51 protein-coding genes and 1 pseudogene (1 of these 52 running past the window's edge) are annotated in these 57,671 nt (G+C 63.2%); 17 read left to right on the top strand and 35 right to left on the bottom strand.

Annotated features, from left to right (window positions below; genetic code table 11):
- The first annotated feature begins 16 nt into the window (after positions 1 to 16).
- Positions 17 to 1,654 carry an IS1634 family transposase gene (locus BN976_RS04205; RefSeq protein WP_036368191.1) on the top strand — a complete coding sequence of 546 codons (1,638 nt, stop codon included), beginning with the start codon at positions 17 to 19 and terminating at the stop codon, positions 1,652 to 1,654.
- A 390-nt stretch (positions 1,655 to 2,044) separates the two neighbouring features.
- On the opposite strand, the gene BN976_RS04210 is transcribed toward BN976_RS04205, so the two are convergent.
- Entirely contained in the window at positions 2,045 to 3,667 is a 1,623-nt protein-coding gene (locus tag BN976_RS04210) for a long-chain fatty acid--CoA ligase (protein ID WP_199558899.1), read from the bottom strand.
- A gap of 256 nt (positions 3,668 to 3,923) precedes the next feature.
- Here BN976_RS04210 and BN976_RS31935 point away from each other — a divergent pair, with 256 nt between their 5' ends.
- Complete coding sequence (locus BN976_RS31935) at positions 3,924 to 4,553, top strand: TetR/AcrR family transcriptional regulator (protein ID WP_084182190.1); 630 nt, start codon at positions 3,924 to 3,926, stop codon at positions 4,551 to 4,553.
- Between the two features lie 14 nt (positions 4,554 to 4,567).
- Here BN976_RS31935 and BN976_RS04220 read toward each other — a convergent pair whose 3' ends face one another.
- Positions 4,568 to 6,070 carry an aldehyde dehydrogenase family protein gene (locus tag BN976_RS04220; RefSeq protein WP_036368193.1) on the bottom strand — a complete coding sequence of 501 codons (1,503 nt, stop codon included), beginning with the start codon at positions 6,068 to 6,070 and terminating at the stop codon, positions 4,568 to 4,570.
- Between the two features lie 146 nt (positions 6,071 to 6,216).
- Here BN976_RS04220 and BN976_RS04225 point away from each other — a divergent pair, with 146 nt between their 5' ends.
- Positions 6,217 to 7,176 carry an alpha/beta hydrolase gene (locus tag BN976_RS04225; protein ID WP_036368196.1) on the top strand — a complete coding sequence of 320 codons (960 nt, stop codon included), beginning with the start codon at positions 6,217 to 6,219 and terminating at the stop codon, positions 7,174 to 7,176.
- A 23-nt stretch (positions 7,177 to 7,199) separates the two neighbouring features.
- On the opposite strand, the gene BN976_RS04230 is transcribed toward BN976_RS04225, so the two are convergent.
- Positions 7,200 to 7,853 carry a TetR/AcrR family transcriptional regulator gene (locus tag BN976_RS04230; RefSeq protein ID WP_036368198.1) on the bottom strand — a complete coding sequence of 218 codons (654 nt, stop codon included), beginning with the start codon at positions 7,851 to 7,853 and terminating at the stop codon, positions 7,200 to 7,202.
- An 81-nt stretch (positions 7,854 to 7,934) separates the two neighbouring features.
- Here BN976_RS04230 and BN976_RS04235 point away from each other — a divergent pair, with 81 nt between their 5' ends.
- Entirely contained in the window at positions 7,935 to 9,410 is a 1,476-nt protein-coding gene (locus tag BN976_RS04235) for a flavin-containing monooxygenase (protein WP_036368200.1), read from the top strand.
- A gap of 36 nt (positions 9,411 to 9,446) precedes the next feature.
- Here BN976_RS04235 and BN976_RS04240 read toward each other — a convergent pair whose 3' ends face one another.
- From BN976_RS04240 to BN976_RS04270, 7 genes are read right to left on the bottom strand one after another with little or no spacing between them, the layout of a single operon-like run.
- Positions 9,447 to 10,202 carry an RsiV family protein gene (locus BN976_RS04240; protein ID WP_145977906.1) on the bottom strand — a complete coding sequence of 252 codons (756 nt, stop codon included), beginning with the start codon at positions 10,200 to 10,202 and terminating at the stop codon, positions 9,447 to 9,449.
- A 39-nt stretch (positions 10,203 to 10,241) separates the two neighbouring features.
- Positions 10,242 to 10,871 carry an Rv1363c family protein gene (locus BN976_RS04245; protein WP_235621962.1) on the bottom strand — a complete coding sequence of 210 codons (630 nt, stop codon included), beginning with the start codon at positions 10,869 to 10,871 and terminating at the stop codon, positions 10,242 to 10,244.
- 49 nt (positions 10,872 to 10,920) lie between these two features.
- Complete coding sequence (locus tag BN976_RS04250; protein WP_036368205.1) at positions 10,921 to 12,186, bottom strand: MlaD family protein; 1,266 nt, start codon at positions 12,184 to 12,186, stop codon at positions 10,921 to 10,923.
- The gene (locus BN976_RS04255; protein ID WP_199558886.1) at positions 12,183 to 13,253 is read right to left on the bottom strand and encodes an MlaD family protein; all 1,071 of its coding nucleotides are present in this window, start codon (positions 13,251 to 13,253) and stop codon (positions 12,183 to 12,185) included. Before BN976_RS04255 ends, BN976_RS04250 begins: the two co-directional genes overlap by 4 nt.
- A gap of 44 nt (positions 13,254 to 13,297) precedes the next feature.
- Positions 13,298 to 14,398, bottom strand: coding sequence for an MCE family protein (locus BN976_RS04260; RefSeq protein ID WP_036368210.1), 1,101 nt, complete (start codon positions 14,396 to 14,398; stop codon positions 13,298 to 13,300).
- Positions 14,395 to 15,426, bottom strand: a complete 1,032-nt coding sequence (locus BN976_RS04265; protein ID WP_036368213.1) for an MCE family protein — start codon at positions 15,424 to 15,426, stop codon at positions 14,395 to 14,397. The genes BN976_RS04260 and BN976_RS04265 overlap by 4 nt, the downstream gene beginning before the upstream one ends.
- A gap of 6 nt (positions 15,427 to 15,432) precedes the next feature.
- Positions 15,433 to 16,473 (bottom strand): MlaD family protein, encoded by a 1,041-nt coding sequence (locus tag BN976_RS04270; RefSeq protein WP_036368216.1) that lies wholly within the window; start codon positions 16,471 to 16,473, stop codon positions 15,433 to 15,435.
- A 171-nt stretch (positions 16,474 to 16,644) separates the two neighbouring features.
- Between BN976_RS04270 and BN976_RS04275 the strand changes: the two genes are divergently transcribed.
- Entirely contained in the window at positions 16,645 to 18,051 is a 1,407-nt protein-coding gene (locus BN976_RS04275; protein ID WP_036368218.1) for an IS1380 family transposase, read from the top strand.
- A 145-nt stretch (positions 18,052 to 18,196) separates the two neighbouring features.
- On the opposite strand, the gene BN976_RS04280 is transcribed toward BN976_RS04275, so the two are convergent.
- From BN976_RS04280 to BN976_RS04300, 5 genes are all read right to left on the bottom strand, one after another.
- Positions 18,197 to 19,630 (bottom strand): MlaD family protein, encoded by a 1,434-nt coding sequence (locus tag BN976_RS04280; protein ID WP_036368220.1) that lies wholly within the window; start codon positions 19,628 to 19,630, stop codon positions 18,197 to 18,199.
- A gap of 3 nt (positions 19,631 to 19,633) precedes the next feature.
- The gene (locus tag BN976_RS04285; RefSeq protein ID WP_036368223.1) at positions 19,634 to 20,491 is read right to left on the bottom strand and encodes an ABC transporter permease; all 858 of its coding nucleotides are present in this window, start codon (positions 20,489 to 20,491) and stop codon (positions 19,634 to 19,636) included.
- Position 20,492: 1 nt separating this feature from the next.
- Positions 20,493 to 21,371: an MlaE family ABC transporter permease gene (locus BN976_RS04290; protein WP_051558276.1), complete on the bottom strand. Its 879-nt coding sequence runs from the start codon at positions 21,369 to 21,371 to the stop codon at positions 20,493 to 20,495.
- Positions 21,372 to 21,417: 46 nt separating this feature from the next.
- Positions 21,418 to 22,263, bottom strand: a complete 846-nt coding sequence (locus BN976_RS04295; RefSeq protein ID WP_145977907.1) for an enoyl-CoA hydratase/isomerase family protein — start codon at positions 22,261 to 22,263, stop codon at positions 21,418 to 21,420.
- 369 nt (positions 22,264 to 22,632) lie between these two features.
- On the bottom strand, positions 22,633 to 23,463 hold the full coding sequence (locus BN976_RS04300) for an SDR family NAD(P)-dependent oxidoreductase (RefSeq protein WP_036368226.1): 831 nt from the start codon (positions 23,461 to 23,463) through the stop codon (positions 22,633 to 22,635).
- A gap of 343 nt (positions 23,464 to 23,806) precedes the next feature.
- Here BN976_RS04300 and BN976_RS04305 point away from each other — a divergent pair, with 343 nt between their 5' ends.
- The gene (locus BN976_RS04305; protein WP_235621994.1) at positions 23,807 to 24,649 is read left to right on the top strand and encodes an SDR family oxidoreductase; all 843 of its coding nucleotides are present in this window, start codon (positions 23,807 to 23,809) and stop codon (positions 24,647 to 24,649) included.
- Positions 24,650 to 24,724: 75 nt separating this feature from the next.
- On the opposite strand, the gene BN976_RS04310 is transcribed toward BN976_RS04305, so the two are convergent.
- The gene (locus BN976_RS04310) at positions 24,725 to 25,573 is read right to left on the bottom strand and encodes an SDR family oxidoreductase (RefSeq protein ID WP_084182192.1); all 849 of its coding nucleotides are present in this window, start codon (positions 25,571 to 25,573) and stop codon (positions 24,725 to 24,727) included.
- A 122-nt stretch (positions 25,574 to 25,695) separates the two neighbouring features.
- Complete coding sequence (locus BN976_RS04315; protein ID WP_036368231.1) at positions 25,696 to 27,486, bottom strand: AMP-binding protein; 1,791 nt, start codon at positions 27,484 to 27,486, stop codon at positions 25,696 to 25,698.
- A 428-nt stretch (positions 27,487 to 27,914) separates the two neighbouring features.
- On the opposite strand from BN976_RS04315, the gene BN976_RS31940 reads away from it, so the two are divergent.
- Positions 27,915 to 28,589, top strand: coding sequence for a TetR/AcrR family transcriptional regulator (locus BN976_RS31940; RefSeq protein ID WP_158497996.1), 675 nt, complete (start codon positions 27,915 to 27,917; stop codon positions 28,587 to 28,589).
- A 25-nt stretch (positions 28,590 to 28,614) separates the two neighbouring features.
- Here the strand turns inward: BN976_RS31940 and BN976_RS04325 are convergent, their stop codons facing one another.
- Positions 28,615 to 30,288, bottom strand: coding sequence for a flavin-containing monooxygenase (locus tag BN976_RS04325; RefSeq protein ID WP_084182194.1), 1,674 nt, complete (start codon positions 30,286 to 30,288; stop codon positions 28,615 to 28,617).
- Positions 30,289 to 30,508: 220 nt separating this feature from the next.
- Here BN976_RS04325 and BN976_RS04330 point away from each other — a divergent pair, with 220 nt between their 5' ends.
- The 8 genes from BN976_RS04330 (at position 30,509) to BN976_RS04365 (ending at position 38,917) form a co-directional block, all read left to right on the top strand.
- Positions 30,509 to 31,936, top strand: coding sequence for a cytochrome P450 (locus tag BN976_RS04330; RefSeq protein ID WP_235621963.1), 1,428 nt, complete (start codon positions 30,509 to 30,511; stop codon positions 31,934 to 31,936).
- Entirely contained in the window at positions 31,933 to 33,783 is a 1,851-nt protein-coding gene (locus BN976_RS04335; protein ID WP_036368233.1) for an acyl-CoA dehydrogenase, read from the top strand. The genes BN976_RS04330 and BN976_RS04335 overlap by 4 nt, the downstream gene beginning before the upstream one ends.
- 207 nt (positions 33,784 to 33,990) lie before the next feature.
- Positions 33,991 to 34,179, top strand: coding sequence for a hypothetical protein (locus BN976_RS04340; RefSeq protein WP_036368236.1), 189 nt, complete (start codon positions 33,991 to 33,993; stop codon positions 34,177 to 34,179).
- A gap of 48 nt (positions 34,180 to 34,227) precedes the next feature.
- Positions 34,228 to 35,181, top strand: coding sequence for a nucleotidyltransferase (locus BN976_RS04345; RefSeq protein ID WP_036368239.1), 954 nt, complete (start codon positions 34,228 to 34,230; stop codon positions 35,179 to 35,181).
- Positions 35,178 to 35,786, top strand: a complete 609-nt coding sequence (locus BN976_RS04350) for a ubiquitin-conjugating enzyme family protein (RefSeq protein WP_036368242.1) — start codon at positions 35,178 to 35,180, stop codon at positions 35,784 to 35,786. Before BN976_RS04345 ends, BN976_RS04350 begins: the two co-directional genes overlap by 4 nt.
- Positions 35,773 to 37,071 (top strand): HesA/MoeB/ThiF family protein, encoded by a 1,299-nt coding sequence (locus BN976_RS04355; protein ID WP_036368245.1) that lies wholly within the window; start codon positions 35,773 to 35,775, stop codon positions 37,069 to 37,071. The genes BN976_RS04350 and BN976_RS04355 overlap by 14 nt, the downstream gene beginning before the upstream one ends.
- Complete coding sequence (locus BN976_RS04360) at positions 37,050 to 37,607, top strand: Mov34/MPN/PAD-1 family protein (protein ID WP_084182196.1); 558 nt, start codon at positions 37,050 to 37,052, stop codon at positions 37,605 to 37,607. The genes BN976_RS04355 and BN976_RS04360 overlap by 22 nt, the downstream gene beginning before the upstream one ends.
- Positions 37,604 to 38,917: an SAVED domain-containing protein gene (locus tag BN976_RS04365; RefSeq protein ID WP_036368247.1), complete on the top strand. Its 1,314-nt coding sequence runs from the start codon at positions 37,604 to 37,606 to the stop codon at positions 38,915 to 38,917. The genes BN976_RS04360 and BN976_RS04365 overlap by 4 nt, the downstream gene beginning before the upstream one ends.
- A gap of 113 nt (positions 38,918 to 39,030) precedes the next feature.
- Here the strand turns inward: BN976_RS04365 and BN976_RS31945 are convergent, their stop codons facing one another.
- The 3 genes from BN976_RS31945 to BN976_RS34265 form a co-directional block, all read right to left on the bottom strand.
- A complete protein-coding gene (locus BN976_RS31945; RefSeq protein ID WP_158498005.1) occupies positions 39,031 to 40,656 on the bottom strand; it encodes an exonuclease domain-containing protein in 1,626 nt (541 codons plus the stop codon).
- A 390-nt stretch (positions 40,657 to 41,046) separates the two neighbouring features.
- Positions 41,047 to 41,292, bottom strand: coding sequence for a type II toxin-antitoxin system Phd/YefM family antitoxin (locus tag BN976_RS32380; protein WP_145977908.1), 246 nt, complete (start codon positions 41,290 to 41,292; stop codon positions 41,047 to 41,049).
- A 280-nt stretch (positions 41,293 to 41,572) separates the two neighbouring features.
- Entirely contained in the window at positions 41,573 to 42,796 is a 1,224-nt protein-coding gene (locus BN976_RS34265) for a TniQ family protein (protein WP_235621964.1), read from the bottom strand.
- Between the two features lie 143 nt (positions 42,797 to 42,939).
- Here BN976_RS34265 and BN976_RS04380 point away from each other — a divergent pair, with 143 nt between their 5' ends.
- Positions 42,940 to 43,176, top strand: a complete 237-nt coding sequence (locus BN976_RS04380) for a helix-turn-helix domain-containing protein (protein ID WP_235621995.1) — start codon at positions 42,940 to 42,942, stop codon at positions 43,174 to 43,176.
- A 17-nt stretch (positions 43,177 to 43,193) separates the two neighbouring features.
- On the opposite strand, the gene BN976_RS04385 is transcribed toward BN976_RS04380, so the two are convergent.
- The 7 genes from BN976_RS04385 to BN976_RS04410 all read right to left on the bottom strand — a co-directional run bounded on the left by BN976_RS04385 (position 43,194) and on the right by BN976_RS04410 (position 52,561).
- A complete protein-coding gene (locus BN976_RS04385; protein ID WP_036368253.1) occupies positions 43,194 to 45,767 on the bottom strand; it encodes a TniQ family protein in 2,574 nt (857 codons plus the stop codon).
- Positions 45,764 to 46,945, bottom strand: a complete 1,182-nt coding sequence (locus BN976_RS04390; RefSeq protein WP_084182201.1) for an ATP-binding protein — start codon at positions 46,943 to 46,945, stop codon at positions 45,764 to 45,766. Before BN976_RS04390 ends, BN976_RS04385 begins: the two co-directional genes overlap by 4 nt.
- Positions 46,942 to 49,110: a TnsB C-terminal domain-containing protein gene (locus BN976_RS04395; protein WP_036369184.1), complete on the bottom strand. Its 2,169-nt coding sequence runs from the start codon at positions 49,108 to 49,110 to the stop codon at positions 46,942 to 46,944. The genes BN976_RS04390 and BN976_RS04395 overlap by 4 nt, the downstream gene beginning before the upstream one ends.
- Entirely contained in the window at positions 49,110 to 49,937 is an 828-nt protein-coding gene (locus BN976_RS32390) for a TnsA-like heteromeric transposase endonuclease subunit (protein ID WP_235621966.1), read from the bottom strand. Before BN976_RS32390 ends, BN976_RS04395 begins: the two co-directional genes overlap by 1 nt.
- 989 nt (positions 49,938 to 50,926) lie before the next feature.
- Positions 50,927 to 51,772, bottom strand: a complete 846-nt coding sequence (locus tag BN976_RS04400) for an SDR family oxidoreductase (RefSeq protein WP_036368257.1) — start codon at positions 51,770 to 51,772, stop codon at positions 50,927 to 50,929.
- A 7-nt stretch (positions 51,773 to 51,779) separates the two neighbouring features.
- Positions 51,780 to 52,037 carry a DUF732 domain-containing protein gene (locus tag BN976_RS34745; protein ID WP_328848032.1) on the bottom strand — a complete coding sequence of 86 codons (258 nt, stop codon included), beginning with the start codon at positions 52,035 to 52,037 and terminating at the stop codon, positions 51,780 to 51,782.
- A gap of 119 nt (positions 52,038 to 52,156) precedes the next feature.
- A complete protein-coding gene (locus tag BN976_RS04410) occupies positions 52,157 to 52,561 on the bottom strand; it encodes a hypothetical protein (protein WP_145977909.1) in 405 nt (134 codons plus the stop codon).
- Positions 52,562 to 52,761: 200 nt separating this feature from the next.
- Between BN976_RS04410 and BN976_RS33500 the strand changes: the two genes are divergently transcribed.
- Positions 52,762 to 53,079: a hypothetical protein gene (locus BN976_RS33500; protein WP_145977910.1), complete on the top strand. Its 318-nt coding sequence runs from the start codon at positions 52,762 to 52,764 to the stop codon at positions 53,077 to 53,079.
- Between the two features lie 148 nt (positions 53,080 to 53,227).
- Here the strand turns inward: BN976_RS33500 and BN976_RS04415 are convergent, their stop codons facing one another.
- The 7 genes and pseudogenes from BN976_RS04415 to BN976_RS04445 all read right to left on the bottom strand — a co-directional run.
- Positions 53,228 to 54,271: an ABC transporter ATP-binding protein gene (locus BN976_RS04415; RefSeq protein WP_051558281.1), complete on the bottom strand. Its 1,044-nt coding sequence runs from the start codon at positions 54,269 to 54,271 to the stop codon at positions 53,228 to 53,230.
- A gap of 12 nt (positions 54,272 to 54,283) precedes the next feature.
- On the bottom strand, positions 54,284 to 54,541 hold the full coding sequence (locus BN976_RS31950) for a fibronectin-binding protein (protein WP_145977911.1): 258 nt from the start codon (positions 54,539 to 54,541) through the stop codon (positions 54,284 to 54,286).
- 15 nt (positions 54,542 to 54,556) lie between these two features.
- Positions 54,557 to 55,453, bottom strand: coding sequence for an alpha/beta hydrolase-fold protein (locus tag BN976_RS04425; protein ID WP_036368263.1), 897 nt, complete (start codon positions 55,451 to 55,453; stop codon positions 54,557 to 54,559).
- Between the two features lie 45 nt (positions 55,454 to 55,498).
- A pseudogene (locus BN976_RS04430) lies at positions 55,499 to 56,106 on the bottom strand (CAP domain-containing protein).
- 32 nt (positions 56,107 to 56,138) lie between these two features.
- Entirely contained in the window at positions 56,139 to 56,747 is a 609-nt protein-coding gene (locus BN976_RS04435; protein WP_036368269.1) for a hypothetical protein, read from the bottom strand.
- Positions 56,744 to 57,388: an Rv1363c family protein gene (locus tag BN976_RS04440; RefSeq protein WP_051558283.1), complete on the bottom strand. Its 645-nt coding sequence runs from the start codon at positions 57,386 to 57,388 to the stop codon at positions 56,744 to 56,746. Before BN976_RS04440 ends, BN976_RS04435 begins: the two co-directional genes overlap by 4 nt.
- Positions 57,385 to 57,671: the 3' portion of an MCE family protein gene (locus tag BN976_RS04445; protein WP_036368272.1), read on the bottom strand. 1,168 nt of this gene lie beyond the right edge of the window; only the last 287 of its 1,455 coding nucleotides appear in the window; its start codon lies off the right edge, out of view — the gene reads right to left on this strand; its stop codon occupies positions 57,385 to 57,387. The genes BN976_RS04440 and BN976_RS04445 overlap by 4 nt, the downstream gene beginning before the upstream one ends.

Consider the following 57,671-nt stretch of genomic DNA (forward strand, 5'->3'; position numbering starts at 1 on the left):
CAGGTACGTTCGTGCGGTGGCGTACGTGCGTAAAGTGCGCACCGCCTCGGGCGCGGTGGCGGTGCAGGTGGCCCGCAAAGACTCGGGCCGAGTGGTGATCCTGGCGCATCTGGGGTCGGCACATACCGATGCTGAGCTGGGCATTCTGCTTGAGCAGGCCAAGGCGATGGTCGTCGGCGGCCAGGCAGCGCTGGATTTCGAAGTAGCCGCACGGGCCCAATCGATGGCCGATGTGGCCGACTTCCGTGCGCAGACATTGATCCCCGAGCGAGCCACACCGACGGTCGCGGCGCCGGTGGTGCCGCCAGGACGCACGGTCGGAGCTAGCTCGCGTCTGCTCTACGACCTCCTCAGTCACGTTTATGACTGGCTCGGCTTCGATACCGTCGGCGATGCGGTGTTCCGGGATCTGGTCATCGCCCGGATCGTTGAGCCGACCAGCAAGCTCGACGCGTCACGGGTCCTGGCCGATCTCGGTGCAGAACTGGTGTCCTACAAGACCATCGACCGCCATGTCCGCAAGATCCACGCCAGCGGTCACCGCGACGCGATCGCCGAGAAATGCTTCGCCTACGCCACCGACTGCGGCGGGCTGTCCTTGATTTTGTACGACGTCACAACCCTATATTTCGAAGCCGAATCCGAGGATTCACTGCGCAAGGTCGGCTACTCCAAAGAACGTCGCGTCGATCCACAAATCGTCGTCGGCCTGTTGGTGGACCGCACCGGATTCCCTTTGGAGATCGGCTGTTTCGAAGGTAATACCGCCGAGACCACCACCATCGTACCGATCATCACCGGTTTCCTGGCCCGGCACAACCTACAGGGCACGCCGATGGTGGTGGCTGCCGATGCCGGCATGCTCTCCCAGAGCAACCTCGCAGCCCTCGATGAAGTGAAGCTGTCGTTCATCGTGGGCTCCCGGATGACCAAGGCACCCGGGGATCTGGAATCGCACTTCCATTGGAACGGTGACGTTTTCACCGACGCACAAATCATCGACACGGTCACACCCCGGCACGGCAACATCAAGGTCAACAACACCAAGGTGCGTGCTGAGCCGGTCTGGAACCCCGACAGCGACGCTGGGGCGTGGCGGGCTATCTGGTCGTATTCGGCCAAACGTGCCCGCCGCGACCAGAAGACCCTCGCAGCTCAGGAAGCCCGAGCGCGAGCGATCGTCTCCGGTGAGAAGAAAGCCAAGACAGCACGATTCGTCACAACCCGCGGTGATGACCGCGCCCTCGACGAAGCCAGCCTGGCCCGCGCTCGATCCCTGGTAGGACTCAAGGGTTACGTGACCAACATGCCAGTCACGGTGATGCCGGCCGCCGAAGTCATCACGAAATACCACGACCTCTGGCACGTCGAGAAGTCCTTTCGGATGTCTAAGTCCGACCTCGATGCCCGGCCCATGTTCAACCGCATGCACGATGCCATCGAGGCACACCTAACCATCGTGTTCGCCGCCCTGGCGGTCTCCCACGTCATCCAGTCCCGCACCGGACTGTCCATCGCCAAAGTCGTCAAGCAGCTACGGCCCCTGCGCTCAGCGACCATCACCATCAACGGCGCCACCCAGACCTTCCCGCCCGAGATCCCCGACGCCGAACGCAAAGTCCTCACCGATCTCGGCTTCAAGCCTGGGTACTAAGCGAAATGTCCAAACTCAGGTCTAATGTTTGCGCCGTATCTGACTGGTCTCGGCCGTTTCACAGGGTTTCGTTCACATACGCGTTCACATGTCGACCAAATTCACTGCCAAGTCCTGCCCATGTATCGGCTTTGGTCGAATCCTGCGCAGTTTCTTCCGGCCTTCAGAGTCAGCCAGTGAGCCAACAGTCCGACCGGGCAGAATGGTTCCCAGTTACACCACGGCCCCGCTCACACCCCGAGCGGGCCCCCGAGGTCCTTGTCGCCGCATTGGCGACCCCGCAAACCCGCCACCGGTCACCGCTCACCCTGACAGTTTCATCCGTGGTGTAGATGATCCGCCGCGATCCGGGTGGAACTCCAAAAACATCGCTGGCGCCAGGTAAGAAAGCTAGGCCCGAACAATTGCGTTGTCGAAATGGCCCTTCGCCAGCATTTGGCGCAGGACTTTCTTATCGAACTTTCCGACCGATGTCTTGGGTACCACTTCGATGAACGCGAATTCCTCAGGTACCCACCATTTTGCAATTCGCTCGCGCAGATGTGCGGCTAGCTCCTCGGCGGTAGCAGCGCCATTCGGTTCGTGGACTACGCACGCCAATGGCCGCTCGCCCCATCGATCATCGGGTTTGGCAATGACTGCAGCTTCCAGCACGTCCGGATGGGCCATGAGCTCGTTCTCAACGGCCAGTGACGGGATCCATTCTCCGCCGGACTTGATTACGTCTTTGGCACGGTCAGCGATGCGGATGTAACCACCCTGCGCGATGGATGCGACATCGCCGGTCCGTAGCCAGCCATCGTGGAATTTATCCGGTGCGGTATCGCGGTAGTAGGCCGACGCGATCCACGGGCCGCGCACCTCCATCTCGCCGGTCGACACACCATCCCACGGCAACTCCGTGCCGTCGTCTGCGACGATGCGGACATCGACGAGCGGAGATACACGGCCGGCGCTGGTTCTGAATCCCCACTCCTCCTCGCCCTCGACACCCGCTGGAGGGATCGCTACTGCACCGAGCGGGCTCGTCTCGGTCATACCCCACGCCTGGACCACACGCACGCCGTGTCGCTCCTCGAATGCCTCCATCAGAGACCGCGGCACCGCAGACCCCCCACAAGGCACCATTCGGAGAGATGAAAGGTCCGGGGAGGCCCCATCCGCAAAGCGGAGGATGTCGTACCAAATCGTGGGAACGCCTGCGGCGAGCGTCACCTTCTGCGACTCAATCAACCCCACGAGTGGTTCTGCCTGTAGGAACTGCGATGGCATGACGAGGCTTGCCCCTGTCAGCCCTGCCGCATACGGCAACCCCCACGCGTTGACGTGGAACATCGGCACAACCGGCAGCACCCGATCGCGGCTACCCACCCCGAACGTATCGGCCATGGATGCAGCCATCGCATGCAGTACCGATGACTTGTGTGAGTACAAAACGCCTTTGGGACTTCCGGTGGTCCCGCTTGTGTAGCAGAGCACTGCGGCGGACCGTTCATCCAGATCGGGATAGGCGACTTCGTCGCCGGCCGATGCGATCAGCGATTCGTAACGAAGGACGTCGCCCAACTCATCGGCGGCACCGTCGCCCACCACCACGACATGTTCCACCGTTGCCAATCGCGGACGGATCGACGCCAACAGCGGAATCAGCGATTCCGAGACAAAGACAATCTTGTCCTCGGCATGGTTAGCGATGTAGCTCAACTGGTCAGGATGCAGCCGCAGGTTCAGCGTATGTAGGACGGCCCCCATGGCAGGCACTGCGAAATACAGCTCCAGGTGCTCCTGGGTATTCCACATCAGAGTCGCCACCCGGTCACCGGGGCGCACGCCGAGGCTGCGCAACGCACCTACGAGCTTGTCCGTTCGCGCAGCCACGTCACCGTACGTCGCCGTATCGAGATGGCCGGGGGAACGCAACGTCGTCACCACACTCGCGGCGTTCACTGTGCGCATCCTGTCGAGGATGGTCTGAACCGTGAGTGGCCGATCGTGCTGCATGAGGCCTTCCAGGACGGGACGGGTCGCTGGGTCCTGAAAACGGCTGGCGCTACCGGAACTCATGAGGGGAGTATCGTCGATCACGCCCAAGAACGTCAACAGCGTGTTGAGTTAACCAACATAAAGGTGTGCAATTCGGCGCACTGACGTGCGGTGCGACACCGAGGCCGATTATCCTCACTGGCGACTCGCCGAAAAGTGCCGGAAATTGCAATAATCGACCGATGCGGCTAGGCAATCACTGTGACAACTGTGCGAGTGCGACACGATGAGTAGTCGTCGGCGTGCCGGATCCGCGGCTGCAAGCGCGTCCGCGCAGAAGCCTTCATTACGGGAAACCCAGAAGGAACTGACCCGGAATCGAGTCATCGAAGCTGCCCTCGAGGTGTTCGAGGAGCGAGATTTCGCCTCGACGACCATGGACGACATCGCGGTTCGGGCGAACCTCAACCGCGGCACCATCTACCTGCATTTCGAGAGCAAGGCAGAGATCCTCAAGGGTGCGATGCAGGGGATGGAACCAGACGAGTTCGAGCTGTTCAAAGAGTTCGGCGCCGCCAAATCACGTCCCGAGCTGGAAGTGACCTACGACCACGTACTCACTTTGTGGAGCCAGATCGGGAAGATCTGGCGCCACGCGCGCGACGCCGCGGCAACCGATGAGACTCTGCGGGAGTGGACAGAAGGGGTCTTCAACCGCCAGGTCCGAAAGGTTCGACAGGTATTCGAGGCGCGCGGGATGAGTGCAGGATCTGCCGAGGTTCGCGCAACGCTCGTCGTCAGCATGTGGAGCGAATTCATGACGCGCTGGGCGGCGAACCCGTCCCCACGTAAACGTAAGGCAACGGTGGCCGCCCTCGCCGACATCCTGGAGGCCGTGCAGTCGGTCCGGAAATAGGCTAAGCCCGCCGATCACCCACCACGGCCGAAGAACAACGCCAGCAGCCGTTCCATCAGGTAGGTGGTGCGTCGCCGGTACGGAAACATGTATGCCTCCCGCTTCATCGCGAACCTGGTCACCAAGATCGTCTGCTGACGGCAGTATTTGCGGATGCCCTCGACACCGTTACGCCCCCCAAGGCCCGACTGCTTCCATCCCCCGAAAGGTGCTCGCGCATCAAGGAAATTGGCGCACGCATCGTTGACGACCGAGGATCCCGCTTCTAGGCGTCGTGCGATGAACTCCCCTTGGTTGACGTCGCGTGTGAAGACGCTGGAGTTCAGTCCGAAGTCGGAATCGTTGGCCAAGGTGATCGCCTCGTCGGCATTTCGGACCTTGACGATCGGCAGGACAGGGCCGAAGGTCTCCTCGCGCATGAGCGCCATGGTGTGGTCCACGTCAGCGAGAAGCGTCGGTTGGAAGAAATTGCCATCCTTGCCGCGATGCCCACCGACCAGCACCCGCGCACCGTCTTGAACGGCTTCCTGTACGTGCCGCTCAACGATGTCGACTTGTCCCGGACCGGTGAGCGAACCGATGTCGACCGTGCCTGCCGCCCCCGGCCCTCCGACGCGCAGATCCTTGACTCGGGCCTCGACCAATTCCAGGAACGCGGCATAAACGGACTCTTCAACATAGATCCGTTCGACCGACATGCACGTTTGCCCCGCGTTACACATGCCTGCATACACCGCGACGTTGGCAGCCCGCTCCAGGTCTGCATCGGCAAGCACAATCATCGCGTCGTTTCCACCCATTTCCAGCGACGCCGGGATTAGCCGTTGGGCCGCACGCACAGCAACTGCCCGGCCAGTCTCGGTAGAGCCGGTGAACTGGATCATGTCTACGTTGTCGACCAATGCCTGCCCGACGTCGCCGGACCCGTTGGCCACCTGGCAAACTCCGGTCGGCACGCCGGCCGCGGCCATGCCTTCTTCCACGATCATCGTTGAGGCGAGTGGCGTCACTTCACTGGGCTTGAGGATCACCGCATTGCCGGCCATCAGCGCGGGTAACGCATCCCCCAATCCCAATACGAGGGGATAGTTCCAGGGAGCGATGACGCCCACGACGCCGCGGGGCTCGTAGCGCGACACCACCCGTCGCCCCGCCAGGAGAAGTTCTCGGGACCACTGACGTTCCTCGCGCAGGTACCCCTCAGCATGACCTGCCCAGAAGCCGATGGCCTTGCACACGTACAGGATTTCGAGCAGTGCGTCCTCGTAGGTCTTACCGCCCTCAGCGCAGACGGCGGCGATCAGCCTGGCTCGGTTGTCGACGATCCACTTTCTCAACTCACGCAAGGCTTTCGCACGTGACCGGAATCCCGACAATTGCCACTGGGATTGCGCACGACGCGCCCGCTCCACGAGGTCACCGACGTCCGAGGGGTCGGTCGTCGGCACCCAACCCACCACCACGCCGTTGACCGGGTTGTACACCGGCATCCTTGCATTCGGGATGTCCTTGCCCATCTGCTATCGACCTCTTTCGGGAAAATCGCGAAGACGTACCGCCGCCGCAACCGCGATCGTACGTCGCACTGTTGCTTTACTCAACGCATTGTTGATTGTAGTTTCTACACCGCCGATCGCGGCCCAACGAGAATGGAGACATACCGATGACCAACAGCGGCCGTTCCGATCTCGATCCCGGCCTCAAACAGTTGCTCAAAGCGGCCCCTATCACCTTCGACTTCGCCGGCGACGGTGTCGAGCGATCTCGGGCTCGATTCAACAAGGCATCCGCGTCTGGCGTCGCGGTGAGCCCCGGCGTCGACAGCACCGACCATTCTTTCGTCGGGTCGACGGGCAACAGGCTCTCGGTGCGCGTCTACCGCCCCCACACTCTCGAGCTGTCCGCCGGCGCTCCAGTCGTACTCTTCTGCCACGGAGGGGGATTCGTGCTCGGCGACCTGGACAGCTACGACGGCTTCTGTAGGCGCCACGCAACGGGCGCTGAGGCCATCGTGGTTGCCGTCGACTACCGGTTGGCCCCTGAACACCCCTATCCTGCGGCAGTCGACGACACCCAGGAGGCCCTGCGCTGGATCCGCCAGCATGCCGACGAGATCGGCGCAGACATCACCAGGCTGGCCGTGGCGGGCGACTCAGCTGGCGGGAACCTTGCGGCAGTCGCGACTCAGATCGCCCGCACCCACAGTGACCCGGCTGTGAGATTCCAGCTGCTGTGGTATCCACTCACCACTTGCGACCTGAACAGCCCGTCGATGACAGAGAACGCCGATGCGCCGATTCTCGGCCTGTCGGCATGCCAGACCCTGCTGAGCTGGTATGCCCCAGGCGTCGATCTCGGCAACCCTCCGCCAACCTTGGCGCCCGCATTCGCGCCCTCCTTGGATGGCCTGCCACCGGCCTTCATCGCGACCGCCGGCCATGACCCCTTGCGCGACGACGGATTCCGATACGCCGAACTACTGTCTGCCGCGGGCGTTCCCGTCCAGCACCATCACGCACCGTCACTCATCCACGGCTATGCCTACTTCGACGGCGTCCTCCCAGCCGCTACACAGGCAGTTGACCGTGGACTGGCGGCGTTGCGGGCTGCGTTGCACAACTGATCCGAGCAGCCCCTTCCGCCGGGTCAATTGGGGTCGACGAGGGCGCTGCCGTAGATGCTGCTGACCCAGATATGGGCCAGCGTGCTCACGGTCCGCTCCGCGGGCACCGAGGCCGGCTCTGACGCGAACGACGCAAGCATGAGCCGTTCGTTCATCAAGTTCAGGGCGATGGCCAGATCCTCGGCCGGCAAGGTGCCCGGGGCCGCGCCGCGTTCACGTTCCGATCGGATGGAAGCCGTGGTGTAGTCGATCCACTTCTGCATGAACTGCGACCATGCTTGCTGAACTTCCGGGTTGTGCGGCCGCATCGCGGCACCGGCCAACATCACCGAACGGTGCGCGCCGAATGTTTCAAACAATGCCTTTATCGCCTGCCACACACCCTCTGGCCTCACGGGCCGGTCGTCCCGGCCACCCAGCGCGGCATCGGCGCGCGCATCGGCCTCGGCGATCACGCGATCAAGCAGGGTCAGCAGAACCGCATCCTTGGAGGGAAAATAAAAGTAGAACGTCGGACGGGAGATGCCGGCGCCTTTAGCCAAGTCGTCCACGGAGATGTCGCTCAGCGGGCGCTCACTAAGCAGGTGCTCAGCCGTCCTCAGGATGGCCAGCTCGCGATCGTCGCCGGATTGTCGGGCCACGCGGCGGCCGCGACCAGCAGGAACAGGCGAACTCATCACCCAAAGACCTTACATGACGTTGATAGAACTCGACGTAGTGTTGACAAACATCAACACGCTGTTGATACCGTCGGTACCATGACCGAACACCTCGACGTTGTGATCGTCGGCGCCGGCATTTCCGGCATCAGCACGGCGTGGCATCTGCAGGACCGCTGCCCGACCAAGAGCTACGTCATCCTGGAACGCCGCGAGAACATCGGGGGCACCTGGGACCTGTTCAAATACCCCGGCATCCGGTCAGACTCCGACATGTTCACGCTCGGGTTCCGGTTCAAGCCGTGGACCTCGGCCAAAGCCATCGCCGACGGGCAGTCGATCTGGAACTACATCAACGAGGCCGCCGTCGAGAACGGCATCGACAAGCACATCCGCACCGGTCACCGGGTCCTGTCGGTGGACTGGTCGGATGCCGACAACCGCTGGACCGTCGACGTCGAGGCCGGCGGCGAGCGTAAACAGATCACCGCCTCGTTCCTGTCGGTGTGCAGTGGCTACTACAACTACGACGAGGGCTACTCGCCCAAGTTCCCCGGTGCCGCGGATTTCAAGGGGCAGATCGTCCACCCACAGCACTGGCCCGAGGAACTGGACTACACCGGCAAGAAGATCGTCGTCATCGGCTCCGGCGCCACCGCCATCACGCTCATCCCGTCGTTGGTGAACGACGGCGCCGGCCACGTCACCATGCTGCAGCGCTCACCGACGTACATCGGGGCGCTGCCGTTGGAGGACCCCGTTGCGGCCAAGGCGAACAAATACCTGCCGAAGAACGTCGCGCACGTGGTCAACCGCTGGCGGGCGATCGCCGTGTCCACCGGCCAGTACCAGGTGGCGCGCCGCTTCCCGCAGGTGTTCAAGAAGGCGTTGCGCGATATGGCGACCCGGCGGCTGCCGGAGGGCTTTGACTACGACAAGCATTTCAGCCCGCGCTACAACCCGTGGGATGAGCGAGTCTGCCTGGCGCCTAACGGTGATTTCTTCAAGACCATCCGGTCTGGTAAGGCCGACGTGGTCACCGACACCATCGAGACCTTCACCGAAACCGGTATCAGGCTGACCTCGGGTACCGAGTTGACCGCCGACATCATCATCACCGCAACAGGGTTGAACATGCAGTTGTTCGGTGGCGCGACTGCCTCGCGTAACGGTGAGCCGATCGATTTGACGAAGACGATGACCTACAAGGGCCTCATGCTCTCCGGGGTGCCGAACATGGCGATCACGTTCGGCTACACGAACGCGTCCTGGACGCTCAAGGCCGATCTGGTCTCCGAGTTCATCTGCCGCGTACTGAATTACATGGATGCCAACGGTTTCGACCGTGTCGAACCGCAGCATCCCGGCGACGCGGTCGACGAGCAGCCCTTCATGGACTTCACCCCCGGTTACTTCCGGCGTGCCATGGATACCCTGCCCAAATCCGGCTCCGAGGCGCCCTGGAAGCTCAAGCAGAACTACTTCTTCGACCTTCGGATGATCCGGTACGGCAAGGTCGACGAGCAATCGCTGCTGTTCACCACGCATCGGGCGGCTATCCCGGCTTCCTCATGATGGCGTAGACCGCCTTCAGTGCGGGGAGCTCGGGTGCTAGATCGCGAGTATGGAGGCAAGGGCGGTCAACGGCACCCGGACGGTGACGGTCCCGCCGTCCATGGACCATACGAACCTGTCACGGGGCCAGGGGTTTTCATGCGCCATCGGCGCATCCGGGAGATAGAGAACCAGTGCATCCTCGGTCACCGCGAACGCCCGGTAATCCCCTGAGTACCCAGACCGGTCGGGCTGCGGTTCCCACTCTTGCGCAGCGAACGGATAAGTCCCCGGATCGTGAGGCGGCGCAGCCTGGTCGAGGGCCGGAATCAGAAACGGTCGCACCAACGGCGGCAACGCTGTCAGCGGATCGACCTCGGGACGGAACAAGTCAGCCAATTGTAGTTGCCTACCGTTGACCATGTCGAAGGTGAACGTTCGGTAGGCCCGGTTCGGCGGAGCACCGACAGTCTGCCAACGCTCTTCGAAGACAACTGATGTCAGCGGACCCCGGGAGAAGCGTTGATAGTCGGCGCTGTAATCGCTGTCACGAGGCATCGACTTGCCGATTTGGCGCCATCCACCGACCAATTCGCTGAGGTATGGCGTGATCACCGCACCGGCCATTGGGCTTTCGAGTAGATCATCGGGAAGTCGTACAGATAGGTCCATCGTGGCCGCACGCTCGGAGGTGAGCGCACCCCGGCACACCCCGTCTCCGCGCGCCCATTGGCCACCCAGCACTGCCGTGCACGTGCGATCGGGTTCTCCAGCGGCAACCGGCGCCGCAATCACTGCCGACACGGTCACCACGATCCCGCTCATGATCCATCTCACCGGAGGTGTCATGGCTTACTTGATGTCGACCTTGCTCGCCAGCCAACGGCCGTCGATCCGTTTCAGGACCATGTTGATCCGGCTCCGGTCGATCCTCGGCTCGGGGTTGGCCCGGTTGCTGATTGACTGGTCGACGAACATGAGCACTTCCGCTGTGTCTTTCGTTGCCGATTTGAGAGCTGCATCGATCACGGTCCCGTGGCTGACGGCCTCATTATCGATCAGAAGTTGCCGCAGTTCCGTTGAGGACTGGCTGTACATATCCTTGAAATCCCCGGTGGCACCATCGAGCACCTGGGCGAAGTTTTCGTCGACGTTGCCCTTGTCAATGGATGTGAGGATGACAGCGTAGCTCTGTGCGGTCGCCAGTGCTTCTCTGCCATTGGCCGTGACTGAGTTCTCTTGCTGGACTTTCCATCCCAGGTATGCCGCCGACGCGATTGCCGCAGCAAAGATCAACGCTCCCCCGGTGACCGCCAATCGCCGCGTCCACCACCCGGCGGTGCGTGCACCGGGTTGGGGCCTGGCCGGCTGGTCATCTACTGGGTCGTCGCCGATGGTTTCGGCAGCATCCTGGGCACGCAGCGCTGTGTCGGTCACATCGGCGTCGGCGGGGGTGTCGTCGTCGATGACGTCATCGAACACGTCTGTTGTGGTTGAGCGTTTAAACATAGGTACTCCTGCTGTTTTGGATTCATTGAGGGGGTTCAAAGGGCAACGGTGGTCCCCCGTAGGGCAGTGGGATGGTGTTGGGTCCGACGGGAGCTGGATCCGTCGTCGCCAGCGGGTCATGACCCGGGGGTGGCCCCGCCGTGTCGTCGCCGGGTGGTCGCGGGGCATTACGCGCGCCTCGGATCAACACGGACGGATCTGGATTGTCGCAGTATGTGTATAGATACGGCTCGACATAGTCGGCCTGTGATGGCGCGCGCCTGGGCAGCCTATAGTCGCAGCTGTATCGCGGGTACGGGTCGACCAGCGTCCACACCCCGCCGTCGCGGGTGGCCGCCGCGACCGCTTCGAGCATCGATCCGCGACTGTCCGGGAACAAGGCCCGCAATGCCGGCACCCGCACATAGGACAGTTGGGCGACGGTCGTCAGATTGCCCAGTAACTGGACCATGGTGTCGGAGTTGTCCGCGAACACCGCATCGAGTTGATGCAGGGGTCCGGTGCCTGTGTCGACCAGGCGCCGGAATCCACCGTCCATTCGGTTGAGGCCACCGAGGACGTCCTTGACGTTCTGTGCGGTGCTCGCCAGGCCCGGCTGAACGTCGGTGATGGTTCCGAACACCAGTCGGCTGTTACGGATCACGCTCACTGTCTCGGGCAGCACTGAATCTAGGGTGGAGATCAGGAATGCGCCTCCATCCAGCAGTGCCGCAAGCTTTTTCGGTCCGTGTTGCCCGACCCGCAATTCCTCGGTGATGACGGCCACCTTGTCCGGATCGATTTGGGCGAGGACGCCTTCGGAATCTGCCAGCAATTCAGCGAACGACACCGGCACCGTGGTCCGCTTCTCGCCGACGACGCTGCCATCGGTCAGGTAGGGGCCGGCGTCGCTGTCTGGCCGGAAATCCAAGTACTGTTCACCTGCCGGTGACAACGCAGACACGCGTACCGCGGTGTCTTGGGGAATCTGCGTCCTGCTGTCGATCAAAGCCAACGCTGTCACCGTTGCACCTTCGAGGTTCACGGCGGTGACCCGTCCGATCGGGACGCCCCGCAACGTCACATCCTGGTTTGCCAGCAGTCCGCCGGACTCCGGCAACACCACCTGGACCAGAATCTGTGAGCGGGTGGGGTTCACCCTCAGGGCTACCACCACGACATAGGCGATCGCCACTATCAGCACCAGGATCAATCCGGCGAAGGCAGTGAGCGAGCGTCGCCTTGCCAAGCGGCGGACGGTGTCGACGACAAGGCGCGCGCCGAACTCGAACGGGTTGGTCGTGCTCATGATCTCGGTCCATAGATTCGGTCCAGCAACAGATTCCACTCGTAGCGCAAGCTGCCGATCATGGAATGCCAATCCGTTCCATCCGGTCCGTGCATGGTCGGGTCACCGGGGTAGTTCTTGTCCGGCAGCGCTCCGAGTGCAATCCGCACGACGTCGGCGGTGCCGCGAAATGAGGTGGACCCGACCATGTCCAAGACAATGGGCAGCAGCCGGTTCACCGGCACGATCGACAGATTCGGATCGGTGGCGATCGTGTTGAATGCAGCGGACAGCCGGTTGAGGTCGGCAATGAGGCTGCGCGTATCGGTACCCTGCAGCGACGGGAACCGTGACAGCTGACGGGTGGTCCGCGCAATCTGGTCGACCACGTCGACGATCTGTGCGGTGTTGTCGGAAACAACTCGGGTGGCGGGTCCGGCCGCGGCGATGGCCCGGTTCAGGCTGTCCTGTTGGCGCGATACGGTGGTCGCCAATGCTGAAGTGCTCTGCAGCGCGGCTTTGATCTCTGTCGACCGCTCATTCAGCCGCGAGATCAGGGCACTCGATTCGTCCAGCAATGTCGCGACGCTGGCTCCGTGCCCTCCGACTGCGGCGCCCGCCCCGTTGAGTAATGTCGTCAGGTTCCTGATCACACCACCGTTCACCATTAGCGCAGCCGAGCCGAGCACCTCCTCGATTGACGCCCCACCAGCGGTGGACTCCAGCGGGATGGTGTCCCCCGCCGTCAATTCGGCGGCGTGCGCACCCCGGTTTTGGCCCGGATTAATTGCGACGAACAAGTCGCCCAACGGGGTTGCCGAACGCAACTCTGCGGTCACACCCTCCTGAAGGCGGACATCGGATCGGATCTTCATGCCCACTCGCGCTGTGAACTGTTCCGCCCGTATCGAGTTCACCTCGCCGATATCTGCACCGTTCAACTTCACCTTCGCCTTGGCCGGAAGGTTCAGGGCATTAGTGAAAACCGCGGTCAGCGGGTACGTGTCGGAACTGGACGGCCCTGCCAAAGGCAACGACTCCAGACCTAGCCCGCAGCCTGAGACGGCTAAAGCGGTGATTGGCGTCATCGCGCATCCGAACGCGCGTCGCGCAGATATCCTCCGAACGTTCATCAGCGCGCCCCCGCCATCAACTCGAGCATGCCGGTAACCCCGAAGTCGGGACCGTAATCCCTGACTGTTCCGGTTGCACAACCGAGTTGCGTCTTGTTGATCAGGTTGCAGACCTCTTTTCCGAACTGACTGTCGAACAAAATCTTGTCCGCGAGCGCATGCATGCGCAGTACGCCGGCATTCGGGTCGGTGATGTTGTAGACGTTGTCGATCGCCAGCGGTGCGACATCGAAGAACTCGGCCAGTTCACGCTGATAGTCGACCATGGCGCGGGTGATCGTCACCGCGTCAGCAGCGGTGTCCTTCAGAGTGTCGCGATTTTGCTCGAGCAGCGATGTAGCTTGCGCAATGATCTCGTTGACCTTGGCGCCAGTCGTCCCGGCGCCAAGATTCTCGTCAGCCACCAACTGGCTGAGTTGGTGCACGTGGGAGCCGAATTCGCGAATTGCGCCGTCGTTGTCCGCTGCTTCCTGCGTCAGCACGGCCAGGCTCTTGACTACCGCCTGGATGTCCCGTTGACTCTGTGCTCCGTCGTCGGTCCCCAGGCGTAACGCCTCAGAGAGTTCGTTGAGTGCGGCCCTGATATCGTGCCCACGTCCTTGGGTGGACTCCGCCCCGATGGCAATGAGATCCGCGACCGGACCCCCACCCTGGCCATCGCCGCGCAGCGCGGTCATCAGCTTGTCGACCATGGCCAACGTGCGGTCGAACTCTACGGGTGTACGGGTACGGCTCTGGCTCAATACATCTCCGTTGCGGAGCTTCGCACCGCCGCGGTACGGCGGAGTCAGCTCGACGTGCCGATCGGTGAGAATTGAGGTGGAGACGGTCACCGCCTGTACGTCGGCAGGAATCTCGACACCGGCGTCTATTTCCAGCTCGACCTCGACGTACGTGTTCTTCGGGGTGATGCTGGCCACCGTTCCCACCGGCATCCCCAACACTGCCACCACGTTTCCTTCGTACAGGCCAACGGTATCGGCGAACTGCGCGGTCACCCGCATGGGCCCGGATTCGCTCTGCCGGGTGACCAGCCCTGCGGTGAGGACGAGGCTCACGACGCCGAGCGCGACGGTTATTGCTGTCAACCGCCGGCTCATTCGCAGTCCTTGAAGTACTCGACGAGGTTGAACTGCTCGGCCCGTCCACTGATCGCGCACATCCAGGAGTCGATCAGCGGGCCTGCGGGCAATGTGGCATCGGCAGCCATACCACTTCCTGTCACGTTGGCGATGTTGCGCATGGGTATGGGCAGGACCTGCAGTACATTGCGAAACAGGTCATCGTGTGAGGCAATCATGTTGGCGAAATCCCGCACGCTGAGCAGCAGCTTGTCAAGCCCGGGCCGGCCGTTGAGCACCTTGTTCAGTGTGTCGACCAGCGCGGTGGCACTGGCGAATAGTCGGTGCATTGCTTCCCGCCGCGTCGTGATCTCAGCAAGCAGGGAGGCGCCCTGCGTGATGATCGCACCGATGTTCGCCTTCTGGTCTCGGATCATCGTCGTCAGCTGTTCGGTGCTGATCAACAGCGTCTTGAGCTGGTCGCGCCGGTCGGAGATGACCGATGCGAGGGACCGCAGATTTGTCAGCGCTCTTGGCAGAGCGTCGGGAACACCGGTGAGGCTGTGCGACAACGTCGTCAGTGATTGCGCGATGCGATCTGCGTCGACCTGCTCGAAGGTCGATGTGGCGTCGGCGAGGGTTTCCTGCAGGTTGTAGGGCACGCTTGTGCTGGCAAGGGGGATGTGCCGGTTGTCCAGGCCGCCGTCGCCTGCCGGAGACAGTTCGAGGTATCGCGAGCCCAGGAGCGTGGTGAGCTTGATGGCGGCATGCGTATCGGCGCCGAGTCGCACATTGTCGCGCACGGTGAACGTGACGCGCACGCGATCGCCGGCCAGTTCCAGCGTGTCGACGTTGCCGACCGAGATCCCGGCGATGGTGACGCGGTCGCCCGAGCGGAGCTGGGCGGCCTGCCCGAACTCCGCTGAATAGCGGGTCTTTCCGGGTTCGAGGGCGCCGATCGCGAGGACAACGGATACCAGCAGCACGATGACAGCCAAGGCGATGGTGCCGAGCCAGACCTTGCTGAACGAATCGATCGGACGCTTGAGCGTGATTTTAGGAAGCATGATCTTCTACCTGCATACCGGGGAGTGTTTGATCGTGTTGCCCGGTGTCGCGTGCCGCACGATGTCGGGTATCAGCCGGGACAGAAACGCGAACAGGTGGGAGGTGGCATCGCAGCCGTAGATGTTCCCGTACGAACCCTCTTGAGTGAATCGTGCGATCCCTTTCAACGTCGCGGGCAGGTTCGCTCCGAAGAAGGCGATGCGTTGGTAGCCTTCTCCGGCGAGATGTGTCGTCAAACCTGGTTCACGGGCGACCATCTCGCTGAAGTCTGGATAGACGCTGCCGGCGACGTCGGCCAGCCTTCCCATCGCCGAGTTGATGGAGCCGACAGAGTCTCGTAGTTCTTCGCGCCGGCTGTCCAGGGCGGACATGATGTCCCGGGTTCGCGTGATCACCGTCTGCAGATTGCCATTCTGATCGGCCAGGTTGGTGACGACATTGTTGAGATTGGTGATCACCTCGCCCAGCACCTGATCAGGTCCGGCGAATACCTCTGCCAGAGAGGAGGTCTGGGTGATGATGCTCAGTATCGAGCGGTCATCTCCTTGCAGAGCCTCGATGATCGCCCCGGTGAGGTTGTCCACTTGCTGGGGATCGAGCAGCGCGAACAGGGGCTCGAATCCACGGAGAACGTAGGTGATGTCGAACGAAGGTTCCGTGCGTTCGAGCGGGATCTCACCGTTGCCCGGAAGTGGCCTGCGGCCGGCGTCCTGACCGGAAGACAGCCCGATGTAGCGCTGACCGATGATGTTCTGGTACACCACAGAAGCGATGGAGTCCGTGTAGAGCACCTGGTCTTTGTCCACGCGGAACGTCACCTTTGCGACCGTGTCAACCAAGTCGATCCGGTCGACCCGTCCGACTCGTACACCGGCGACCCGGACATCGTCGCCTTCTTTCAGGCCCATCACGTCGGAGAACGTCGCCGTGTACTGGTTCGTTGAGCCGGATACTTCCCTGCTCAACGTCACATACACCATCCAGGTGACCATAATCGTGAGGACCAGGAAGAGACTCAACCCGATCGTGGACTTGCGGTAACTCACCGGGCCCCCTCCGAATCAGGTACCAGCTCTACCGTCGAGCCGCGCACTAGCCCGGATTTTTCGTGGTTTGTTGCTGGTGAGGGTGTGTAGATAAGCGAAAGTGCCTGTCCTGCAAGGAATAATCGGACTTGTCTAAGGTTCGGATCGTTCCAGCGGAAAGGCACCTCGCAGGTGAAGAATATCGCGACCACATCACGGGTGAAAGTGTCCGCCGACGGCCATGGCGTCGTGTCGCATGCCGGGATGGCCATGCTGCGCGAACTCGCCGACTGGACCGGGCTATCGACGCAGGTGACCGCCGCGTTGGCCGACACCTACCGCGGCCCGTGGGTGTATGCGCCCGGGGAGGTGTTCGCCGACCTGGCGGCCGCGGTCGCCGACGGCGCCGATTGCATCGACGCCGTCGGCCAGTTGTGCGGGGATCGTGAGCACGCCTTCGGCGCGAAAGCCTCCACCACCACGATGTGGCGACTGGTCGATGAGCGCATCGACGCCGCCCACCTACCCGCAGTGCGAGCAGCGCGCGCCGCGGCGCGCGCGGCGGCCTGGGCCGCCGGAGCCGCACCCACCGGCGATGACTGGCTGCACATCGACATCGATGCCACCCTGGTCATCGATCACTCCGACAACAAGCACGGCGCGGCCCCGACCTGGAAGAAAACGTTCGGCCTGCACCCGCTGCTGGCGTTTCTGGACCGCCCCGAGATCGCCGGCGGGGAAGCTCTGGCCGGGCTGCTGCGCACCGGTAACGCCGGCTCCAACACCGCCAGTGATCACATCATCGTCCTGGCCCAGGCACTGGCCGCCCTTGCGCCGGTGTGTCGGCCCGACCCCGCCACTCCCGACAACCCTGAAGCACCCAAGGTGTTGGTGCGCTGCGACACCGCCGGAGCCACCCACAAGTTCGCCGACGCCTGCCGCGAACAGGGGGTGGGGTTCTCCTTCGGCTACCCCGTCGATGCCCGCGTGCAGGACGCGGTGGACACCCTCAACCTCGGCCAATGCTGGTACCCGGCGATCGACACCGACGGTGGTATCCGTGACGGCGCCTGGATCGCTGAGGCCACCGACCTGGTCAACCTGGACTCCTGGCCACCGGGCACCCGACTGATCCTGCGCAAAGAACGCCCCCACCCCGGCGCCCAATTGCGGTTCACCGACGCCGACGGGATGCGGGTCACCGCCTTCATCACCGACACACCACCCGGTGTCGTGGCCGGCCAAGTCGCCGGCCTGGAACTGCGCCACCGCCAGCACGCCCGCGTCGAAGACCGCATCCGCGAACTCAAAGCCACCGGCCTGCGTAACCTGCCGTGCCACTCGTTCTGGGCCAACGCCGCCTGGCTGGAAATCGTCCTTGCCGCCGCCGACCTGGTCACCTGGACACGACTGATCGGCTTCCGCACCGAGACCGGCCTGGCCCGCGCCGAAATCACCACCTTCCGCTACCGGGTCCTGCACGTGGCGGCCCGCATCACCCGCAGCGCCCGACAACTACGGCTACGCATCGATGCCACCTGGCGATGGGCGCACGCGATCGCCACCGCCTGGCAGACCATCCGCACCGCCTTCAGATAGAACTCCGGCCCACCCGACCCACCGACCACGAAAGACCAGGCCTTCGGGAAAGCCCGCCCCACCCGGCGACACGGGACGATCAACCACTCCACTACGCCGAAACCGCCACCCCGCAACACAATTCAGCAGCCGAACCGCACCCACATCAACTTCGATGCAAAATCCGGGCTAGCGGCCCCAGGAGCAGTTGCGTCGCTGTGGTCGCTTCCGCGTCACCGACGATCAGACCGAGTTGGTCCCTCTCCTGCGGACTTCCGACCGGTCCGACATTGCCTCCGATGACCGACGTTTGCGGTTGCACCTCGGCCGGTAGCGGCGGCCCAGCCGGGACGGGGCCGGGCGCTTTCGGGGGTGATCCCGCACTGCCCGGCAGCTCCCCGGCGTGGCGCACCGAGTCACGCGGCGGAGCGAGGTTGGGACGGTTCTCGGATACGCCCTCAGGTGCCGGGAATCCCATCGATCCCAGGGCCGGGTACAGCTGAGGCGCCGTCGGAATTTCCGGAGCGGTCTCGCAACTGGGCCCGGCGAGCTCTCCGTAGCGGGGGCAGTCTGCACGGACGTACGTGCGGGTGGGAGCGAAACTGACTGTTGCTCTCACGGTGAGTTGGTTTGTGACGGGGTCGGTCACTTTGATGACGTTCTCGGCCAGCTTCTGGACCCGGCCCGCAATGGGATTGAACAGTTCCGCGTTGTCGGCGAGCGTGCCGATCACGGGGGTCATCTGAGTCGTGATGTTGATCAGCCGATCTGTCTGATTCTCGAACGATTCGCCCATCGTCGACGCCGTTAGATGCGCCGAGTGCAAGAAGTCGGTCAGGGCCGCCTGTTTCTCGACGAGAGTCGTCATCGGCCTGATGGAGGAGTCGAGAGCCTCGAACAGCTCCGGGGAGCTCGCGTTCAGAGCGGTCGCAGCGTCAGCAAGAGCTGTGACCGTGGACGCCGTGGCGCCGTCGCCGACGACAGTGTTGAGCCGGGTGACGATCTCGTTCAGGTCTCGCCCGGCTGCCCGCAGCTCTGTTCCCCGCCCGTGGGTGCCTTCAGCGAGTGTGGCCAGCAGCCCGACATTGTCCTTGCTCGGGTCACGTGCGATCGCGGCGAAGACTTTCCGGAATTTGTTCAGGGTTGTCTGGAACAACACTGTGGGCAGGCTGACGTCCTCGGCGATGACCGTATCCGACCGCATCGGAGGTCCGAGCTCTCCGTTGTCGACCAACTGCACCGAGGACACTGCGAAGACGTTGGAGGGCACCACCCGCGCCGTCACGGTGCTCGGAATCGCCTCGGCGTATTTGGGGTCGAGATGGATGTGCACGACGTTGGGCTGCCCGACGGGAGCCGTCGTGACGTCGGCCACCTGGCCCACCAACACGCCCCGGAATTTGACGTCGGACTTCGCGGGCAGGCCGTCACCGACGTTGACCAACTCCGCGGTCACCCGCACCATCCGGTCCAAGTCGCCTTTGGACTTCGCCACTGCCAGAACACTTCCGAGAGCAGCGATCAGGACGAAACACGTACCGAAGATGAAGAGTCGCCGATTCGAGGGGCTGTAGCCGTTGAGGTCGAATGAGTTCGGCATGGATTACCCTCCGAACCTGGCGCCGGAATCCACACCCCACAGGGCCATGGTCATCAGCATGTTGACCATGATGATCACGGTGATGCTGGCGCGCATGGCTCGCCCTGCCGCGACACCGACGCCGGCCGGACCGCCCGACGCAAAGTACCCGTAGTAGCACTGAATCGTGGATGCCACGAATACGAAGACCGCGGCCTTGACCGTCGCGGAGATGACGTCGCCCCCGTTGACGAACATCGAGAAGTAGTGCAGGTAGGTACCCGCTGATTGGCCGGAGGAGATCGCAACGACCGCCTGGCATGCGATATAGGCGGCGGTCAGGCAGGCAAGGAACAGCGGCACCGCGGCCACGATGGCCGCAGTGATCCGGGTGGTCACCAGATAGGACACCGAGTTGATACCAAGCGTGTCGAGTGCGTCGATCTCGTCGTTGATGCGCATCGCACCCAGTTGCGCGGTGAAGCGGCACCCGGCCTGGGTGGTGAACGCGAGCCCCACCATCACCGGAGCCAGCTCACGTGTGCCTACAAACGAGGACACCAGGCCGGTCGCGGGTCCGAGCCCGAGGAGGTTGAGGGCGTTGTAACCCTCGACCCCGACGAGTGCACCCGCGGTTGCGCCCAGCACCATCGCCACGCCGACTGTGCCGCCGCCGACTACAACTGAGCCGTTGCCCCAGGTGATGTCGGCGAGGACACGCATGAATTCCTTGTGATAACGCCGTACGGTGGCGGGCATCGAAGCCACGGTGCAACCGAAGAAATAGACAACGTGGCCGAGCTTGGCCACCGACAGCGAGGCTGACTTGGCCGCGTCTGTGACGGCACGGACGCCCGGCGGGAGATCGGGTGCAACAGTCATGTCAGAAGCTCTCGCGCGGGAAGACCAGCACATACAGCTGGGTCATCACAACGTTCACGACCATCAGCAAAAGGATCGCCTCGACCACCGCAGCGTTCACCGAGTTCGCGACCCCGGCTGGGCCCCCTCGCGTGCTCAGACCCTTGTGGCAGCAGACGATCGCCACGATCGCGCCGAAGACGACGGACTTGGTGAGAGCGAGAAGTAGGTCGGACACGGTTGAAAACGATGCGAAGGTTGCGACGAATGAGCCCGGCGTTCCAGCCTGCAGATACACGTTGAACAGGTAGCCGGCGATGAACCCGACGAAGCAGGTCAGTCCGGTCAGGGCGACGCCGATGAGGATCACCGCCACGAAACGTGGCACCACGAGTCGCTGGATGGGTGAAATCCCCATCACTTCCATCGCGTCGATTTCCTCGCGCATGGTGCGGGCTCCCAGGTCCGCGCACACTGCGGATCCCACTGCTGCCGCGAGCAGAATGGCAGCGACCAACGGGGCTCCCTGCCGGACAACCGCAAGGCCGGTTGCCGCGCCGGCCAGTGATGTCGCACCGACCTGCCCAGCGAGAAGGCTGAACTGAATGGAGAGCGTCACACCGATCGGTATGGTGACGAACAGTGTTGGCACAAAGGCTGTTCCAGCCATGAAGGCAGCCTGCTGCACGAACTCACGGTATTGAAACCTGCGCGTGAGGATGTCCTCGATCAGGTAACGCAACGTATGGACGGCCAAGACCACCTGCCCACCGACGGTCTCCAACGACCGCAGCGGATGCGTCTTCACGTATCCACGCATCCAGTCGCGGATCTCCCGCAGGGCCGACCGTTCCACGACAGGACGAACATCCGGGGTGGCCAATGCGGGTGCACCTTCCATCAGACTTCTGTGCTTCCTAACGTGGTCTCCGGGTGATCGAACGGTCCTAGGTCGTCCAGATGCCGTCGACTTTTGAGGCATCGGGCCCACTGGTAGCAAGAAGGGCGAAGAGTTCCTGGCCCATGCCACCGCGTAGATCCCTGGCGAGGGCCTCCTTCAGCGGAGCCCGAAGGACCTGAGTTGTCACCCGACGCACGGTTCGCGGCTTCTGGGCCAGCATTTCGCCGATCTCGCGTGCACGGTCGTACACCTTGTCCTTCGGCACGACCTCGTTCACCAACCCATAGCGAAGAGCCGTTTCGGCGTCGATCAGTTCCGAGGTGAGCATCGCGTAGTTAGCCCGCTTTAGGCCCATCGCCGTCCGCATGGCGATCTGAATGCCGTCTCCAGGTACCAGGTTGATTAATAGATGCGGATCAATGATGGTCGCATCCTCAGCCGCGATGGTGATATCGCAGAACAACGCGAGCTCGGTATGAAATCCGGGACCGTTGATAACCCCGATCGTCGGGATCTCGAGGCTGTTGACAAGACCCTCACAGATCCTCGTGCCGTCGTAATAGAAGTTCTCGTAAATGAAGGGTGCCAAATCAGCCGACGTGGCTTTTGTCAGTTCTTCGTCGACCGTGCCGATGAACGTGTCACCTGTCCCACCGAAGATGAAGACTTCGGTGTCCGCATCCTGACCGACCACGGTGGTCAGTTGATGAACAGCACGATGAACGCCGGGCGCCCAAACCACCGGCCCACCATGAGTGTGCATTTGAGCTGTGAGAACGCCTGATTCGCTCCGACTCAGTGCCAGATAGGGGGCGAAGGCCTCCCGATACTGGTCGAACGAGAGGTGCGGAATCATGCCGGGAAGCACGGGTTCAGGTGTGGTGGTTGTCATCTGCACGAGTATTGCCCGCGGAATCTAAAAGGTCAACACCCTGTTGAGTCAGCGAACATAGCGATGTCACTAGGACGCAGTCTCCGAGATGCGCCGACTCCCATGTCCCGACCCCGAATCGCCTGGCCAGGCCGCCGGACGAGGTAGAAGGAGCACTGCTGGCCGAGATCCAAGAAGTCCAGTGGCTCAACACAACTCCAGCACCACCGTCAATTACGCTGAGAAAGGCTCACGTTCACGCCCCGGCGATCAGCCGCATGCAGCCCAGACCACCGTCGGATCCGACCGAACTCATCCACCATCGGAAGCAACCCCTTGCGCCAGAGGTACGCTCTCTCAACACAGGAACGTCTGTCGCCGGAGGCGCACTCAGTGGATCTTCGACAGCGCCCCCGCGACCAGCTTCACGAACAGCCGCTGATACCCCGACCCAGTCAACCGCACCAGGGCGTCCAAGAACCGCGCGTCGTTCCCCACCAGGACGCGCGCCTTGCGCCGACGCGTACCGTCCAGGATGATCTGCGCGGCACGCTCGGCGGACGTGCGGGCCAGCTTCCCGTCGAATATCCGGGCAAACTCTGCGGTGTCTACCCCTTCTACCGCCCCTGAGTTGCGAGCGATTGCGGTGCGAACACCGCCCGGGTGTACGGCCGTCACCGCGACCGCGTGGCCCGCGAGCAGCATTTCTTGCCGAAGCGCCTCGGTGAAGCCTCGCACGGCGAACTTGGCCGCACTGTATGCCCCTTGCCCGGCGATAGCACACAGGCCCGCCGTACTGGACATATTGATCAGATGGCCATCACCCGAGGCGATCAAGTGTGGCAGAAAGGATTTCGTGCCGTTGACGACGCCCCAGAAGTTGACGTCCATCACCCGCTCGATTGCCTCGAACGGCATGACTTCGAGATCACCGGTGAACCCGACGCCGGCTATGTTGTAGAGCTGATTAACTCGACCGAAGTGTGCCGCGACGTCGTGTGCATAGTCGCTAAAGCTCTCCCGGTCAGAGACGTCAAGAATGTCCACGCGCGGGATGGTCCCGAGCGCCTCAAGTGAAGCGGCCGTGTCAGCGAGCCCTGCCGGGTCCTTATCAGTGATCGCGACGGTAGCACCGCTTTTGGCCAACTCGACGGCGAGAGCCTGGCCAATGCCGGAACCTGCGCCGGTGACAACGGCGATTCTCCCCGCGAAAGACGTCATGCCGGGGCTCCTTCTCACTCGTGGCGCGATGGGCTTCGACACCCGGCGGTCCGGAATGCCTTTTGCCCAACGTCGGCATTAAATCATCGCGTTGACGAGTGAGTCAACAGCGCGTTTATCCGTCGGGGATGGTCGCGCCCCTCGAAACCCCCGGTCACGCGTTCGCCACATTGCTGCCCTTAGCGTCTATTGAATCAACATACTGTTGACAATTGGCGTGGCATTCGTGATATTTGACCCCTTGGTCCGCCGACACGATGTCGGCTCCCCCGATGCCGGTCTGCGGACCATCAGATGGCCCATTCCGCGGGCCGAGAATGGAAGGAGAACGACGTTGACCGTCGTGGCTATCACCGGCGCAGGGCGTGGCATCGGACAGGCGACGGCCGAACGGTTCGCCAGGGCCGGGGCCCGCGTGGCTGTCGGTGATATTGACGTCACCGCCGCGGAGTCAACCGCGTCCCGCCTGCCGAACGGTGTCGGACTCGTGCTCGATGTCGCAGACGCAACGTCGTTCGGCCGCTTCGTCAGCGAGACAGAAGCTCGACTGGGTCCGATCGACATTCTGGTGAATAACGCCGGGATCATGCCGGTCGGCCCATTCCTGAACCAGAGTGTCGAGCTTGCCCGGCGACTGATGGACATCAATGTCCACGGACCGATTAATGGGATCCGGGCGGTACTTCCCGGCATGCTGTCGCGCGGCGGTGGGCACATCATCAATGTCGCTTCCACGGCCGGCAAGGTCACCGGCCCCGGTTGCGCGCTCTATTCGGGGTCGAAGGCGGCGGTCATCATGATCAGTGACGGCATCCGCCAGGAGTTCGGAGCCCGCGGTATCACCGTGACCACGGTGCTGCCCTCTTTCACAAATACTGAGCTCATCTCGGGCACCAAGGGTCTTCGTGGCGTCCAGACCCTGGAACCGCTGCAGGTTGCCGATGCCATCGTGCGGGGGGTGGCCCGCAAGAAGCCCGTCATCGTGCTGCCAGCGAGCGGACGGCTCACCCTTTGGATGTCGGCCAACCTACCGGTCCGTGCCCGGGATGTTTTCATGAGGATTTCCGGCGGTGATCGCGTCTTCATGGACGTCGACACCGCCGCCCGCGCAGCCTATGACAAGAGAATCAGCACCGCCCCGGATACATCGGCCGCCAACACCGCGGCGAGCGACCGGGCGCAGTAATCGGTTTCTACCCCGTCCGGCGGGGAATGCGCCGGCTTGCCATCTGCGAGCCGGCGCATTCCCGTCGGAGCAGCGTCAGGCGGATCTGTACCCCGCTGGATTGGGGCTGTCCACCCACAGATCAACCTCCAGATCGGCGCCTTCCACACAGTCATAGATCGACAGGTCTTCGACTCCTGCGTCCAGCAGCACGTCCTCACACAGCAGAGTGTGGCCGGTGAACTCCGTCGCCGGCTTGGTCAGGATGACGTAGGCGGCGTCGGCATAGACCGCGGGCTTGCGCGCCTTGGCCATCGCGTCGGCACCGCCCAGCACATTCTGCACCGCGGCGGTAGCCACCAATGTGCGTGGCCACAGAGTGTTCGACGCGATTCCCACCTCACGGAGCTCCTCGGCGATGCCCAATGCGCACAGTGTCATGCCGAACTTGGCCATCAGGTACGCCGTCGGTTTCAACCATTGTGACTCCAGCCTGATAGGCGGTGACAAGGTCAGGATATGAGGGTTCGCACTCTGTTTGAGGTGCGGGATGCAGGCCTGGGATACGGCATAGGTACCCCGGACCTGGATGCCGTTCATCAGATCGAACCGTTTGAGCGGTACCTCTTCGATGGAACCCAGGTTGATCGCTGAGGCATTGTTGACGCAGATGTCGATCCCGCCGAACTGGTCTGCTGCACGCTGCACAGCCTCGGCCACTGCCTCACCGTCACGGACGTCTCCAACAATGGGCAGCGCGCACCCGCCCGCCGCCTCGATCTGCTGCGCTGCGGTGAATACCGTGCCCTCCAGTTTCGGGTGCGGAGATGCAGTCTTCGCCATCAGCGCGACATTGGCCCCATCGGCTGCCGCGCGTTTGGCTATCGCCAGGCCGATACCCCGGCTGGCCCCCGAAATGAACATTGTCTTTCCGTGCAGTGACACTACTCTTCCAATCTGGTTGCACCGGTGTCCCTTTGAGTTCAGGACTGCTAACTAGAGCGACTCGGCAGACGGGTGGTCCGAACAGCGCCCGCGCGGTTGAAGTCAACGTTCTGTCGCGGCCGCTACGCCGGCTCGTACACCTCGGACAGAACCTGTGGCGCGTAAAGCGTGTCGATCAGCTCCGCATAGTTCTCTAGGACGGCCGCCCGTTTGACCTTCATCGTCATCGTCATCTCGTCACCACCCGGCTCCCAGAACTTGGGCAGGATAACGAACCTTTTGATCTGTTCGACGCGAGCGAGTTTCGTGTTGCCCGCGGCCACGCCGCGGCGCAGCTTCTCGACTATTTCGGGATCGTTCGCCAGCGCCTTCCCGTCCCATTCGGTCAGGCCGGATCGAAGGGCCGCAGCCCCCGCCGCCTCTGGATCGAGCACGATGAGGGCGGTGACGAAGGGGCGCGCGTCGCCAATGGCAACGACCGAGCCAATCAGCGGGCAGCTGCCCTTGACTGCGTTCTCGATGTTCGACGGCGACATGTTCTTTCCCGCCGCGTTGATGATGATGTCCTTCTTGCGGCCGGCGATGCGTACGAGGCCGTCGTCGTCGACCGTGGCGATGTCTCCCGTATGCAGCCAGCCATCTTCGTCGATGGCCTCGGCCGTCTTGGCGGGTTCTTTTCGGTACCCCTTCATCAGCAAAGGACCACGGATCAACAATTCACCGTCCTCGGCAACCTTCGCCTCCACGCCGGGCAGCAACCTACCCACCGTGTCAATGCAAATCTCTCCCGGTCGTGATGCCGACGCGAGGGCGCCCAACTCCGACATACCCCAGTTCTGTCCGATCGGCACTCCCAGGCCGGCGAAGAACGCCACTGTTTCGGGAGCTACCGGCGCCCCGCCCGAGACCGCCCAGCGCACCGCGTCCAGCCCAAGTCGAGCGCGCAGCCCCGAGAGCACCGCCGCATCTGCTCTTTCCCACTCCTCGGAGAACTCTGGATCCATGTCTTTGCCGCGCAGCGCATACTCACCACGGCGCGTCGCAACCCCTAGGCCCCACTCGACCGCCCGTCGTAGTTGCTCGTCTTCAATTCTCTCCGGCGATGTTTCGACAGCGATCCGCAATTTGTCCCACACCCGTGGCACCGCTCCGAAGATGGTCGGGCGGACATCCGGTAGCGCCGCCGCCACGCCGGCGATGTCGGAGACCGTGGTGATTTGTGACCCGTATACCTCCTGGACATAGCACGACGTGAACCGGTCTGCGATGTGGGCGGACGGCAGATAGGAGATCACCCGGTCCGCCCGGTCGAAACCGGCGACGCTGTGAGCGGCACGCGCGGTGAACAACATCGCCGCATGGGTGATCTCGACGCCCTTGGGATTCCCGGTGGTGCCCGAGGTGTAAATCAGCGTGAGAATGTCATCGGGTTGTACCGATTTCCACGTCGCTTCGAAGTCGAACCCCGGCTCGGCACGCGTCAGGAAATCTTGCAGACTGATCGTGCCGGCGGGAGATCCGTCGATGCAGACAATCGTCTCGATCGTTGTTCCGCTGGCGATCACCCGATCGACGTATGCCTCCTCGCAGAACAGCACGCGGTTGCCCGCGTTGTCGAAGACATACCTCAACTGCTCGGGGGGCAATGTGTTGTAGGCCGAGAACGACGTGGCTCCGACATGCTGCGCGCCCACTTCCAGCGGGTAGAACTCGATGCGGTTGCCCATCATCAGCGCGACGGTGTCGCCTCGGCCTATCCCGTGTGCCGCCAGGGCCGCGGCAACCTGCTCGACCTGCCCGGCGTACTCGGCCCAAGTCAATGTCTGGGCATCACCGGGCGTCCGCAAGGCCACCCCGGTCGGATCGCGGTGAGCGGTCCGTTGGAATGCCGCACAGAGAGTATTCGAGTGCATGGAACTCCTCACTTATGGGACTGACCGGTGCGCCGTTGCGCCAGATCGCCGCGTGCGCTCCACCAGGCGTCGCCACCCGTGATCGCCGCAGTGAATTACGACTGTCCGGGGACTCTGCCCGCACAGCGGCATGAACCACCGACGGTCATAGACTCGGCGATCCGAAATGTTTTGTCAACATGATGTTGAGTGACTGATCACACCGGCGCTTAAATGCAGGGGCGACAGAGTAGGCAAATGCGCTCCGCATTCAGATGCCGCGCCGCGACATCGCTACTATCAACACTGCGTCTATTAACTAGACAAAGAATATGGCTGGCCCAGCTCGGGCGTCCTGCCGTCAGCGGGTGCGCCGAGGCTGCGGGCTCGCGGGCAGGAGCCGCTGTGATGATGACAATGTCGAAGAGCTCGACCACGGTGTCGGCAGAATGGTTGCCGGTGTGATGACCTCAGCACCGGCCAGTCGGCGTAAACGGGCGAGCACTTCACGGGTCAAGCACTCGGACGGCCGTCCCCCGCTGCGCCAGATGCAGAAAGATCTCACTCGCACCCGCGTCATCGACGCCGCCCTGGAGTTGTTCGACGAGCGCGACTTCGCGTCGACGACCATGGACGACATTGCCACCGCTGCCAACCTCAACCGCGGTACCATCTACCTTCACTTCGATAGCAAGGCCGAGATACTCAGAACGGCACTCGACGTCCACGGCCCTGACGAGTTCGAACTCTTCGAAGAGCTCGCCGGTGCGCAGAGTCGTACGGAACTGGAAGCAACGTATGACCACGCGTTGACACTGTGGCGCCGCCTGGGACGCATCTGGCGCCATGCGCGCGACGCCGCGACTACGGATGCCTCGGTCCGCCAATGGCGCGACGACGTCTTCGCGCGGCAAGTGCGTCAACTTCAACAGACCTTGGAAAAGCGCGGGGTTACGTCCACCGACGCCGAGGTACGGGCAGTCATGATCGTCTCCATGTGGAGTGAGTTCATGCCACGCTGGGCCTTCGGCGAGGGAGTGCGGGGCCGCAAGGTGACAGTCACGGCACTCTGCGATTTCCTTGAGGCGGCGCTGAAGCCGGCCGGCCCCCACAGGCCGCTTTGAGCGACGCGGGGGCCAGCGCCACGCATCACACCTGATTGGACAGTTCCGCTGTCGAGCGAATCCGGAAGCCGTCATATCCTGCCGCCGCAACGCCGTCGCAGATTTTCCGATACCGCCCCAGCCCGCCGAGGAAGAGTGGAAACTTTGCCGCTTTGCCAGGAACGTTCGCCCCGTAATAGTAGGAAGTCTTGTCGAGTGCGTATACCGACCGTTCTGCGAGGTCTTCCACCTGGGCAGTCCAACTGGCCTGGGCTTCCTCGGTCGCCTCAATCTCTACACGACCATTAGAACCGAGGGTGCGAATGCATTCAGCGATCCAATCGACCTGCTGTTCGGCCAGTCTGATGAACATTGTCAGCGGACTGCCCGGCCCCGACACCATGAACATATTCGGGAATCGCGCCACCGTCATCCCGAGGTAGTTCACCGGCCCGGACGCCCAGGTATCCCGAAGCTGGGCTCCCCCGCGCCCGTTGACATCGATACGCGTCAACGCCCCGGTGACAGCGTCATATCCGATCGCGTACACAATGACGTCCACTTGGTACTGAGTTCCGTCAGCGAGTTCGATTCCGTCGGGCGTGATCCGCGAAATCGGATTATCGCGGATGTCCACCAGTGACACCGCATCCGACTCGAGTGCTTCATAGTAACCGTGGTCAGCGCAGGGACGTTTGGCACCGAATGGAAATCCCTGGGGCAGAACGCTTTCAGCCAGTTCTGGACTGGCCAACCGTTCGCGTGTCTTTTCCCTGAGGTATTCGGCAACGATCTCATTGCTCGACATGTCGGTCAGCACGTCACCAAACGTCACGGTGAATGCCAGGGCTCCCCCTTCTTGCCAGCGGCTGTCGAGTTCACGGCGTCTCTGCTCAGGTGACAGCTCCGTAGCCGGCGCGGGGTTGACCTCGATGCTCAAGCCGGTATGCGAACGCCACTGGCGCTCGCGCCGCGCCGGATAGGTAGCCTTGATTTCGGCCGTCTGCTCAGCCGACAGCGGATGGTTCCGTCCGGGAATGCTGAACTGCGCAGTGCGCTGGAACACGAATAACTGCTCGACGTCGCCGGCGATCGCCGGCACGATCTGAACCCCACTGGAACCCGTCCCGATGACGGCGACGCGCTTTCCGGCGAAGTCCACACCACTTTTGGGGAAGGTGGGGGTCATATAGGACTCCCCACGGAAATGATCCGCGCCGGGGAATGGCGGATTCAACGGGGCGGAGAGTCCACCGGTGGCGAGCACGACGTAGGTGGCGGTCAGCGATTCGTTCTCGCCGGTGACCACGACCCAGCGGCAGGCCTCATCTTCATACCGAGCCGAGGTAACACTGGTATTCAGCTGGATGTCGTTCCGCAGCGCGAAGCGATCAGCAACGAAGTTGATGTATTCCAGTATTTCCGGCTGAGCGGCATATCGCTCAGACCACGTCCACTCCTGGTCCAACTCAGGATCGAACGAATAGGAGTAGTCGGCACTCTCGACGTCACACCGAGCCCCGGGATAAGCGTTCCAATACCAGGTTCCCCCGATCTCCGGAGCGGCTTCGAGGACACGTACCGAGAATCCGTCGCTGCGCAGCCGATGCAACGCGTAAAGCCCCGCGAAACCGGCACCGACGACTATCACGTCGAAGTCAACCGTGACTGCGTCGCCGTGGGTCCGATCAAGTCCTTCAACAGAATGCGCTGTGGCCATGGGCCATAGCATCGACCAACATATGGCTTTCTGTCAACAGAGCGTTGAGTGAATCAACGATACGACGCGCATAAGCCCCAGCTGACGGAGGGCGCCTCGGGGAAGGTCGCCGACCCCGACCCGTCCATCCCGGTCGCCAGACTGCCATATGCTCAACACAGTGTTGATTGACCCGACACGACGCCGTACTATCGAGACATTCCCCACGGAAAGGGTTGCCTTGACCAGCTCGTTGAAGGACCACGTCCAGGAAGCCGCTGTCGCCCTGTTCGACCGCTTCCCCGCACGGACCAGACCGCTGGCCACGCCGCCACCGGGCAGTGGGCTCAAAGCTGTCATCGGCGACAGCGGGGCGCCCGGGGTCGGGTACGCACTCAATCTGACGAAGGACCCGGTCGGCTTCTTCCGATCGCGGTATGAGAAGTACGGCGAAATATCCTGGATCGGCGCGTTTGGACGCCGATGCGCCGTGGTGTTCGGACCCGAAGGGACCGAACGCGTGATCGCCAACCGGAACAAGGAATTCTCGGCGGAGCGCGGCTGGGGCTACTTCGGGAATCCGTTCTTCGCCGGCGGCATCCTGTTCATGGACGGCGAAGAACACCTGCATCATCGCCGCGTCATGCAGGAGGCATTCACGCGCAGCCGCTTGATCGGTTACATGCGTGAGATGGACCCGGAGATCAGCCGAACGGTGAAATCGTGGTCGCCGTCGGAGACGTTCCGGGTTTACCACCACATCAACCAGATGACGCTGGACGTAGCCACGAAGGTCTTCGTCGGGGCGGAAGGGCCCACCGAGGCCGACGGTTTGAACAAGCTCTTCGTCGAGTGCCACGGCGGCGTCACTTCAGTGGTCCGGGCCGATATCCCGGGCGGCGCATGGCATCGGGGTCTGGCGGCGCGTAAACAGCTTGAGGAGTACTTCTACGCGAAGCTGCCGGCCAAGCGCAGGAGCGCGAGTAACGATCTGTTCAGTGTCCTAAGTCGCGCCGAAACCGAAGATGGCGAGCGGTTCACCGATGAAGACGTCGTCAATCAGATGATCTTCTTTCAGCTTGCCGCCCACGAGACCACCACCATCACGACAGCGATGTTTGCCTACTTCCTCGCCAAATTCCCGCAATGGCAGGACCGGCTGCGCGCCGAGGCGCAAGCGTTGGGCAAGGAGCAGTTGGAGTTCGAGGACTTCGAGGCCCTGCCGACCTTTGAGTTGGCGTTCAAGGAAACACTACGGATGAACTCGCCGGTGGGCCTGATCGCGCGCGAGGCCACCAGCGACACCGAGATTCTGGGTCACTTCATCCCTTCGGGCACCCTGGTACTTCTTCCGGTGTTCTCCACCCACCGCATCGAACAGTGGTGGACCGACCCGGACACCTTCGACCCCGAGCGGTACACCGAGGAGCGACGCGAGGATAAGCGCCACCGATACATCTGGGCACCGTTCGGCGGACATGCCCACAAATGCATCGGCATGTACTTCGGCGGTATGGAGGTCAAGTCGGCGATCTATCACATGCTGTTGGAATACTCCTGGACGGTACCCGACGGTTACGAGCCGCCCATCGTCCACGGGACGGGACCACTCCCGTCCGACGGACTTCCGATCCAGCTACGACGGCTGCACCAGGGAGCATCCCAGTGACGCATTACAGGCCCAACGTTCGGGACCAGGAATTCACACTGTTCGAGGTCCTCGGAATCGAACGTGCCTTCGAGGCTGGCACATTCAACCACCTGGATGCCGACACCGCCCGCGACATGCTGCACCAGATAGCTCGCTTGTGTGAAGGCCCCGTTGCAGATTCGTTCATCGACGGCGATCGCAATCCACCGGTGTTCGATCCCGAAACACACTCCGTACTACTGCCCGCGTCCGTGGAGAAAGCGGTACGCGCCATCATCGACGGCGGTTGGGACAAGGTTGGCGTCGAGGAAGAACTCGGCGGCATTCCCATGCCTCGCGTCCTGTGTTGGGCCCTCTTAGAGCACGTCATGGGCGCCAACCCGGCGGTGATCTTCTACACCTTGGGCGGCTCGTTCACGAGCATCTTCTACAAGCAGGCCACCGACGAGCAGAAGAAGTGGGCAGCCATCGCCTCGGAGAACAACTGGGGCGCCACCATGGTGCTCACCGAGCCCGACGCGGGTTCGGATGTGGGCGCCGGCCGTACCAAGGCTGTCAAGCAGGAGGACGGCTCCTGGCACATCGACGGGGTAAAGCGCTTCATCTCCGCCGCGGATTCGGGAACATTGGTTCCGAATATTCTTCACTTGGTGCTGGCCCGCCCCGAGGGCGCCGGACCGGGCACCAAGGGCCTTTCACTGTTCTTCGTGCCGAAGTACCACTTCGACCCCGAGACCGGCGAACTCGGCGAGCACAACGGTGTCTTCGTCACGAATCTAGAACACAAGATGGGCCTCAAGGCATCCGCTACGTGCGAACTCTCGCTAGGCCAACATGGCGTTCCGGCCGTGGGCTGGCTGGTCGGCGAGGTGCATGACGGCATCGCGCAGATGTTCGACGTCATCGAGCAGGCCCGGATGTTGGTGGGCACCAAGGCGATCGCCACGCTGTCGACCGGTTACCTGAACGCGCTGGAGTACGCCAAGGAGCGTGTCCAGGGCGCCGACCTGACCCAGATGACCGACAAGACCGCGCCGCGCGTGACCATCACCCATCACCCGGACGTCCGTCGCTCGCTGATGACCCAGAAGGCCTACGCCGAAGGTCTGCGCGCGCTCTACATGTACACCGCCACCTTCCAGGACGCTGAGGTCGCCAAGGCGCTACACGGCGTGAACGCCGACCTCGCGGCACGGGTCAACGATCTGCTACTGCCGGTGGTCAAGGGTTTCGGTTCGGAGCAGGCGTACGCCAAGCTCACCGAGAGCCTCCAGACCCTGGGCGGATCCGGCTTCCTGCAGGACTACCCGATCGAGCAGTACATCCGCGACTCCAAGATCGACTCGCTGTACGAGGGCACCACGGCCATCCAGGCCCAGGACTTCTTCTTCCGCAAGATCGTACGCGACAAGGGCCAGGCACTGGCCTACGTGAGCGCGCAGATCGACAACTTCGTGAAGAACGAGACCGGCAACGGCCGCCTGAAGGCCGAGCGGGCGCTGCTGGCGACGGCCCTGGACGACGTGCAGGACATGGCCGCCACCCTGACCGGCTACCTGATGGCCTCCCAGAAGGAGCCGTCCGACATCTACAAGGTCGGCCTGGGCTCGGTGCGCTTCCTGATGGCCGTCGGCGACCTGATGGTCGGCTGGCTGCTGCAACGGCAGGCCGTCGTGGCAATCGAGAAACTCGCTTCTGGTGCCGGCCTGCCGCCATCGGCCAGTGGGGACAAACTGTTCTATGAAGGCAAGATCGGCGCCGCGTCGTTCTTCGCCAAGAACTTCCTGCCGCTGCTGACCAGCACCCGCACCGTGCTCGACGCCATCGACAATGAAGTGATGGAACTGGACGAAGCCGCCCTCTGAGCACCATCGACTGCGCCCACCGACGGCAAACCTAGCGCTGACTGGCCCACCGTCGAAGGCCTACTTCCGTCGCGTCACTCCCCTAGTCGGGTGCCGGTGTGGGAGATCCTATGGCCGCGATTGACCGACGCAACCCACGGATAGCGCCACTCAAAATCGCTGTATCCGTATGAGCCGACGGTGCCCACCACCAGGGAGGAGCCACCCATGTACACGCTGACCATCAATGACCACGGATGCGACGTGACCACGCTGCACGACACCCCAACCGCCGCCCAGGCCGCCCTGAACCGCGCCCGAAGACTTGGGAGTGACTGCCGACTTCAGCAGCGCGCCCCGATGGTTCGGTTCACCGGGAGCACACCGTGCGTCGCCGGCGTCGATCTGTCGGTATGACCGGCTACGTTTGATCCAGAGGTCGAGCGCAACGGTCAGGAGAGGCACGTGAGTGTCAACGACGCATTCAGGACGTTCCAGGATGTCGTTAACGCTGATATCGCGGTCGTACGCGAAGCGCGGGGTCGGCGAGACCTGTTCCGCGATGCGTTCAAGCCGCTGACCGATGTCGATGAGATCATTCCGTCGGGGTCGCTGGCGCGGGGCACCCAGAAAGATCCCATCCGGGACGTCGACGTCATTATCGTTTTTGCGGGCGGCGAGCACCCCGACTGGGGTGAGCAGGGCGCGTCCGCCAAAGACGCCCTGGACTACACCCGCGAACAGGTCCATGACCTGCTCGGCGCCACCGACGGCACCCACGCCCAGGAAGTGCGCCTGGCCAGGTGGCGCAATCACGCCGTTAAGTGTTTCCTGGATGACCCGAACGATCCCGATGCCTTCACCGTGGATGCCATGCCTGCGCTGCGGCGGGACGGAAAACTTCTCATTCCCCAAGCCGCCTCCGAGGAATGGATCAACGCCAATCCCGAGTACCTCATTGCTGAAGTCGCTGCTAAGCACGCTGCCTGGAACAAGTTCGCTGGATCGGTCCGGATGTTGAAATGGTGGGCCGCCGAGCAGAACATCAAGATCAAGTCCCTCGTCATGGAGGTCCTGGCGCTGCAATTCCTGCCGATCACCTCCTCGCAACCTTCGGCGATCACACAGTTCTTCGTCAGCGCCGCCTATCACATTGAAGGCGGCGGGGAGGTTGTCGACCCGGCCGGGCTATGCGGTCCCGTTCAGTCCGATCTTGATTTCGACCAGTTTGCGGATTGCCTGTCGAACGCGCGTGACAGCGCCGCCAAGGCCAGCCAGGCGCAGGTGAACAACGACACCAATTTCGCCATTTATCATTGGGGCACCGTTTTTGGAGACGAGTTCCCCCGCCCCGCCACCACTCCCATCTCAGTGGTTGCGCCGCCGCCGCGCCCCGTCAAGGACACGCCGCAGGGATGAGCACTGCGCCGCGCGGGACAACAAGCAAGGACCGTACGCCGATCCTGTGGATGGACGCGGAACCCGCCCGGCTACCTCGTGATCACGGTGACATCGCGGCCTTCGCCTCGCAGTTGAACTACTTTGGGCCGGAGTCGCCAAGCGGCCTGGTGTTTCCGCACGGCGGCTGGAGCGGAGAACTTCCGCGCTGGCCTTTCGACCGTGCCGAGCCCCCGGCGCTGACCGACCTCATCGGCGGGCGAGGCGTCACCGTGGTGATGGCTTACCCGGCCGCGTACCCAATGGTGCCGCCCATCATCTATCCCCTCGATCCTGAGCCGACGCTGCTGGAACAAACCCAGACTGCCTGGCACGTCGCACCCGGGGGTTCGCTGTGTTTGCTGCAGACCGTGGGTGCGTGGCAGCCCGACGCCAGCGTCACTGAGCTGCTGGCCAAGGCAGCCGGATGGCGCATTGAGTATGCCCTCATGAAGGCAGGCGCCATTACCGCGATGTCGATCAACGGGATCGTCTCGGATTCTTCCTACGACCACCTCATCGACCGCACTGTTCGCGCACAGCAGGACACCAGCTCCCAAAGCCAGGATCCCGATGTACCGCAGTGATCCCCATATTGTGTTGACCCGGGACGGCGCCACCAAGATCACCTCGTCGACACTAACGCGCGGCGGCCTCACGATGCGCCATGTGCCGACCGACAATCTATTCGTCGTCCACGCCGTCGACGTCGCTGAAGGTACGCGCACCCAAGTCGACATCCCGCGCGAATACACGACGCTACGCACCTGGGGTGATCAAACCCGCCCTGCCCAATGGATACGCAAGCCCACCGAGACGATCAACATCGACCACTTCGCCATGATCCGCCGACCCGGGGCCACAGCAGACTTCCAGGGATTCAAGACGATCATTCCGCGCCTTCTCGACCCAGGCACCAAGTACGGAATCCTGATCACCCACGACCCCGAGCTGACCCCAGAGCTACGCATCATCGGGGTCAGCGAATACGCCGGTTGGCTCATCCACCGCGATGGCGTGCGACCCATACACGTCGAAGTGCAACCCCGGACTATCGGTATCGCGCAACTCGCGGGCACATGGCCCATCGAACGCCTTGCGGCCAACTCGATCATGCTGGTCGGCTGCGGCAGCATAGGCAGCGCGGCAGCAGAAGCCCTGGCAGGTTATGGCGTCGGGCGCGTCGACCTAGTCGATCCCGACCGATTCCTCTGGCACAACATGCTGCGACACACACTCGGCCCTGAAAGCGTTGGCCGCTACAAGGTTTCGGCATTGCAAAGTCTTCTCAACCAGTCATGGCCATCCCAGGACGTCCGCGCCCACCGACTCGATGTCGTCGACGATGCACACCACATCCGGCGGCTTATTGAAGACGTCGACCTGATCTTATGCACCGCAGACGGCGTCGCCCCCCGACGGGTCGTCAGCCATCTCGCGCGCCGCAGCGGCAAGCCAGCCGTCCTCGCCTGCGTCCTTGATCACGGCGCGATTGGCGAAATCATCCGGCTCCGTCCCAGCCCCCGTTTCGGATGCCTACTGTGTCTCCGCAGCGCGCTCGCTGAGAACGGCGCGATGGACGCCGAGGCAGACCAGGAACTGGACTACGGGACGGGCAGCGCCCACCAACCCATGACAGCAGCCCCTCCGGACCTGCGCTACGTCGGCACCCTCGCCGGCAAGACCGCGGTCGCAACGCTACTGGAGTCGCTGCATGGCGACCACACTCAACAGCTGCCCGCAGAGCACGCCATCATCGGACTGCACCCCGGAGGCGACCTGCACCAACCCTTCGACATCGCCAAACCCGGCGACATACGCTGGTTGCCTATCCCACCCCCACGCACGAAATGTCCAACGTGCACCCCGTAAACAGCGACGCAGCCGCGGCGACGATAGGAATCACCCCGACCGCACTGACGACGATCGCTCAGGAATCATCGCGTTCACGCGACGGCCTGGAAGCCGTCGGTATCCTGCTCGGGCGCGAAACCGACCACAAACTCTTAGTCACCCGCGCCGGAGACCCTGGACCACAGGCACATCAAACGGAACGCTCGTGTGTTCGCGATCTCGGTCACGCTCAGCAGCTCGCAGCGACAGCATGGAACGCCGATCGCAGTGAGTGGATCCGCGAATGGCACACCCATCCCGCGGGTGGGCTCACGCCGAGCGACGTCGATATGCGCTCCTACCTTCGCCATCTACGCGAACCCGCGCTGCAATTTCGCCACTTCGAGTCGATCATCATCAGACAAACCGGCTGCTCCGAGTTTGCCGCCGCCACATGGCTCATCGAACGCGACAGCATCCGCATGCTGCCGCTTACCGTTGTGCACTCCGCCGCCGAGCAACCCCTCTGCCCCTCCGACCCAGAACCAACCTCGCACACTCGGAGCAAACAGTGAAGGCCGAGCCCGCCACCCCCGACCCGACAGGTCCCATTTTTATCTCATACCGGCACAGCGACGGAATAGACCTCGCCGCTGAACTGGCAGGGCTCTTGCGGGCCGCTGGCATTCCGGTGTGGAGAGACAAAGACGATCTTCCGCCTGGCGACACTGAACACCGCCTCACACAAGCAATTTCAGCGGGAATTAGCGGCGCAGTCATCGTCACCACCGCGGACATTGCTAACAGCACCGTCGTGAAATTCCTTGAAGCACCTCTATTACTCCAAATACATGATGACTACCCCGAGTTCGCACTCGCTGTCGCCAATGCCATTGAAAACGAGCACGGGTCACTGGACTACACGGCACCCGACAAGCTGCTGGGCGTCAAACCTGGCACGTTAGCAGGAGTCGACCAACACCGCGTCGACCGTGCGGAACTTCTCCACATCGTTGATCGACTCCTCAGGCAACGCGTAGCGAATCACCGCGCACACGTGGCCGATACGCACCTCTTTGAACTTAGCGTTCAGACCCGTAACGCGCCGCAGTCATTTGACCGCACGCTGGGCCAGCTCGACATCAGGCTACGGCCTGCCGGCCACGGTCGGTTGCCGAGCGCGGCCGGGTTGAGCGATCTGCGCGATACCATCGGCCTTCTTCCGGATGCGGTCACCCAATCGGCTGCCGAGCGCGTACGGATCCGCGGAGGTGCGCACCTGTGCGTTGCCTTCGCGCTTGGAGCCTCGCTCCCCTCTTCACGCATCGGACACATGGAAGTTTTTGATCAGCAGGGTAGTGCGTGGAGTAGTGCCGGCGAGGCCCGCTTCACTTCTCCGCCTCACATCTACGTCGAAAGGCAGGCAATCAACAGCGGCGTAGCAGCGCCGGGTCGCCGCGCCGTTGGCGTCTACCTGGACCTGCTCGCGCAGCGCAGTGACGCGGCTTTCGACCAATATCTCGAGGCCAACGACCAAGACCTCACCGCGTGGCAACACATGCGAAGCAGCGGAGGCGATCTCCTGGATCCTTCACTGGCCGGCGCCACCGCGGCGGACGCGGCCGCACACATCCGCGCTCTGGCCAACGATCACGCCAACGCCGACGTACACCTGTTGCTCCGGTGCCCCTTCCCCATCGCCATGCTGATGGGCAGACTCACCAACACCCTCCGTGTGGTCGCCTACGAGTGGGACGACAGCGACGACGGTATCGACGCCGACGGACGTCCCTGTTATGTGCCAGCCCTTCGCGTCCGCGCCTCCGCTGCCACGGGGGTCATCGAAGAAGTCCTACTCCGCGACACCCGGGACGATCGCTCCTGATTGTCAATACCGAAGCGTGGCGACCCGAACAGGCAGCGGGCAGCTCTGCGCCAGAGCTGACGGCGCGATGTGATTCGCCGGGCGTCGAAACACCGAGGCTGTCCCTGAAGCCGCTATGCGGGGACCTCTTCGCGCTTCGGTGCGCATTGCGGGCAGCGCAAGGGCCGCCTGCCGCGGGTGCGCGGCCGTTCCCAGCTGTCAAGGCATTCGGTACAGACCAGCGTTTCGATTGCCGGCGGCGTCGACGCTTTCGGTGGTCGACTTGCGCCGGCATCTTTCCGGGTGTGTGGTCGGCTGCCGCGGCACGAACCGCATAGTGGCGTGCTGGCGCGTCGTGCCGCCATCCAGGAGTGTCCGCAGCTGCCGCATACCTGTGCAATGCCAGGACTCGTGACGGTAGTGACCGGCAACGGATTTCGCGTAGCCAGAGCCCGGCGGTAGTCGGCGAATGACGCTACAGGGACGCCGAAGCGGCGAGCGGCGTCGATCTTGGTCGATTCCGATGCTGTGTCGGCGGCGATGAGAAGTCCACAGGTCTTGGTGAGCGAGTGGTGGGTGACAAGACCGAAAGCGCGTGCTTGCGGTTCGATGACCGTTTCCCGGTCGATGGGCTCGCCAAGCTCGTTGAGAGCGGCCCCAGTGAAGCACACCTTCATTCCGGGTTCCAGCGCAATGGTGGACTCAGTGAGCCGGTAGGCGTTGGTGCGTCGGTTGACCAGTCTTGTGTCTAGTTGGAGAAGTGCTGCGGCACGGTACAATTGGTCGAGCTCGGTGTCGGTGATGACCGAGTCTTCGAGTGCGGCGTCGATCAGGCCGTTGAGAAACTCTCGGTGTGCGCGTTCTCGCTGCCGGTCGTCGAGGCCGAGTTCGTCAGCAAGCGCGGAGAGTTCGGCTCGTTCCTCGGCAGTCAGCTGGAGGTCGCTGATGGCGCGGTCAAGCAGCGTCACGTACGGAGCGACATCGGGATCGGCGTGCACCCCTCGTGCGAGCTCCGCAAGATAAGGGACGTCGAGGGTCGCGCTACCGAAACCGTCGCGGGTAAGAACGCGCCGTGGTGCGGCGTGGCGCACAGGTATGACCGATGCGGGCGAACAGGAACCACTGAACACATCTGCGACCGCGAACAGCAATTGGCCGGTGGCACGGGCGTCCACGAGCGCGCGGTGGGCGTTGCCAAGAGTGATGTCGTACTCGGCACAAGCGACGGCGAGTTTGCATCCCGTAGCATGCAAAGTGTCGAGGCCGCGCCCCCAGTCGACATCGATACCGGCGCGGGAAAACTCCCGGTCGATCATGCGGGTGTCGAATCGCAAGTTGTGGCCGACCACGACAGCGCCGTGCAGGCGGGCCGCGAGATAGTGAGCAACATCGTCGAAACTCGGGGCATCAACGAGCATGGAGGCGGTGACGCCGTGAATCCACGTCGGACCGGGGTCGCGATGCGGATTGACCAAAGTATCGAACTCATCAATGACGGCGCCGGAGGGGTCCATGGTCACGACGGCGACCTCGACGACGCGGTCGACGTGGTACAGACCGGTGGTTTCGACGTCGATGACGGCGATGCGTTGGGCTCCGGCGAGAGCCTCCAACACAGACCGCCCCGAGTGCCCGGTGTCAGGGCCTTCAACGCTGGGCGGCGCGGTGTGGGTCCAGCCCGTCCACTCGGTGCCTGTCCACCATCGCAGGTCGGCTTGCTTCCATGGGTCTTGATACCAGCCTGGTGCCACGGTGCTCATCTGCAGGTCCTCCCCCATCGGTTCTGCACATCTGAGCGTAATGACAGAACTGAATCGTCTCGTGTGTTTTGCGTGGATGGCTAACCAAGTCATATGCGCGAAGCGCAGGCCTATCCTTGAGTACACGGCTTTGCCGAGACCCGAGAGGTTGGGACAAGTCACTGCGGAGCCGGTGGCGCCGAACGACGACCTGCTGAACGCTCAGTATGCGCAGCTGACAGAAGTTTTCGACGATGAGATCGCCAACGCTGAACGACGCGCGGCGCGCGATATTTACGCGCCAGTCGCACGCCAATCAGCAATTAGGCCCGCAGCACGCAGTCACCGTCCGTTGGCCGGGCACGTCGCAGTCCTTACTGCTGCGGTATCCGTATTCGGCCCGTTGAGCAGTCATCCGCCGTTGCTGACGGCGCGGTGCGTCTCGACCGGCACAAGCAGCGCCACCTCGCGCCCGCGACGAGTGATGACCAAGATGCGGCCCTGTTCGACTTCACCGAGGATCCGGCCGAAATGACGGCGCAATTCGGTGATGCCCACCCGCGGCACTAATGCATCAATCATCAGGGGCTGCGCAATCGTCTTGCGACCACAGAGAACGTTGGGTTTAGCAGCGGTGAGAGACAACGGGGCGGCCAAGTTCCGTTGTCAGTTCCGGCACGGCCTACGATAACGTCGCGAGGCTGGGTGAATCCGCGCAAATACGCAGCCGCGGAGCGGTGACGATGGGCAGCATCCGGATACGCCTTGTCCACGGTCACACTACTTAGCGTAGTGACATGCAACGACAGAAGCGCGAAAGTCGGCCGCGCCGCCGGTAGTCATTTCGTCACTGTGACGCGCGACTGGATGATGAATCAGATATCGACGCGGCGGCCCTGTGACGGCGGGCTTCAGCGCGAGTGGAGGTGATCGGCCGTCAGCGGCCCCAGCGAGTCCCCGAAGAGACCGCCAGGGAGTCAACCCGAGCCATAGCCCGTGCCTGGCGGTTCCTTTTGATGCTTTGCCTGGATTTGGCGGCTGTGGTGTCGTAGCGCCGCCGAAGCGTGAGCGTGCTGCGGACGTACTGGTGTGCGCGTTCGCAGATGAGGTGGGCCCTCGGTGTCAGCGCTTCGGCGTTGTACACGCGGTGGGCACCGGCGCCGGCGTAGGTGGAGATGAGAACGACTTCTGCGAGTAGGTGCGCAGCTGCGGACACATCGTGGGTATCCAGGATTGCCGCGGTGATTGCGGTGGCGGTGGCGATGTCGAGGGCGGCGGGGCGCGCAGCGGGGGCGGCTCTGTGCCCGCTGCTGGCTCCGCCTGCGATAGATACGTCAGCAAGCGCCTGGGGCATAGTCGTTCCCGCTGGCATGTTACCCAGGAGCGTAAATACATAGCGGGCAATGATTTTGACGTCCTCGAAAATGGCCTGCGGCGCGGGCTGAGTTGCTCTGTACACGCGGAGTGGAGCTCGGCGTCCAGCGAGCAGAGCGTTCACGAGCCGTTGGCTGTGCACCATCGCGGCGTTGACAGGCTCAACGCATTCCTGATCCTGGCCGAGGTCGGCTCCGCAGCACGCCCGCTCCCCCGACGAGTCGCGCACGGGTTCAGCACACCGGTCGAGCTGGGGCATCTGACTCCCAGGAGGGCGACCACGTTGCCGCGCAGCACAAGTCGGGCAGAAGTCCTGCAGTGAACGGTTATGGGTCAGGCAGACGAAGGTCCAGTTCAGGCGCCAGGCAAGTAACCAGCGCCCGCCGGTATCGGTCAGGCATTGCGGACACCAGCGCGAGTGCGCTCGCCAGGCCCAGGTCGAAGACGGTAACGTTTGCGCCCCGCGGAGGGCACTGTCCGGGTTGCCAGTGCACGGGAAGGCCAGTGCGGCAACAACTGCGGGATCGCATCCGGTGACTCCGGCGATACGGTCAGTGTCGGCGAAGTCGAGCAGGCGCATCCAGGCCCCGTAGCCCGAATGCGCTATAGCGCAACGCTCGAGGACTGTCCGACGGGAAACACCATGCCGGAACGCGATGGCGTCAAGCCAGGAGTCCAGCGCCTCCCCCGGGATCGGTCCCACCCACAATGGGAAGCTCCGTCGCCGGCCCGGCGACAAGACTGGACGCGATGTGGGCCAATAGACGCGCGAATCGGACCCATCCATCGACGCAGCGATAACCAAGGATAATTGTATCGCAAGCAGTACATTGATTGGGGCACTCTTTGATGAGCAGACTTTTATGTACCACGGGTGGCTACTTATGGGATGCCGACACGAGTTCTGAGGATGATCCCGAGCGCGCCCAAATGTGGCAGCGTCGACGTGCGCTAGTGGGTGGGCGGATTCGCGCCCTGCGGTTAGAGCGCGGGTTGTCGCAGGAAAGTTTGGCGTTGGAGTCGGGCATTGCGCGCAATCAGCTGATTCAGATGGAGCATGGGCGGCGTGGGGTGTTGATAGAGCGGGTGTACGACATCGCCGAAGCGCTCGGAGTGGCCGTTGGTGAGATCGTGGTCGACGACCCCGGGGCACCGCGGCGACCGTAGTCCGGGGACTGGCACGGTCAAGGCCCGCCCCACTCGGCAAGTTGGGCGACGGCGACCAGTACCTCCTCGCCGAAGGCGGTGCATCTCAGCGGTCCGTGGACGAGAAGCCGTGCGCGGAAGTCCTTTTCCAGCCGTGAGATGCAGCTGCCGGTGGCGGCAACGTTGATGCCGAGATGGTGTCCGGCGTCGGTGAGTGTGGAGAACTGCGCGATGATGGCGAATCGCTGCAGCCGCTCCCATCCGCCGTGCCCGACGAGTGCCGGAACGAGGAGGTCGGGAACGTTCGGGTTCGCCCTTACCTGGGATTCGGTGCGCCGACGCACGGTGCGCAGCGGTGACCTGTACGGTTCGACGAGCCTGACGACCGTAGCAGCCCGGATGTGTAATTCTCGGGCTAGTTCGGCGCAGCTGCGCTTCTTGAGGACGTACTCGGTGTAGAGCCAGTCGCCGTCCACGGGGGGAGTTGCTCGCCCGCCTGGTCGACGCAGCGGGATGCCGTAGTCGCGGGCTAACCGTGCGATTGTTTTTCGGCCAAACCCCGTGGCGGCTTCGATGTCGGCGAGGCTGCGCTGCTGTGCGGTGTAGAGGTCGATAAGACGGTCTCGCGGGAGTGCTCGGGCCGCATCCTGGTACACCGTTCCTGGTCGTAGGGCGCCGGGTCGGGGTGTCCACGCCGGTCGCGGCTTGGCTGGTGCGGGATGGTGTTCGAGGACTGCGCGGACCAGATTGGCGTTGACGCCGAGGCGCTGGCTGGCAGCGGGGATGCTGCACTGCTGGTCCCGGATCAGGCGATGAAGCTCGCCGAGATCGATATCGGTGTCGCTACCACCGGGCAGCGTTCGGTGCCTGAGCAGGCTCAGCGGGGGTGCCCACACCACCGGTTCGTCTCGGATTCCCTGCTGGTGCAGGAAGCGCAACGCATAGTCATCGAGAACTTCTAGCAGGTGCGGGGTAAGTCGGTGCGGGAACTGGCCGAGCGCCGCGTTGGTGCGCGGGGCGCCGCGACGCGGTGCGGCGGTGCCGCAGATCCGGTGCTGAAGGTAGGCACGCGTGTGCGCTGCGGGACGTGCTGGCCGACCGGCCTGTCGGCAGATGGCGTTCCAATCCACCTGGGGTAGCAGAGCGCCGTAATTGAGGCTTCGGCGCTGTTGATAGTCGATGGGACTGTCGTGGGTGTCCAGGTAATCGGCGAGCATGCCCACCGCTGCACGGATCTCCGGCCAGCAGGGAGACTCCTTGAAGCGCCACAACCGGTACACCGCCTGGCGGTGGGTCAGGGGAATGCTGAGAAGTGCCGCGGCGTCCGCGATATCGAGATCGCTGCCGACCAGCAGCACTGCGGCTGCCAGCACGGCCCGCGCACTAGCGAGTCCCAGCGTGGGTGGAGTCAACCGGAGCGCCCAGTCCGGCCAGAGCGCCGCCGGAAGACGACGCAGCAATCGCCGCTGCCGCTCCACGTTAGTGGGGTGCTTTCGTGGAAACGGGGAGTCGAGGCGGTAGTTCAGCTGTTGCACGGGGGTCAGACGATCTCCGAGCGCGGTGTAGTGCAGCCCCTGCAGTACCGGACTTGGCGTCGGGCCGTCCACCCGACCGATGCGTTCCTGTTCATGTAATACGTAGCGCGAGACCTCGTCGGGCAGCGCGGCCAGGGGTGCCGCGGCGGACTGCAGATCCGACTGATTGAGCAGCGTGATCGCGGCGGTCGCTGCGGCCGCACTTTCGATCACCGATGCTGCGATGCCTCCCGTAGCGCCCGCAAAAGAGTTGTTTTGCAACTGCTTTCGGTACAGGGTGGCGAGGTCAGCCGGTAACAACAGGTCGTCGAGGTAGGCGCCCTTAGTGGCCGAGAAGATGCCGCGTCCGAGGAGGCGGATATCACCCAGGACAACGGGTACCGCGGTGGGGTGAGCGGCGTAGAGCCCAAAAAGGCCCTGCTTACTATTTAGCAGATTGTCCAGGATGCCTTGGGCACGCAGTGCGGGGTGATCGGGCGGCAGGTCGATGACGGGGGTGGTGGCCAAGTCGGCGTCGCAGCGCGGCCGGCGTCGCTGCCCCGTCGTCGTGGCGTCCGGGTAGGCGCAGTGAACGGGGCGCGGCGGCACCGCGTCGGCAAGTAGCCGCGCGCGCTGCCGTCGGCCGCATCGTGGGCAGCGCTCCGCGAGCAGACAGTGATGCTGCAGGCAGGCAAAACTCCACAGCAGCCTCCACCGCAACAGCCACGCTCCCCCGCTGGCGGCTAGGCAGTGCGGACAGAATCGCCACCCGTCGCCGTGATGACGCGGCGTGATGGCGGTAAACGTTGGGGTCGCATCCGGGCGCAGGGTCACCGCCGGTAGGTAGCGGACCAGTGTCATCGCGTGGACTTGTGCCGGTGAGGCACCGGTGGCGGCGCTGATTCTTTGCGCGGTGTCATCCGTGCCGGCGATAGTGCTGACGGCCTTGCGCAGATCTCTTGTCATGTCGAGGCCCAGATGCTGGTAAAGGTCCTTGAGTGCAATGCCGTGGCGCACTGCCGTGGCCTGCAGCCAAGAATCCAGCGCCTCGCCCGGCACGGGTGCTGTAGCCAGCGGCAGCACGCGGACCGTGGTCATGGTGGCGACGTGGCGGCCCGCAGGCGTGTGGTTTTCCGGCCGGTGCGAAACGCGGCCTGCAGCTCGCGACGGCCCAGCTCAGCGGCGCTATCGATGCGACACGTGTCGATCAGGTCGGCAGTGAGTTTCTCGGTACCGGTGCGCATCGCTTTCTGACAGGCCAACCTGATCAGCGCCATCAGCGACCCGATGTGACCGGTGCTGCGCACGAACAGCTGATCAGACAGGTCGTCAGCCAGCATGCCCGGATACTTCTGGGTCAGCAGCAGCCGCTGTTCCAAAGTGAGCAGAAGCTCGCGCCAGCGTCGCCGCTGCGTCTCAGTGTCCACACGAAACGGCGACATATCCACCGGCGTCGTGCAGCGCAACAGCTGCTCCATCTCGTGATCGCGGTACGCGTTGCGGTCATCAAGAAGCGCGTTGCGTTCGTGCAGCCCAATCCCGATCAGAAGTACTGTCAGCGGGAATTCGTTGGCGATGTACTTGAACTGGTTGCTCAGGTCGGTCATCCGTTCATGGCGGCCCCGCAAGAAGTGCAGATCATCGATGATCAGCAGACGTGTCTCACACGACGACACATCATCGAGCGCACACCGCAGAAGCTGCTGCGCGCTGGCCCGAGACACACCGGGATGAGCGTAGAAATCGCACAACGCTGCGTTGAACTCGCGGGTTCCGGTGGAGGCGGTCATACCGATCCGGCATACCGGCCACCGCTCGTCGCCCGCGCGGGTGGTCACTCCGTAGCGCTCGATGTGTCGACGGTGCACGCGCTTCCCGAAGACCCGCGATACCGTACTTTTCCCCAGTCCGGGCAGACCACTGAGCGCGATCAGGGGTTTGGCGTCCTCACCGGTCTGACAGTTGCACGCGACGAAATCCTCGAGTTGTTCGAGCACCGATTGGCATTCGGCGGTCATCACCGTGCCCATCTGAGCATGCCAGCGGCGGCGCTGATCGTTGTAGTCCCCTGCAGCAGATGCACTCAATCGCCGAAGCGCTTTGTTGGACAATAAATCTGGCCTGTCCAGCGGGGGCGCCTCGACCATCGCGCGCCATCCCTCTTTGCGCGCCAAGGTCAGGTTGTCCAGGTATTCACGCGGGTTTCGGGGATCTGGTTTACTGCGCGCGCGTGCCCCGGTCGTCTGCTTGGAATGCGGGGAGGCGCCTGCTGTCATTGCACCTCCAGCACAGCGTCGTAGAAGCTGCCGTGCTCCAGCGGCGGTTCGTCGGCATCGTCGAGAACATCCGGCTGGTCGGGTTCGTCGTCGAGATCATCAGCAAGGGCGTCTGCAGACCCGGCCGCAAGGCCACGCTGCCCCGGTTGACGATCCAAGGCTGTTGTCAGCGAACTCAATTCGGAGCTTGATGGCGCGGCGAGATCAGTGATGAGTCCCGACTGGTCGCGGGCCACCCGGATGGCCATCCGCCGCTCGGCCATGGAGTTCCCGACGGTCAGTTTTCGGCGTTCCAGAAAGCTGGTAATGGCCAGGGGGTCGTCGACGTATCGGTTCTGCGCCTTGGCCAACTGCCGCTCGAATCGCAGTATCTCCTCGCTCATCGGCGCGTCAAGCATGTCGGCGTGCTCCCACGTGAGCTGATGCCAACGTTGGTTGCGCTGATCGCGGAAGAACACCTTGGTGATGTCGTCAACGTTGTAAGCGATCGGCCACTTCCCGTTCGGGTACGGACTTTTCTCCTTCGCCCGGCCGGCGACAATGTCACCTTTATAGATTCGGCCGTCTATTTCGATGCCATAGTGCTGGATGGTGCGCCACGCCACCGGGAGAAACTCATACGCCAGATCGGGGTCCCTCGGGACCTCGAGGTAGCCGGCGCGCGCCACCCCGTGGGCGAACATCTCCGCTGGGGTCATGTGCAGGCCAGGAACACAGAAACCCGTCAGACTGTCATGGGACGTGTGGTGATAGATGACCGCGATCCATTCGCGGATGATGGCCTCGAGTTCATCGAGATAGAACCAGGAATCCTGTTCTGGCGACAGTCCGCGGGCGAAGACGTCTTGGCCCTTATAGCCGGGTAGTTCCTGCAGCAGGCCAACTCGAAGCGTGTTGAAGAACCGCTCCACTGGTCCTTTGTCGCGGGGTTGGCGCAGCCGGGCTGGCTGAATCGAGATCCCCAAACGCTGGCACACGCTGTTGAGGTGAGCGCTGACATAGATTTTGCCGTGATCGACGATCAGTGTGTCGGGCACCACCGCCGGGGTCGCCGCCAACACGCTATTGGCATCCAGCACTTGCTGTTCGACCAGGACCGAGCGCGGTATGCCCCGTGGAGGCCACATCGCCTCAGCGGGCCAGTCCCGTCCCGCCGGGCGCGGTCGAAACGTCTCGTACAATGCCGCGGCCGCATCGATAGACTTCGTGGACACCGGGGTTAGACGCAATCCGGTGATGCAGCGGCTGTACCAATCCATCGCCACCGTCAGCTCGGCATTGATCCACGTCAATGTGTGGGGGTCCATCGCGAACACGTCCAGGCGGGTCGTGTCCATCAGCAGGTACTCCCCCGGCCGCATCGGAGCAAGCTTGCCGTACACCTCCTTCGACCGAGCAGCGACGTCACGGTTACGTTTCGTGCTGTACTTGAACAACGGCTGCTGGTCTTCGAGCTCACCCAAAATTCGGTACGCTGTACTCTGTGAGGGAATCTTCACGGCGCCGACACCGAACCGCGCTTCCAACCGAGCGCGCGTGCGCCGAATAATCAAGTCCTCGTTGGGTTTCGATAGATCTAGGTACTCGCCCATGACCTCCAGCGCCGTCTCACGCCACCGCGGATCCTGACGTCCGCCGATACCGGGCTGAACCTCACGTTGCGAGATCAACCCTGCCTCTCCATGAGCACGGTATAGCTGCACCCACCGTTCGATGGTGCGGTAGGCCACGCGCTGCCCGGCAGCGCGTAACTCGAAAGCCTTCGCGTGGTAGCGCTCCGTCAACGGAATCTCCTGACGGTATTCAGGTTTCGGCTCCCACGGTAACGCGGTCTCGGCACAGCCCGAGCGGTATCCGGTCAGCACTTCTCGCGCGTGCGCAGCACGGTTACAAGCTCGCTGCCGCGCAGCGGCAGGGACCGCTGCCAACGTAATGCTGGCCGCTTCCCCAGCACCCAGCGCAACCTCATCAGCATCAGTCAGGATCACGCTGCGGTCACTCATGAGTAGTTCACGCAGCGACAGACGCCTGATCGTGTCGCCGCGTAGCGCTTTAGCGAGAACTTCCAACGAGTCACCGGCGACGTGCATCTCGACGATCTCGTGCGCCATGCCCTCATACTGGAAGCGGGTTCCGGTTCTGATCGGTGTCGACGCCCGCGTCATCACGCCGCACCCAAGACGGTGCAAGGACGCAACGGACATCCCAAGTCAACCGAAAGCTCGTGATTCCACAACGTATGCAGTAGCGCGCTACACACCACCGGCCGAGCTCCCGCCCTACCGAGCACCCGTAGCGCGTCGTCGAATCGTAGGCCAAACAACTCTGTACGACGAAACCGTATTTCGCGCAGAGTATCTCGTGAGATGTAGCGTAAACGCCGATACCCCGCAAGGAATCGGATGTTTCGCATGATTACAGGGGGCGGCTCGCTGCAGACCCGGTACTCCCAACCCAATGAGTTGACTACCTCACGCGTCCACGAACATAGCTCGCCGGCAGCCGGGTCCTCTGCAAGCCGCCGTGCCCGGACAACATCGACCACTACCAAACCCGTTGTCGTGCGGAGCAAATAGTCTGGAATATGGCGGCGACGGTGACCGTTGACCACTGCCTGCAATAAGAATGGCTGAGCGACGATCTGAAGCACCGTAGGATCAAAGTCGGCCATCAGAAGCGCTGATAGCTCTAACCGCGACTCATAGATGACATGGCTGGCTTCCGTTGCCGCCCAATAGCTGCCCGAATAATGACGTTGCCCCTCGTACCACCGAAAAGTCCGCCACGGACTCGCGGCGAATAAGACAGACTCCGACACGCCCGTCACTGACCAACGCTCAACCTCCCCCTCCAAGGACCGCACATCGACGGTCGCAGACTCAACATCAACGTCGACAGCCCCCTCGCGGATCCAACCTTTAGCCAGCGACTCACCCACCCACGGCCGCCCAGCGACCGCAGCGTCGGAGCCTTGAGAACCCGGCGCAGACATCTGATCACCCCCGCCACAGTTGGCGTGCAACCAGCTTGCGCGCTCCACCAGGGGACGGGCAAGAGGTTGAGCCCCATTGCGGCAAAACAAGTCGCCCAAAGGTCATACTTATTCTCATCCAATTGGCGGATCCGCCACCAGCCGCCATCGCAAATGAGAATCCGCCACGCAGAATGAGAACCGACAAGAACCTGTAGGTTGCCAAACTGCATGGCATTTCCCACCGTGTCGACCTGGGTGAGGAGCGCGTTGTCACAGGAATGGCGTGTGCTTCATTGTCATCTAAATGGCGGATCCGAGAATCGAAAAGCCATCCGCTATCAGCAGCCGCGCGGCGGGCACGTACCCTGGCACCTCTGAGTTATGAGCCGGCCGATTGCAGTCTCGCGTTTCTAACGTGGCGGTCAGAAGTCGGTTCGCGTCTCGTGTGTCACGCCGTGCCGTTGCGGGGTCCACCCCGTTGCGCACAGTTTCGTTCCTAGATCTGTTCACAAAAAGGCGCCGCCGGAGGATGCGTGGGGCGGGCCGTGCTGCGCCCACGGCTCCCCGAAGAGATCTACCCGTCACGATCCGTCGCTCAGCAGTCCCCACCGTTAACGCCCTGGATGGTTCACCGGCTTCCCGGCGCATCGGGCCCGTGCGCTGACCGTCGCCGCGCACCGCAAAGGCCAATCGCCAGGACTTCGAAGCGATCGCCTCTCGATCGCGCGCAGCGCCTACGCTGTCGTCGAATCCACGTCGGCGCGGTGACCAAGTACAGCGCGCGCGTGGCGTTCGCCGCCTACGCCGACACCCATTCACTCGGCGGCTTCGATTCGCGCGCTGTTAGACGAGAAGCACCCTGAGTTCTCTACTGTTCGTACGTCAAGCCCGCTTAGCCAGATCAGAAGCGGCAGTCGGCCCGAGCCGGCGACTACACCACAACGCAGAAGGTTTTTTGAAGCGCCGTAGCGTCCGCGAAGGCGCTGAAACGGCGGGCCGTAGTAACGTTAGCAACGTTGCCGTAGAAACGAACGAAGGCTTTGCGGGTCTCGGCCGGTGATGGCGCAAACGTCATCGGTGACGTCGCCGAAATCCCCTGCGGCTATGGCCAAGTAGGTCGAGACCCACGCGTCGCACTCCCACTGCGGGGCATCCCAGCGGCGGCGAGACTCGTAGGCCTCCGCCACGGTCTCGTTGTGGAACGACACCGTCCTGCCGGTCGCTTCGGAGATGGCCTCGGCGACCTCAGTCAGCGTCAATGCCTCCGGGCCGGTGAGGGTGTAGGTGGCGCCGAGGTGAGCGGCCGGATCCTGCAACACGACCGCGGCGACGGCGGCGATATCGGCTCGGGTAACGGACGCCAGTCGGCCCTCGCCCGCCGGTCCCCGCAGCACGCCGTCGTCTCCAACCAGTTCGGGAAGGACGTCGGTGTACAGGCTGTTGCGCAGGAACGTATAACGAAGACCGCGGTCGATGATGTGCTGCTCGGTCGCCCAGTGGTCTCGGGCGAGAGTGAAGACGGCGTCGTGGGCGGCGGCATTGAACGACGTGTAAACGATGTGACCGACTCCTGCCGCAGCCGCGGCGTCGACGAACGCACAGTGCTGGTCAAGACGGTCAGCGCTTTCTGCGCCGGACACCATGAACAGTACGTCGACGTTCGCGAGGCTTTCACGGGTGCTGTCGTCGTCGGTGTAGGTGCTGCGGATTGCGACAGCATCGCGTATGTCCGGAGCTTTCTGCGGTTTGCGCGCCAAGAGCCGCAGACTCACTTTGCGCTCCGCCAGCCGCTGTGCGATCAACCCGCCGAGCTGCCCGGTCGCACCGGTGAGCGCCATCGATGGATAAGACATGGGCCTCCTAGCCGGATTGCGATGGCTTATCGGGCGCGCGGTACCCCGCGGCCGAGTCTCGCAGCCACCAAATCTGAGCTGGACACAGGATTCCCACGGCGTTCGACACGACGAAATTCGCTGCCTGTTCGTCGTTGGGGAAAACGTCACGCTTCGTGTCCGTCATAACGTCCGCGTATCGGACGCCGCGTGTGACCCTCTCGCAGACGCTCCAGCCATACGCGAGCGCGTCGTTGTTCGGAAAGTCGAAATGCCGTCGCACCATCACGTTGTACACGTACTCCACCTCAGGCGCCGGCACCGCAGCCGCTGGCGGTGCGACGCACAATCCGATGGCAATCGCTGCCGTTATTGCGGCCACGACCGAAGTCCTCGCGCTGTGCCTCACCAACACCTCACATCCTCCTGCTTGGGACCCGTTGCGATACTCAACAGGCCGACTCCGTGCACAGCGGCTGGGGGTGTCGATCCGACACTCAATCGGCGAGGACGATTGCCGAATCGGTCGCGGGACGACGGAGCAGCGTCCATCGGCCGCTCGATGACAGGGACGTTACGCACGATCTGCACCACACCGACGTACGGTTCGAAGGCAGCAGCCACTTCCGTGCCCGAGTAACCGTGCAGCCAGTCGCGCAGCGTAACGGCAACGTCCGAAGGAAGCACGACCTCGTTGCGCATACATCGACCGACGAGAGCGAACAGTGCGCTCGCCAGGTCCCCGGCACCGATCCTCACCGACAATCGTGAACGGTCTTCGTCCGTGAGGTAGGGCCGGGCGATGTCCACCAGCGCCCATGCCAGACAGCGCTGTTCGAATCGGTTTACGTACACGATGACCTCACACTTTCGGACGAATGCTGCCGTGACGTCATCATTCGCAGTACGCGCCGGACGTCGTCAGCGCGAGACTGCAATGTCTCCGACGAACCGCACCTGGCCGACACCACTGCGGCATTGAAAGCTGTCTGAACCACCAAGCGGCAATCTTGTCGCGCCCACGAATCGTCGATGCCGAATGCGGCAGCGCATTCGACGGGTCGGTGAAGCTTCGGACGGAGGAGGCCGTCGAAATCGCTTTGTGTGAGCCGCGCCGAGGCATTCGGATGCTCGGCCATCTGCCGATACAGGCTCATACACCAAGCGACGACCGTTTCTGCCCACGAATCCATTACTTGCAGTCCGGTTTTCAATCGATCACCGTGCAGAGCGATGACGTGTTGAATCAAGTCATCATGACCTTCGACGCACTTGTACAACGTTCGGGTGGAAATCCTGATGTCGACGGCGAGTCGCCGAGCGGTTAGCGCCGAAACTCCGTCCGAATCGATGACCGCGAGTGCGCGCTCGTAGATCGATTCGGCCGTTACCTTTCGCTGCGGGCCGCGTCGCCCTTCAAACGGAAACGTGTCGATTCGACCATGGCTGTCCCCCGCGAGCCGGCCCCCGGTCACATTACACTCCCGCGATCGGGATCGGGATCGGGATCGGCGTAGTTTGATCGACGGCGCGGGTTCTGGAGCCGCTTTCCAGGTCGTCGCGGATGGCTTCCTGGGCGGCGGGCGGCAGGGTGTGCATGATCTCGCGGACGCGGGCCTGTCGTCGGGCTACGGCTCGGCGTTCGGGCATGCCTGGTGTCGCCGTGATCTGCGGTGGGACGCCTTCGATCTCGTCGACACCGCCATCGTGGTGCCCGGCGTCCAGGAGTGCCTGCTCCTCGGCCATCGTCGACTCGTCCTTCTCCTCGGACATGCCGATCGGGCCGACGCGGCGGCCGTTCAGAAACTGCTTGACGACGGGCTCTTCGGAGGTCAGCAGCACCTCGCGGGGACCGAACATCACCAGATGCTTGCGGAACAACATGCCCATGTTGTCGGGCACCGTGCGGGCGATGTTGATGTTGTGCGTGACAATCAGGATCGTGGCGTCGATCTGAGCGTTGATGTCGATCAGCAATTGCGACAGATACGCCGTGCGAACGGGGTCCAAGCCGGAGTCCGGCTCGTCGCAGAGGATGATCTGCGGATCCAACACCAGCGCGCGAGCCAGGCTGGCGCGCTTGCGCATACCGCCGGAGATCTCGCCGGGGAACTTGTTCTCATCACCGGCCAGACCGACGAGGTCGAGCTTCTCCATCACGATCTGACGGATCTCGGATTCCTTCTTCTTCGTGTGCTCACGAAGCGGGAACGCAGCGTTGTCGAACAGGTTCATGGAGCCGAACAGCGCGCCGTCCTGAAACATAACCCCGAACAGGGTGCGGATTTCGTAGAGCTCCTTGGCGGTGCATTCGAGGATGTTGGTGCCATCGACGATGATCTTGCCGCGCTCGGGGCGCAGCAGACCGATCAGGGACTTCAGGAACACCGACTTACCGGTACCCGACGGGCCCAACAGCACGCTCACCTCGCCCGCCGGGATGTCGAAGGACACGTCCTGCCAGATCTTCTGTGAGCCGAACGACTTCGTGAGTCCATCGACTTCGATTCCGATACCCATGCTGTCCTTTCGCTATTCGGTGTTCGCGCCCGGCGCGATCGGGGCCGGCTCGACGGCCGGCCCGAGGGGAGCTTCGGCCGGCGTCGGTTTGGTCAGGTCAACGTCTTCTTCGAGTCCGGGGTAGATCGGCAGGATTCGACAGAGCAGCAATACGGACTGCGCGCACGGATCCGGTGCCGGTTGGGCTCCGGCGACGGGGCTCGCGAGCACGGCGGCCACGCTTACAGCCATTACGGTGAAAAGTGTTGAAGGAAAGCGCACCAGATGCATGAAGAGTGTCCCTCGCTATCGGATTGATGCGGTCATGTCGGCGGACATTGCGGCCAACTGCGGCCCCCAGCTGCTCCAGTCGTGCTGCCCACCCTCGGGGATGTCGAAGTGACCGTTTCCGCCGCCGATGTTGCGATACTGGTTGAAGAAGCTGCGGTTACTGCCCTGCGCCTGGTCGCAGTAGCCGATCATCGCCGCGGGGTCGCTGCAGGTCGGCGTCGACGGACTGTAAATCCAGAGCCGAATATTGTTGTCCACCAACAGATGTGCGTGTACGTCCGGATCGTGCCACTTCCACCGGCCGAGTTGCGCCGCGCCCCACATGGCCTGGGTGTTGACGCCGCCGTACTGGGCCATTCCGGCGGTGATCGCCCCATTGAGCGTCGTCGCCGACGGGGTGAGGAAGCCCGACATGGATCCGGCGTAGCGATAGCGGTCGGGATGGAACGCGGCGAGTGTCAGTGCGGCGTAACCACCCTGCGCGGCACCGACGACGGCGTGCCCTCCGGGGGCGAGCCCCTTGTTGGCGGCCAGCCAGTCGGGTAGCTCGGTAGACAGGAAGGTGTTCCACTGCTTGCCGCCGTCCATCTCCCAGTCGGTGTACATGCTCCACGCCCCGCCGGCCGGGGCGACCACCGATACACCTCGGCCACCCAGGGTCCCGACCGCGTCGCCCGCGGTGATCCAGTTGCTCACATCGGGCGCGGCGTTGAACGCGTCGAGAAGTAGCACCGCGTGGGAGCCGCCTGCGGCGAAGGCGACAGGGATGTCCCGACCCATCGCCGCCGAAGGCACCATGAGGTACTCGACGGTGGCGGCTTTCGCCTCCACGGCGTTCCACAGGCACAAGGCCATCAGCACGATGAGCACGGCGCGCAACAATCTCGTGGCTACGCGCACTGGTGAGTCCATGGGTTGGCCGCTTTCACATCGCTGTTAGTGTCTTGGATCCTTCGGTCACACAGGGGGATACGCCGGCGGCGGGTACACGCCTCGTAACGCCCAGGGGAACCAGTTGAAGAAGTACTCGATCTCGTCGCTGGCGTCGTAGTCAGGGGTTGGGATCCATGACCGCGGTGTCCTTTCGGGGTAGGTGGCGTTGACGACGATCAAGCTGGCTTGCCGTAGACGGCGACGACGACGCTGCGGTCGAGGCTGTTCTCCGACCACACCCCCATCTGGGTGTTGCCGCAGTCGGACATGATCGCCTTGTAGTCGGGCCGGTAGTACCACTGGTTCAGGATCTCGATGCCGTTGATGGCCAGCGCCGGGTTGATGGCGACGGTCTCGGCGACGACGCCTCGATATCCCGCGGCGTTGGCGCGGTCCTGCGCCGTGGATCCGTCCGAGCCGATGTCGCCGTCGAGCGCGCGGTTGGTGAGCACGTCGTTGGTGTGCCATTGAGCCGCCAACCGCAACTGCGGGTCGATTGTGACGTTGTTCCTGCAACCGGCGTCGTGCTGGATGGTGTAGACGTTGGCGACGACGCTGTTGTTGAGTCGCCTGTTGTCCGCGGCTGCCGGGGCGGCCAGCGCCACACTCAGCGCTATGGTCACGCAGGACACGACGGAGAGACCGACACCGGCGGGCGAGGTGATCACTTCGGCTCGAAACCCGAGACGAGCCAACGCTGCCCGATCTTGTCGAGGGTGACCTCGACGGCTGAGGCGGTGTCGGTGGGGGCGTCGGCTCCGACGATGATGCTCTGGTTGACGAACACCATGACGGTGGCGTGGGTATCGGTGGCGGTGATGGACGCTGCGGCGGGGACCGAGGCGGTGGCGGAGATCTTCTTCTGCTGCGCACCGGGGATGACGACGTCGTCGATGAGGGACCGGTAGGAGTCGCGGAACGACCCGGTGAGGAGGTCCTCGGCTCCGTGCAGGGTCGCTTCGACGTTGTCGGGGCTGTAGGACAGCATGGCGATCGACGCCTCGGTGGCCGCCTGAACGGACTGTGCTCGCGCGGTGTCGACGCCCTGCGCGACGACGTTGCGGTACTTCAGGTAGCCGGCGCCCGCGGCGAGTCCGAGCACGATCAGCGGCACGACGACGAACACGATCAGCGTCGACCACGAGAAGGCCTTGTGCGGATCACCTTGCGTGGTATCGACGCTCCCAGTGGTCTCACGTTCGGACTTGGAGTCCGGCGAATCAACCTGCAAGTCGGTGCTTTCGGCGTCCGTCACGGCGTCGACGGTGCTCACGGCACGAACTCCACGTTGGCGACCTTCACGTCATCTCCCACTTTCTGAACGTCGATTCGCATGCGCCACGCCTTCGACGTGGGTTCGGGCGCACCGGCGTTGGTCGTATTCACGGTGACCGCGACCAACGCCTGAGCCTGGTCGCCGGACATGGATTCCAGGCCAGCCATAGTGACGGTGCCGGTGGTCTTGGACTGAACCTGCTTTACGACGTCGACGAACGGTTGCGCACGTTTGGAGAAGTCGTCGTAGAAGGTGCCCTTGGCGTTGTCGACGATGCGCTTGACGTCGCCGTCGGCCTGCTGCCAGTCGATGGTGGTCAGATTGATCGCTCCTTGGCGGGCGGCCTGGAGGTACGCGGCTCGTTGATCGGCCGCCTGCTGCGTGTGCTGCAGTTGCAGTCCCAGCCATCCCGCGACGGCGCCGACGGCGACGATCATGATCGCGCCGGCGATCGCGGCAAGCGTTTTCGGTGACCGTGGGCGCCGAGATGGGGGGTCCTCGTTCGGTACGTCGCCGTCCGCGTCAACGTCGTCGGCCTCGGCGTCGTAGGGCTTTGCCTCGGGCTCGGATGATTCCGCCGCCGCGTCGACGTCGGTGCGGTCATCGAGGTCGTTCTCGTTGATCGTCTTGGTGGTCATGGTCCACTTCCCTCCGGTGGCGTCAGAAGGTCCTGCCACGTCGATGGTTTGGCGTCTCTTGCGAGATTGGCCTGGGTGTATTGCTTCCCGTCGGGACCGATGTAGGTGCCGCTGGCGGGGTCGTACTCGGCGACGGCGATCGGCGGTGGCGGCGGGATCGGGGTCGATCCCGGCGCGCCTGGCGGCGGCTGGGGAACGGCCTGGCCCGATGTCGTCGCGTTGGGGTCGCCTTTCCAGTTGTATCCGTCGTTGAGGGGCACGTAGTTCCCGTCGCTTTCGCACT

The organism is Mycolicibacterium austroafricanum (assembly GCF_000612725.1).
In the GTDB taxonomy this organism is placed as follows: domain Bacteria; phylum Actinomycetota; class Actinomycetes; order Mycobacteriales; family Mycobacteriaceae; genus Mycobacterium; species Mycobacterium austroafricanum.

Excerpts from the sequence above, each read along its gene's own strand:
- BN976_RS04265 (WP_036368213.1), bottom strand. The coding sequence starts at position 15,426 with ATGCTTCCTAAAATCACGCTCAAGCGTCCGATCGATTCGTTCAGCAAG.
- BN976_RS04295 (WP_145977907.1), bottom strand. The coding sequence starts at position 22,263 with ATGACAACCACCACACCTGAACCCGTGCTTCCCGGCATGATTCCGCAC.
- BN976_RS04340 (WP_036368236.1), top strand. The coding sequence starts at position 33,991 with ATGTACACGCTGACCATCAATGACCACGGATGCGACGTGACCACGCTG.
- BN976_RS04440 (WP_051558283.1), bottom strand. The coding sequence starts at position 57,388 with ATGACCACCAAGACGATCAACGAGAACGACCTCGATGACCGCACCGAC.
- BN976_RS04235 (WP_036368200.1), top strand. The coding sequence starts at position 7,935 with ATGACCGAACACCTCGACGTTGTGATCGTCGGCGCCGGCATTTCCGGC.
- BN976_RS04325 (WP_084182194.1), bottom strand. The coding sequence starts at position 30,288 with ATGGCCACAGCGCATTCTGTTGAAGGACTTGATCGGACCCACGGCGAC.
- BN976_RS04425 (WP_036368263.1), bottom strand. The coding sequence starts at position 55,453 with ATGGACTCACCAGTGCGCGTAGCCACGAGATTGTTGCGCGCCGTGCTC.
- BN976_RS04360 (WP_084182196.1), top strand. The coding sequence starts at position 37,050 with ATGTCCAACGTGCACCCCGTAAACAGCGACGCAGCCGCGGCGACGATA.
- BN976_RS04260 (WP_036368210.1), bottom strand. The coding sequence starts at position 14,398 with ATGAGCCGGCGGTTGACAGCAATAACCGTCGCGCTCGGCGTCGTGAGC.
- BN976_RS04400 (WP_036368257.1), bottom strand. The coding sequence starts at position 51,772 with ATGTCTTATCCATCGATGGCGCTCACCGGTGCGACCGGGCAGCTCGGC.
- BN976_RS32390 (WP_235621966.1), bottom strand. The coding sequence starts at position 49,937 with ATGTCTGCGCCGGGTTCTCAAGGCTCCGACGCTGCGGTCGCTGGGCGG.
- BN976_RS04380 (WP_235621995.1), top strand. The coding sequence starts at position 42,940 with ATGTGGCAGCGTCGACGTGCGCTAGTGGGTGGGCGGATTCGCGCCCTG.
- BN976_RS04255 (WP_199558886.1), bottom strand. The coding sequence starts at position 13,253 with ATGACGCCAATCACCGCTTTAGCCGTCTCAGGCTGCGGGCTAGGTCTG.
- BN976_RS04230 (WP_036368198.1), bottom strand. The coding sequence starts at position 7,853 with ATGAGTTCGCCTGTTCCTGCTGGTCGCGGCCGCCGCGTGGCCCGACAA.
- BN976_RS04220 (WP_036368193.1), bottom strand. The coding sequence starts at position 6,070 with ATGGGCAAGGACATCCCGAATGCAAGGATGCCGGTGTACAACCCGGTC.
- BN976_RS04280 (WP_036368220.1), bottom strand. The coding sequence starts at position 19,630 with ATGCCGAACTCATTCGACCTCAACGGCTACAGCCCCTCGAATCGGCGA.
- BN976_RS04415 (WP_051558281.1), bottom strand. The coding sequence starts at position 54,271 with ATGGGTATCGGAATCGAAGTCGATGGACTCACGAAGTCGTTCGGCTCA.
- BN976_RS04385 (WP_036368253.1), bottom strand. The coding sequence starts at position 45,767 with ATGACCACGGTCCGCGTGCTGCCGCTGGCTACAGCACCCGTGCCGGGC.
- BN976_RS34745 (WP_328848032.1), bottom strand. The coding sequence starts at position 52,037 with ATGGTGCGACGGCATTTCGACTTTCCGAACAACGACGCGCTCGCGTAT.
- BN976_RS04290 (WP_051558276.1), bottom strand. The coding sequence starts at position 21,371 with ATGGAAGGTGCACCCGCATTGGCCACCCCGGATGTTCGTCCTGTCGTG.
- BN976_RS04355 (WP_036368245.1), top strand. The coding sequence starts at position 35,773 with ATGTACCGCAGTGATCCCCATATTGTGTTGACCCGGGACGGCGCCACC.
- BN976_RS04285 (WP_036368223.1), bottom strand. The coding sequence starts at position 20,491 with ATGACTGTTGCACCCGATCTCCCGCCGGGCGTCCGTGCCGTCACAGAC.
- BN976_RS04390 (WP_084182201.1), bottom strand. The coding sequence starts at position 46,945 with ATGACAGCAGGCGCCTCCCCGCATTCCAAGCAGACGACCGGGGCACGC.
- BN976_RS04350 (WP_036368242.1), top strand. The coding sequence starts at position 35,178 with ATGAGCACTGCGCCGCGCGGGACAACAAGCAAGGACCGTACGCCGATC.
- BN976_RS31940 (WP_158497996.1), top strand. The coding sequence starts at position 27,915 with ATGGTTGCCGGTGTGATGACCTCAGCACCGGCCAGTCGGCGTAAACGG.
- BN976_RS04225 (WP_036368196.1), top strand. The coding sequence starts at position 6,217 with ATGACCAACAGCGGCCGTTCCGATCTCGATCCCGGCCTCAAACAGTTG.
- BN976_RS04300 (WP_036368226.1), bottom strand. The coding sequence starts at position 23,463 with ATGACGTCTTTCGCGGGGAGAATCGCCGTTGTCACCGGCGCAGGTTCC.
- BN976_RS04395 (WP_036369184.1), bottom strand. The coding sequence starts at position 49,110 with ATGACGCGGGCGTCGACACCGATCAGAACCGGAACCCGCTTCCAGTAT.
- BN976_RS04315 (WP_036368231.1), bottom strand. The coding sequence starts at position 27,486 with ATGCACTCGAATACTCTCTGTGCGGCATTCCAACGGACCGCTCACCGC.
- BN976_RS31950 (WP_145977911.1), bottom strand. The coding sequence starts at position 54,541 with ATGCATCTGGTGCGCTTTCCTTCAACACTTTTCACCGTAATGGCTGTA.
- BN976_RS04250 (WP_036368205.1), bottom strand. The coding sequence starts at position 12,186 with ATGAGCACGACCAACCCGTTCGAGTTCGGCGCGCGCCTTGTCGTCGAC.
- BN976_RS34265 (WP_235621964.1), bottom strand. The coding sequence starts at position 42,796 with ATGGATGGGTCCGATTCGCGCGTCTATTGGCCCACATCGCGTCCAGTC.
- BN976_RS31935 (WP_084182190.1), top strand. The coding sequence starts at position 3,924 with ATGAGTAGTCGTCGGCGTGCCGGATCCGCGGCTGCAAGCGCGTCCGCG.
- BN976_RS31945 (WP_158498005.1), bottom strand. The coding sequence starts at position 40,656 with ATGAGCACCGTGGCACCAGGCTGGTATCAAGACCCATGGAAGCAAGCC.